Origin of the sequence: Deinococcus depolymerans (assembly GCF_039522025.1) — a bacterium.
Lineage (GTDB): Bacteria > Deinococcota > Deinococci > Deinococcales > Deinococcaceae > Deinococcus > Deinococcus depolymerans.
The window spans coordinates 1-56,116 of record NZ_BAAADB010000014.1 but is presented as its reverse complement, the minus strand read 5'-3'; the positions used below and the strand labels follow the sequence as shown (position 1 = coordinate 56,116).

Here is a 56,116-nt window from a genome sequence, read left to right as displayed (position 1 = left end):
AGATCATCGAGCAGCTGCGCGGGGAGGGCACGGCCGTGTTCCTGAACTCGCACCTGCTGTCGGAAGTCGAGCAGGTGTGCGACCGCGTGGCGTTCGTGAAACAGGGCCGCGTGCTGCAGCAGGGCAGCATGCGGGAACTGATGGGCGGCGTCCTGCCGCTGGACGTGCGCGTGGATCACCTGCCGCCGGGCCTGCTGGACACCCTCTCGCGCCTGGGCGAGCTGCGCCACACCGACACGAACACCCCGGGCCGCGCCGACGTGGAACTGTGGCTGGACCATGAGGACGCCATTCCTGCCGTCGCCAGCGCCGTCCACGCCTCGGGCGCGCGGCTGTACGCCCTGACGCCGCGCCGCCCGGACCTGGAGACCCTGTTCCTGGACCTGATCGAGGACACCCCGGACAGCCGCGCCCGCACCGCCCGCCAGGGGGCCGCCCGTGCGTAACGTCCTGCTGATCGCGGAACTCTCGCTGCGCGAGGCGGTCCGCAAACGCCTCGTGAGCGTGCTGCTGGTCCTGACGGCCCTGTTCCTGGGGTTCTACCTGTACGGCATCGTGCGGCTGGAAGGGACCCTGGACGAACGCGCCCTGAACGCCGGACTGGACGGCCGCAGCCTGACCGGCGCGTCGAACCTGCCCGTCATCTACTCGGCCATGTTCGGCATGTACCTCGTGTACTTCCTGGGGTCCCTGATGGCCGTGCTGTCCACGGTGGGGGCCGTCAGCGGCGACATCGAGAACGGCGTCATGCAGAGCGTCATCGCGCGGCCCATCAGCCGCGCGCAGCTGGTGCTGGGCCGCTGGCTGGGGTTCAGCGCCGTGAACGTCACCTACGTCGCGCTGCTCAGCGCCGGACTGCTCGGCGGGGTGTACGCCGTTACCGGATACCTGCCGCCCGATCCGCTCGCCGCGACCGGCCTGATCCTGCTGTCCACCCTGCTGCTGACCGCCCTGACCGTGCTGGGCAGCACGCTCTTCACCACGCTCGCCAACGGCATCGGCGTGTTCGTCCTGTACGGCGTGGGTTTCACGGGCGGCATCCTGAGCGCCATCGGCAGCTTCTCGGACACCCCCACCCTGACCACCCTGGGCCGCGCCGCGAACGCCCTGATGCCCACCAACGCCCTGTGGCTGGGCGCCAGTTACCACCTGCAGCCCGACATCGCCCTGCAGGTCGCGCAGGCGTCTCGCGGCGCGAACCCGCTGTTCGCCAGTGAGCCCATCGCGGCGGGCCTCCTGGTGTGGGCCGCCTCGCTGACCGTCCTGGCCGTCCTGGCCGCCATGCGCCGCTTCAGCCGCCGCGACCTGTAATACGGACTCCGATTGAATGGGCTGCAAAGACCATTCAATCCGAGCGGATGCGACTCGGAGAGCTGCGCCGCAGAGGAGGAGAGAAACGGATTCCGGACGTGGAGTTGGCAGATCGGTACGCCCGGAACCCGCCGCTCTCCTCCCTGAACCGGGCGGGGCGGGGCGCTTCCCCGGACGCCGCTCCCCGAACGCCGCGGTCAGCGCAGCCGCGCGAGGGTGCCGCCGGTCTCGAACCACACGCTGCCGTCCGGCGCGGCGTGCAGGGCGCGCGGTCCGGCGGTCGGCCCGGCCGGGAGGGTCAGGGCGGCGGCGCTGCTCTCACCGGGCAGGACCCGCAGGAGGGCCGGGTGGGCGGTATCGGTGGCCCACACCGTTCCGTCGGGCGCCACGGTCAGGTCGCCGGGCCGCGCCTCGTCACCGGGACCACGGCCGGCCGGGAGGGTCACCTGCCGCTGCGTGCCGCTGACCGGGTCGAGGGCCCGCAGCGTGCCGGTGCGGGATTCCGTGAACCACAGCGTGCCGTCCGGCGCGGCGGTCAGGCTGGCGGGGACGCTCACGCCGGGCGTTCCGACCGGGTAGGTGCGGGCCGCGCCGTCCGCGAGGTTCAGGGCGACGATGGCGGGACTGTCGCCGCGCCGCGCGAAGTACAGCCGGCCGTCCGCGCCCAGCGTCACGCTGTCCGGCGCGCCCTGCGTGGCGACCGCCTGGATCGTGCCGCTGGCCGGGTCGAGCAGCAGCACCCGTTCCTGACCGTACGCCGTGAAGGCCACCCGTCCGTCCGCGAGCGGCGTGACGTGGTTCAGCGTCTCGACCGTCCCGGCCAGGTACCGCCGGGTGGCACCGTCGGCGCTGCGCCGCACCAGGAAACTGCCGTCGGCGTTCACGCCGCGCACCGCCACCCACACGTCCGGGCCGTTCACGGCGTGACTGGTGATCGTCTCGAAGCCCGCGACCGGGAAGGGCAGGGGCGTGAAGGTCCGGTCGGCCGGGTCGAAGGCCAGCAGCGCGTGTCTGGACGCGGCGTCCGCGCTGACCGTGGCGCGCAGCAGCACCCGGTCCCCCTGCGAGCGGACCGCGCCGGCCAGGTACGGCGCGGCGGGCACATGCTGTTCGCTGCCCAGCACCCGGACCGTCACGTCCTGGCTGCGGTTGCCTGCACGGACGTTCAGGGTCACGGTGCCCCGGCCGGTGCCGGTCACGGTCAGCGGCAGGAGGGCGTCGCTGCCGCTGGCGACGGCCGCGCCCGGCGTGACGCTCAGGCCCGGCGCGGCCTGCACGGTCACGCTGACGCCGGAGGCGGGCACCCCCTGCAGCCGCAGGGTGCCGGGCTGCGCCAGCGGCCCGCTGACCGGCACGCGGTCCAGGCTGACGACCAGGGAACTGCCGGGTGCGCTGCCGGCGCCGCTGGCGGCCGGGCCGGACCCGCAGGCGGCCAGCAGGGAACCCAGCAGGGCCGCCAGCAGTGGCCGGACCGGGCGGCGCCCACCGGACGGAGGTGCGGACACAGGCGGCGTGAGGGAGCGGGTCATGACGGTATTTCACCCCGGGGTCACTTGCAGTGTCCTTACGGCCCGTCCCGGTGAACCGGCCAGGGGCGGCGGTCAGAGGCGGCGGGCGGCGCGCAGCCGGCGGGGCAGGGCGTGCAGGTCGGCCGCGCCGCCCACCGGCAGCAGCGCCCACAGGAACGGCAGGGCCGCCACGATCGCCCGCTGCACCGGCCGGTAGTTCGGTGCGGCTGCCAGCGGCGAGAGCCACACCACCCCGCCCGCGCGGCGTTGCAGGTCCCGCAGGGCCCGGCCCACCAGCGCCGGGTCCCCGGTGTCCAGCCCGTCGCTGAGGACCAGGATCAGGGTGTCGCGCGTGACGCCTGCCCGTTCCTCCCGTGCCAGCCGCAGCAGGTTCTCGCCGATGCGGGTGCCGCCGCCCCAGGCGTCCCCCAGCTCCGGGAGGCTCAGGGGAACGCCGCTTGGCGCGCGGCGCAGCAGGGGCGTCAGGCGGGTCAGGCCGGTGCTGAAGGCGTACACCTCCACCCGCCGGGAGCGCAGGTGCAGCGCCTGCGCGAAGCGCAGCAGCAGCGTGGCGTCCGCGCCCATCGAGCGGCTCCCGTCGATGACCAGCAGGAAGCGTGGCGCGCGGCGTGGGCGGCCCAGCCAGCGCAGCAGCGTGGCGTCCCCGGCGGTGCGGGCGGCGGCGCGCAGGGTGCGGCGGGCGTCGAGTTTCGGCCCCCGCTGCGGCTGGGGCCGCAGGCGGCGCGCGCGGCCCAGTTCCAGCGCCCGCACCAGCGCCGACGCGGCCCGCAGCAACTCCGGCAGGTCGTCGCCGCCCGCCTGCACCGCCTGTCCCGGCGCGGCGTTCGGGCTCAGGCGGGCGCGCAGGCTGGGCACGGCCGTGTCGTCCGGCGGGGCCTGGTCCTCGCCGGGCAGCGGCTGGCCCGGCGCCTGACTGTCCGGCGCGTCCTCGTCCGGGTCCGGCGCGTCGTCCGGGGCGGGCGCCGGGGTGGGGTTCGGCGCGGGCGGCTGGCCGGGGCGGGGTGGGGGCGGCGGCCCGGCCTCGGTCTGCTGCTCGGTGCCCGGCGCTTTCGTTTCCGGCAGCAGCGGCAGTTTCGGCTGCGCCGCGCCCTCCGCCCGGAAGAAGGCGTTGAATTCCAGGTCGAACAGCCGCGTCTGCTCGGGGCTGGCGCTCAGGACCGCCCGCAGCGCCCCGCGCACCTCGCGCCGATCCAGCACGTCCACTGCCCCCAGCGCCCGCAGCGCGTCGGCCGTCTCGCCCGGCCCGATCAGGAAGCCGTGCCGGTCGCGTAGCCGCGCCGTGAACGCCGACACCTGCGCCGCGAGGTCCGGCGGGATGACCCCGGCCCCGCTCACGCGCCGGGCGGGTGGCCCGCCGCGGCCTGCGCCGCCAGTCCCTGCAGGGTCGGCGCGGCCAGCAGCTGATCCTCGCGCAGTTTCAGGACCGCGCCCAGCGTCGCGCGGATGCCGGGGGCGTCCAGGTGATCGGCGTGCAGGCTGACCAGCGCCGCCGCCCAGTCCAGCGTCTCCGCCACGCCCGGCGGTTTGCCCAGCGGCAGGGCGCGCAGGGCGTGCACGGCGTTCGTGACCTGCTGCGCCAGCGTCTCGTTCACGCCGGGCAGGCGCGCGTGCACGATGGCCAGTTCCTGCGCGCGGCTGGGGTACTCGGTCCAGTGGTACAGGCAGCGGCGGCGCAGCGCGTCGCTCAGTTCCCGCGAGCGGTTGCTGGTGAGGATCACGTGCGGGCGGGTGCGGGCCTCGATGGTGCCCAGTTCCGGCACGGTGATCTGCCACTCGGCCAGCAGTTCCAGCAGGAACGCCTCGAAGGCGTCGTCGGCGCGGTCGATCTCGTCGATGAGCAGCACGGGCGCGTGTTCCTCGCGGATCGCCTGCAGCAGCGGGCGGGCCATCAGGAAGCGTTCGCTGTACAGGTCCTCGTCGGTCACGCCGCCCGCCCCGCCCAGCTCGGCAGCCCGCAGGTGCAGCAGTTGCCGCGCGTAGTTCCACTCGTACAGCGCCGACTGTGCGTCCAGGCCCTCGTAGCACTGCAGGCGGATCAGGCGGGTGCCCAGCACGTCCGACAGCGTCTTGGCCGCCTCGGTCTTCCCGACGCCTGCCGGGCCTTCCAGCAGCAGCGGCTTGCCGAGCGCCGCGACCAGCCGCAGGGCCGTGGCGAGCGCGTCGTCCGCCACGTACCCGCGGACCAGGAACGCGGCCTTCAGGGCGGCGGGTTCCGGGATCTGCGCGCCGCTCACGGGTGCCTCCCGGGGCGGGGGGGGGTGGGGTGGGCGTCCCGCGCGCCGGACGTGAAGGTGCGAACGGAACGGACGGAATCTGCGTGACAGGCACTCTTACAACCCATGTGGTCCTCTCCTGGCGCGGCGGCCACGGCAAGTGCCGGCCGCCTTAATGTGCAGTGAAGGGCGGTCTGGTCAGGAGACCGTGAGAGTCCGCCGGTTACGGTGAACCCATGACGACCCTGCTGCTGTGCGCCCTGATCGCCCTGACCTCCGGAGTGCACTTCGGCCGCCGGTTCGCGCGGGCCCACGCGGACGGCGGGAACCTGGCGCTGCCGGCCCTGGCGCACGGTGTGATCGTGACGCCCCTGATGATCCTGACCGTGCTGCTGGATCCCACCGGGGGCAGCGTGCTGTGGATGGGTGTGGCCGGCGCGGCGCTGGCGGGACTCGCGGTGGGGGCGCTGCGGCCGCTGCCGCAGGTCGCCCCGGTGGTCAGCCTGGCCCCGCAGCGGCTGCCCGAATCCGCCCAGCCCGCCCGCACCCACAGCGCCGCCTGAGGCCCGCCGCCCGCCGCCCGGCCCGGCCGCGCCCCTCGCCACGTCAGGGCTGTCCGCCGTCCGGCGGATGCAACGCGCCCGCCCCTGAGGCACACTGGACCCGGACAGCCGGGCCGGGCGACGCCCCGCCCGGCCCGCCCGACTGGAGGACCCATGAGCCGCAGCAAGACCGGCCGCACCCTGAACACCCTGATCCGCCTGGGCCGCGCCCTGACCGACACCGACACGCCCCGCGATCCCGTCCGGGCCGCGCAGGAGGCTGCCACGCAGGCGCTGCGCGGCCCGGTCAGCGGGGCGGCCGAGCGCCTGCGGCGCCGCGGCGCGCAGGTCCGTGACCAGCTGGGTGAACGTGCCGACGCCCGCCTCGAACGCCTGATCACCGAACGCCGCGCCGCTCAGGCCGCGCCACCCGACCCGGAAGCGCTGGCGGTCCTGGCCCGCCGCCGCGCCGAACGCGAGGCCCGCGCCGCGCAGCTGCGCGCCCGCCAGGCCCTGCTGGCGCTGGCGCAGACGCCCGCCGAGCGGCAGGTCATGCAGGCCGTCGTGAACGTCACCCCCTGGGCGGGCGGTCAGGACGCGCCGCTGCGCTACACCGCGCTGCTCGACCGGCTCGCGCCCCGCGGGGACGCCGAGAGCGAGATGGCCGCGCACCGCGCCCTGTGGACCCTGGCGGAACGGCAGGTGCTGAGCGTCTCGCCGCACGGCCTGATCCGCGCCGAGCCGCTGCGCGCCCCGCTGGCCCTGCCGCCCGCCCGGCCCGACCTGCCGGAATCCTGACGCGCCCGCCCGCCACGGGGGCCGGTGCGCGGGCGGCGTCCGGACGGTCATTCAGGCCGTCGCGGTGTTGGCCGCACCGACGTGCGCGCTCATGTTCTCGAAGGTCTTGGAGATCAGCTTCTGCGCCTGGGCGTCCAGCAGGCGCCCGCCGACCGTCGCGACCGGGCCGCGCATGGTGGCGTCCCCGGTCCAGTCCAGGGTGGTCGTGCCGTCCCCGTTGTCCACGACGTTCGCGCCGGCCGTCAGGTCCACGACGCTGCCCAGCCCGCCCCCCTGCACCTTCACGTTCACGCGGCCCTGCGGCTCGTCGGGCAGCACCTCGATCTTGAACTTGAACTTCCCGCGCACCATGCCCACGCCCACCTGCACGGTCGCGTCCATGTGCGTCTGGTCGTGCACGACGACCTCCTGCACGTCCGGCAGGCAGCGCGCGACCCGTTCGGGGTCCTGCACGAACGCCCACACGGCGGCGGGTGGCGCCTGCACCTTCTCCTGACCTGAGTAGCTGAGTTTCATAGCGGTCCTCCTGCGGCGCGCGGGCCACGGTGAATTGAGTGAACGCCGTTCATTGTAGGCCCCGGCAGGTTGAAGAAAGATTGGCCCGCCCCCCCGCCTGCCCTACCATGCGGGCATGACTTCCGACCTTCACGCGCCGGTCGCGGGCGTGCTGCTGGCCGCCGGACGCAGCGTCCGCATGGGCCGCCCCAAGCAGCTGCTGCCGGTTGCGGGCGTGCCGCTGGTCCGCCGCGCCGCGCAGGCCCTGGCGGGTGGCGGGCACGACGCGCTGCTGTGCGTCATTCCGCCCGGCGAGGTCGGCGAGGGTATCCGCGCGGCGCTGGCGGGGTTGCCGTTCGCGTTCGCGGTGAACCCGGACCCGGCGCGCGGCCTGGCGGGATCCTTCCGCGTGGCGGTGGGAGCCCTGCCGGCCGGTCTGGCGGGCGTGAACTTCGCGCTGGGCGACATGCCGCTGCTGGGGGCCGCGCAGCACGCCGCCCTGATCCGCGCCTTCCGCGAGACGGGCGCGCCCGTGGTGCTGGCCGAGTACGCCGGTGCCGGCGACGGGCCGGTGCGCGCCCCGCCGCACCTGTTCCGCGCGGACCTGCTCGCGGCGGTCCAGCGCGCCCCGGACGCCGACCACGGCCCCCGGCACCTGATCCGCGCGCACGCCGCGCAGGCGGTCACGCTGACCTTCCCGGCCGGACTGCTGCTGGACGTGGACACGCCGGAAGCGCTGGCGCAGGCACAGGCGCTGCTGCAGGAACCGCAACCGTAGCGGCGGTCGCGGTACCGGCGGCGTATCCTGCCGCATGGCCCCCAACACGGCAGGATACGCGCTTCAGGACGGCAAGCGGCGGCAGGCGCAGGCCCTGCTCGGGAACGGCGAGGTGTGGCTGATCGCCGCGCGCGAGTCGGGCGTGCGCCCGGAACCGGCGCTGACGCTCGTGGCGGGCGTGGACGTCACCTGGGACAGCCTGTTCCTGCTGACCCGCCGCGAGGCGGTGGCGATCGTGGGCCGCTTCGACGCGGACGCCGTGCCGCCCGGCTGGACCGTGCACGGGTACGACGCCGACCTGCGGGCGCTGCTGCGCGCCGAGCTGACGCGGCTGGGGGCGCGGCGGGTGCTGCTGAACATCAGTGAGGACGACCCGCTGTGCGACGGCCTGACCTCCGGCCTGGAACGCCGGGTGCGCGGCTGGCTGGCCCCCGGCCCGGACCTGATGCCCGACCTGGAGTGGGACAGCGCCGCGCCGCGGCTGGGGCAGCTGAGGTCGGTCAAGACGCCCGAGGAGCACGCCGCGATCCGGGAGGCGGTGGACCGGGCCGAGGCGCACCTGCGCGAGATGGCGGCCGCCGCCCGCCCCGGCTGGACGGAACGGGACGTGGCGGCCTTCCTGCACGGCCTGTGCCGCCGCGACGGCGCCGAGCCATCCTGGGGCTGGAACGCCTGCCCGAACGTGCACATCGGCCCGGACAGCCGTCCCTCGCACGCGCCGCCCGGCGACCACGCCCTGCGCCCCGGCGCGCTGCTGCACATCGACTATGGCGTGCGCCTGCACCACGGGTACTGCTCGGACATCCAGCGCACCTACCGCCTGCCCGACGGGAACCCGGTCCCGGACGCCGTGCAGGCCGCCTTCCGCGCCTGCTGGCAGGCCATCCAGGCGGGCGCGGACGCCCTGCGCCCCGGCACGCCCGGCCACGCCGTGGACGCCGCTGCCCGCGCCGCGCTGGTCGCCGCCGGGTACCCCGAGTACCAGCACGCGCTGGGCCACGGTCTGGGCCGCGCCACGCACGACGGCGGCACCCTGCTGGGTCCGCGCTGGCCCCGTTACGGGCAGACCGTCGAGGGACCCGTGCGCGAGGGCGAGGTGTACACCCTGGAACTGGGCGTCATGGTGCCCGGCCACGGCTTCATCGGGCTGGAGGAGGACGTCGTGGTGCGCGCCGGGCCGCCGCAGTGGCTGTCGGACCGGCAGGACGACCTCAGACCCCTGGGCTGAAGCCCCGGGGCGGCGCTTACCTGGGGGGCGCGCCGGGCAGGTCGACCGGCGTGACCGGAATGGGCTCCCCGAAACGGGCGTACTTGCGGGCGCGGGCCGGGTCGCCCCGCCCGCAGAACACCGTCACCTGCGGCAGCCCGTGGACGTTCACCTCGGCGACCGCCAGCCGGCCCGTGTCGTACGCGCCGAGGTCCAGGTACAGGTGCCGGCCCAGCCGGGACGGCGTGGGCACCGGGGTGTGGCCGTGCACGGAGTACATCACGCCGTCCGGCAGCGGGAACGGTCCCTCGAAGGGCCGCAGCCACAGCGCCGCCGACAGCGGGTTGGGGTGCTGCGGGTGCCGCACGGGCGGCGAGGCGTGCGCGATCAGCACGCTGGGGTGCGGGGGCGGCTCGTCGTGGATGTCCCCGTCGGCCGTCACGTACACCACGCGCCGCAGGACCTTCAGGTACGCCTCGAGCAGCGGCGGGAACTTCTCCAGGGTCAGGCTGCCCAGCTCGGTGCGGACCGTCTCGCCGCCCGCGCGCATCCACCACTGGTAGCCTTCCATGGCGCGGCGGTAGTCGCCCAGGTCGTGCGTGCCCAGGTACTGCCGGTACCACCGGACGCCCTCTTCCATCATGCGTTCGTGGTTGCCCATCAGCAGCGTGGCGCGCCCGGCGGCGTGCAGGTCCATCAGTTTCTCCACGACCGGCATGGAGCGCGGGCCGCGGTCGATGGCGTCGCCCAGCGACACGTAATGCGCGTCCGGGAAGCGTTCGAGCGCGGCGCGCAGCAGGTCGGGCCGGCCGTGCAGGTCCGGGATGATCAGGATCTGTCGGCTCACGCGCCGTCTCCGGCGTCGTGCTCGTCGCTGAAGTCCAGCAGCGTCTGCTTGCTGCGTTCGCGCAGGCGGGCCGCGCCGTGCGGGTCGGGCGTGAACGTGACCTGCCCGCCGCTGAGCGTCACGCGGTACGCCGCGCCGTCCGCCGCGCCGGGCAGCCACTCGGCCGGCAGCTGGAAGGTGCGGCCGCGCAGGTCCTCCACATCGGCCAGTCCGGCGTCGTCGTCCAGTACGTCTATGACCAGCAGATTCTCGGGCTCGGCGTGCATCCCGGCAGTCTACCGCGCGTGCACCTTCCGGTGGACGCAGCCTCGATCGCCGGGACGCTAGGGTGGGCGGCATGACCGTGACGCGCCGCCACGTCCTGCGCACCCTGGGGGGCGGGGGTCTGGCGGCCCTGGCGGCCGGCGGGGCGGGCGCCGCGCAGGCCTACCGTTTCGGCGTGACCCGGCACGCCCGCACGCTGCCGGGCCTGCGGGCGCCGCTGCGCGTGGCGTTCCTGACGGACCTGCACTACGGGCTGTTCATCGGGGCGGGCAGTGTGGCCGCCTGGGTGGACGCCACGAACGACCTGCGGGCCGACGTGGTCCTGATGGGCGGCGATCAGCTGGACGCCCGCATGGACGCGCCGCCGGAACCGCTGCTGCGTGAACTGCGGCGCCTGCGTGCGCCGCTGGGTGTCTTCGCGGTGTGGGGCAACCACGACTACGGCAGTTTCGGACGTTACGGGGGCCGGCAGTACGGGCCGTCCCGGCCGGACTGGGCCGCGAAACGCGCCGAACTGGAAGGGGCCTTCGCGCGGGCGGGGGTGACGGTCCTGCGCGACGCGGGCCGGCCGCTGCGGGACGACGCCTGGGTGGGCGGCACGGACGACCTGTGGTTCGGCACGCCGGACGTGACGGGCGCGCTGGCCGGGGCGGGCACACGGGCCACGCTGCTCGTCACGCACAACCCGGACCTGCTGCCGGACCTGCCGCGCCCGGTGGGACTGGTGCTGTGCGGGCACACGCACGGCGGGCAGGTGCGCTTTCCGCTGCTGGGCGCGCCGGTGGTGCCCAGCCGCTACGGGCAGCGCTACGCGATGGGGTGGGTGGAGGGCGCGCGCGGCACGCCCGCCTACGTCAGCCGGGGCCTGGGCCTGAGCGGCGTGCCGCTGCGCAACCTGTGCGACCCGGAGATCACGCTGCTGCAGCTGACCCCCGCCTGATACGGACTCCGGCTGGATGGGTCGCAATCCCCGTTCAATCCGAGCGGACCCGCAGAGCGAGTGGGAGCGGAACGGGCTGACCGGCGTGGCGTTGGCCGCCCGGCGGGTGGGCGGGTCGTCGACGAACCAGACGGAATCCGTGGGAGGGGGCCTGCATGAAGCCCGATGCGGGTCCACGGGGTGCGGGTGCCGATCCTTGCGCCCGGAGTGGCCGGATGGGCAACCTTCGGGAGGCAAAGTGCTCGTTGAGGGCCAGGTGTTGCGCCGCGCGCTGGAAAAAGTGGCGGGATGTGCAGAAAAGTGTGCACAGAACATTGGACCCGTTATAAACAACGGCCCTGCATAGACATGCATCTCTCTGTATGGTGATTCTAGCAGCCTGCACCCTGCGGGCCAGCGAGTCACGAGCGAGATGGGAGCGTCAACATGAACAGAACAGACAACCGGGTGACGCCGGCTGAGGCGCCGCACACCCCCGTAACCCCCGCGAGCGGCGCGGAACTGAACCTCGCCCGTGAAAGGGGCCTGTACAGCGGCGCCGAGCACGACGCCTGCGGCGTTGGCTTCGTCGCGCACATCAAGGGCCGCAAGAACCACGCCATCGTGCAGCAGGGCCTGAAGATCCTCGAGAACCTCGACCACCGCGGCGCGGTCGGCGCCGACCCCCTGATGGGCGACGGGGCGGGCATCCTGATCCAGATTCCCGACGAGTTCTACCGCGCCGAGTTCGCCGCGCAGGGCGTGACCCTGCCCCCGCTGGGCGACTACGGCGTCGGCATGATCTTCCTGCCCAAGGAGATCGCCTCGCGCCGCGCCTGCGAGCAGGAACTCGAACGCGCCATCGTCGCGGAAGGTCAGGTCGTGCTGGGCTGGCGGGACGTGCCGGTCAACCGCGAGATGCCCATGAGCCCCGCCGTGCGCGAGAAGGAACCCGTCATCCGGCAGGTGTTCATCGGCGCGGGGCCCGACACGCTGGTTCCCGACGCGCTGGAACGCAAGCTGTACGTCATCCGCCGCCGGGCCAGCAACGCCATCCGCGCGCTGAACTTCACGCACGGCGCCGAGTACTACGTGCCGAGCATGTCGTGCCGGACCGTGATCTACAAGGGCCTGCTGCTCGCCACGCAGGTCGGCGAGTACTACCTCGACCTTCAGGACGAGCGCGTGGTCAGTGCGCTGGCCCTGGTCCACCAGCGCTTCAGTACGAACACCTTCCCCGAGTGGCCGCTGGCGCACCCGTACCGCATGGTCGCGCACAACGGCGAGATCAACACCGTCAAGGGGAACTTCAACTGGATGCGCGCCCGCGAGGGCATCATGGCCTCGCCCGTGCTGGGCGACGACCTGAAGAAGCTCTACCCGATCTCCTTCGAGGGCGAGAGCGACACCGCCACCTTCGACAACGCACTCGAACTCCTGACGCTGGCCGGGTACCCCATGGCGCACGCCGCCATGATGATGATCCCCGAGGCCTGGGAGCAGAACGCCAACCTCGACCCCCGGCGCCGCGCGTTCTACGAGTACCACGCCTCCATGATGGAGCCCTGGGACGGCCCGGCCGCGATGGTCTTCACCGACGGCCGTCAGGTCGGCGCGACGCTGGACCGCAACGGCCTGCGCCCCGCCCGCTACGTGCAGACCCGCGACGATCTGGTCATCCTGGCCAGCGAGTCCGGCGTGCTGCCCGTCCCGGAGAGCAAGATCGTCAAGAAGTGGCGCCTGCAACCGGGCCGCATGTTCCTGATCGACTTCGAGCAGGGCCGCATCATCGAGGACGACGAACTGAAAAACCAGTTCGCGTCCGCCAAACCCTATGCGCAGTGGGTGGAGAACACCCGCTTCCGCCTGGACGACAGCGAGGAGACCGGCACGGTCGGGCAGTTCCGCGAGTCGCTGCTGGACCGCCAGCAGGCCTTCGGGTACACCCAGGAGGACCTGAAGTTCCTGATGGGCCCCATGGCCCTGACCGGCGAGGAAGGCATCGGCTCCATGGGCAACGACAGCCCGCTGGCCGTGCTGTCCGGCAAGAACAAGCCGCTGTTCAACTACTTCCGGCAGCTGTTCGCGCAGGTCACGAACCCGCCCATCGACCCGATCCGCGAATCGGTCGTCATGAGCCTCGTGTCGTTCGTGGGGCCGCGCCCGAACCTGCTGGACATCAACGCGGTCAACCCGCAGCTGCGCCTGGAAGTCGAGCAGCCCATCCTGGACTTCGACGACATGGCCCGCGTGCGCAACATCGAGGAACACACCCGCGGGAAGTTCAAGGCGTACGACCTCGACATCACCTACCCCGCCGAGTGGGGCAGCCGCGGCGTGGAAGCCAAACTGGCGACCATCAACGCCTGGGCGGTGGACGCCATCGAGAGCGGGCACAACGTCATCGTCATCAGTGACCGCCGCGTGGACCGCGAACGCGTCGCGATTCCCAGCCTGCTGGCCCTCAGCAGCATCCACCACCACCTCGTCAAGGCGGGGCTGCGCATGAAGGTCGGTCTGGTCGTCGAGACCGGCGACGCCCGCGAGGTCCACCACTTCGCCGCGCTGGCCGGGTACGGCGCGGAGGCCATCCACCCGTACCTCGCGCTGGAAACCCTGATCAACCTGCACACCGACGTGCCCGGCATGCCCGCCCTGAACGGCATCGACGCGCACAAGGCCATCTCCAACTACATCAAGGCGATCGGCAAGGGCCTGAGCAAGATCATGTCGAAGATGGGCGTCAGCACGTACATGAGTTACTGCGGCGCGCAGCTGTTCGAGGCGGTCGGCCTGAAGACCGACTTCGTGCAGAAGTACTTCTACGGCACGCCCACCCAGGTCGGCGGGATCGGCATCTTCGAGGTGGCGGAAGAAGCCCTGCGCAACCACCGCGCGGCGTTCAGCGACGACCCCGTGCTGGCGCAGAACCTCGACGCGGGCGGCGAGTACGCGTGGCGCGTGCGCGGCGAGGAGCACATGTGGACGCCGGACTCGATCGCCAAGCTGCAGCACTCGGTGCGCAGCGGCAACTACGCCACCTATGAGGAGTACGCCCGGATCATCAACGACCAGAGCCGGCGGCACATGACCCTGCGCGGCCTGTTCGAATTCCGCACCGACGGCGTGACCCCCGTCCCGCTGGAAGAAGTCGAGGCCGCCAGCGAGATCGTCAAACGCTTCGCCACGGGCGCCATGAGCCTCGGCTCGATCAGCACCGAGGCGCACACCACCCTGGCCGTCGCCATGAACCGCATCGGCGGCAAGAGCAACACCGGCGAGGGCGGCGAGGACCCCGCCCGCTACGAACGCGAGATGCGCGGAGAGACCATCGGCGAGGGCCACACCCTCGCCAGCATCCTCGGCGAGAGCAGGGTTGAAGTGGACTACCCGCTGGAACCCGGCGACAGCCTGCGCTCCAAGATCAAGCAGGTCGCCTCGGGCCGCTTCGGCGTCACCACGAACTACCTGACGAGCGCCGACCAGATCCAGATCAAGATGGCGCAGGGCGCCAAGCCCGGCGAGGGCGGCCAGCTGCCCGGCGGGAAGGTCAGCGAGTACATCGGCTTCCTGCGCCACTCCGTGCCCGGCGTGGGCCTGATCAGCCCGCCCCCGCACCACGACATCTACTCCATCGAGGACCTCGCGCAGCTCATCCACGACCTGAAGAACGTCAACCCCCGCGCGGACATCAGCGTGAAGCTCGTCTCCGAGGTCGGCGTCGGCACCATCGCCGCCGGGGTCGCCAAGGCCAAGGCCGACCACATCGTGATCGCCGGGCACGACGGCGGCACGGGTGCCAGCCCCTGGAGTTCCATCAAGCACGCCGGGTCGCCGTGGGAACTGGGCCTCGCGGAGACGCAGCAGACCCTGGTCCTGAACCGCCTGCGGGACCGCGTGCGCGTGCAGACCGACGGGCAGCTCAAGACCGGCCGCGACGTCGTGATCGCCGCGCTGCTGGGCGCCGACGAGTTCGGTTTCGCGACCGCGCCGCTCGTCGCGCAGGGCTGCATCATGATGCGCAAGTGCCACCTGAACACCTGCCCCGTGGGGGTCGCCACGCAGGACCCGGTGCTGCGCGCCCGCTTCCAGGGCAAACCCGAGCACGTCATCAACTTCTTCTTCTTCATCGCCGAGGAAGTCCGCGCCATCATGGCCAGCCTGGGCATCCGCTCCTTCGACGACCTGATCGGCCGCGCCGACCTGCTCGACACGAAGAAGGGCATCGAGCACTGGAAGGCGCAGGGCCTGGACTTCAGCCGCGTCTTCTACCGCCCCGAGGTGCCCCAGGAGGTCGGCGTGCGCCACCTCCACACCCAGGACCACGGCCTGAGCGGCGCGCTCGACCTGCAACTCATCGAGAAGTGCCGCCCCGCCTTCGAGAAGGGCGAGAAGGTCCACTTCCTGCAGGACGTCCGCAACGTCAACCGCACCGTCGGCGCGATGCTGTCCGGCGAACTGACCCGCGTGCGCCCGGAAGGGCTGCCCGACAACACCGTGTTCATCCAGATGGAAGGCACCGGCGGCCAGAGCTTCGGCGCGTTCCTCGCCCCGGGCCTGACCCTGTACCTGATCGGCGACGCGAACGACTACACCGGCAAGGGCCTGTCCGGCGGCCGCGTGGTCGTGCGCCCCAGCATCGAATTCCGCGGCCGGGCCGAGGAGAACATCATCGTCGGGAACACCGTCCTGTACGGCGCGACCAGCGGCGAGGCCTTCTTCCGCGGCGTGGCAGGTGAACGCTTCGCGGTGCGTCTCAGCGGCGCCGAGGCCGTCGTGGAGGGAGTAGGCGACCACGGCTGCGAGTACATGACCGGCGGCACCGTCGTCGTGCTCGGCCAGACCGGCCGGAACTTCGCGGCAGGCATGAGCGGCGGCGTCGCGTACGTGTACGACGCGGACGGCAGCTTCGAGAAGCGCTGCAACACCAGCATGGTGGACCTGCACCCCCTGCTGCCCGAGGACCAGCAGCTCGCGCAGACGGGCGGCGCCCTGCACCTGGGCCAGAGCGACGAGGCGCACCTGCGCCGCCTGCTCGAAAGCCACCACAAGTGGACCGGCTCGCAGCGAGCCAGCGACCTGCTGGACGACTGGGAGACCACCCTGAAACGCTTCGTCAAGGTCTTCCCCAAGGAATACCAGCGCGCCCTGCGCGAACGCGCCCAGGCCGGAACGCTCCAGGCCGCCGACACCACCAGCATGCAGACCGCGCAGCCCGGCAACCCCGTGGCCGCGCAGGGCACCCTGACCAAGTAACCCCTCCCAGTGCCCGCCCAGTTCAGGCGGCGGGCGCTGCCCCCCCACCGGAGCACGCATGAGCAAGATCACCGGCTTCCTCGACCAGCCGCGCATCAAGGACCAGTACGCCCCGGTCGACGCGCGCCTCAAGCACTACCACGAGTTCCTGCTGCCCCTCGACAGTGGCGCCGCCCGCCTCCAGGCGACCCGCTGCATGGACTGCGGCATTCCGTTCTGCAACAACGGCTGCCCCGTCGGGAACATCATCCCGGACTTCAACAACCTCGTGTACCAGGACGACTGGCGCAGCGCACTGGACACCCTGCACTCCACGAACAACTTCCCCGAATTCACGGGCCGCATCTGCCCCGCCCCCTGCGAGGCCGCCTGCACCCTGAACATCAACGGCGACGCCGTGGGCATCAAGAGCATCGAGCTGAGCATCATCGAACGCGGCTGGCAGGAAGGCTGGGTCACGCCGCAACCCCCCGCCGTGAAGACCGGGAAGAAGGTCGCCGTGATCGGCTCCGGTCCCGCCGGGCTGGCCGCCGCGCAGCAGCTCGCCCGCGCCGGGCATGACGTGACCGTGTTCGAGAAGAACGACCGCGTGGGCGGCCTGATGCGCTACGGCATCCCCGACTTCAAGATGGACAAGCACCACATCGACCGCCGCGTCGAACAGATGCAGGCCGAGGGTGTCACCTTCCGGACCGGCACCCTGGTGGGCGCGTGGCCCGAGGGCAGCCGGGTCACGAACCTCAGCAAGAAGACCGTCACGCCCGACGAACTGAAAGCCGAATTCGACGCCGTGCTCCTCGCAGGCGGCGCCGAGCAGCCCCGCGACCTGCCCGCCCCCGGCCGCGAGCTGGACGGCATTCACTTCGCCATGGAGTTCCTGCCGCAGCAGAACCGCGTGAACGCCGGCGACAAACTGAAAAAGCAGCTGCGCGCCGACGGCAAGCACGTCATCGTGATTGGCGGCGGCGACACCGGCAGCGACTGCGTCGGGACCAGCAACCGCCACGGCGCCGCCAGCGTGACCCAGTTCGAGGTGATGCCCCAGCCGCCCGAACAGGAGAACAAACCCCTCGTGTGGCCCTACTGGCCCATGAAACTCCGCACCAGCACCAGCCACGAGGAAGGCGCAGTGCGTGAATTCGCCATCGCCACCAAGGAATTCATCGGCAAGGGCGGCAAGGTCACGGGCGTCAAGACCGTCCGCATGGAACTGAGGGACGGCCAGCTGACCGAAATCCCCGGCAGCGAGGAACTCCACAAGGCCGACCTCGTCCTGCTCGCCATGGGCTTCGTCAGCCCCGTCGGCAGCGTCATCGACGCCTTCGGCATCCAGAAGGACGCCCGCGGCAACGCCCACGCCCACACCGACGAGGGCGGCTACCACACCAACGTGCAGGGTGTCTTCGCCGCCGGGGACATGCGCCGCGGCCAGAGCCTCGTCGTGTGGGCCATCCGCGAGGGCCGCCAGGCCGCCCGCGCCATCGACCAGCACCTCATGGGCACCTCGGTCCTGCCCCGCTGAGAACAAGACCGGAAGGCCGCGCCGCCCCAGGCAGGGGAGAGGCGCGGCCTTCTGCCTGACCGTTCAGGCTGGTCGGTGGAGGTTGACCTTGCCGCTTTCGAATTCGGCGGGGGCGCTGCTGTGTTCGTGGAGGATCAGCCAGCCGTCGCCGCTGCGGGTGAGGGTGAGGCTCAGGCGGTTGTTCATGGCGCGCAGGCGTTCGCCGCTGGCACTCAGGCCCGCGTAGGTGACGAGGGCGTGTACGAGGGCCATCTCCGGCGTGACGGTGCTGCGGATATCGTCGAAGGTGACCTGCACCCGCTCGTCGCCCAGGCTGGCGAACCAGCCCTCGACCATGCCGCGCCATGCCTGCTGGCCGTCGTAGAGCCAGTGTTCCCACATGTCGTACACGGTGACGTGCGGGTGGTACAGGGCCAGCAGGGCTTCGGCGTCGCGGGCGTGCACGGCGTCGGCGTAGGCCTGGAGGATCTGTTCGGGGTGCATGGGCTACAGTAGCACCTGATTGTCTTCAGGCAGAATAAGCCATTCTTACTATGCTGCCTGCTTACGCTGCGTGGTGCCCGAGAACCTTCACGAGGGCCTGCACGACCTGCGGGTCGAAGTGCGTGCCGCTGCCCTGCTGCACGAAGGCCAGGGCCTCGTCGGTACTCCAGGCGTGCTTGTAGGGGCGGTTGCTGGTCAGGGCGTCGAACACGTCGCACACGGCGAAGATGCGGGCCGGGAGGGGGATGTCCTGGCCGCGCTGCCCGAGCGGGTAGCCGCTGCCGTCCCAGCGTTCGTGGTGCGCGGCGATGACGTCCAGGGCGGGTTGCGGCAGGAATGAAAGTTGCCGCGCGAGCGCGACGCCCTCGTGGACGTGGACGCGCATGCGTTCACGCTGCGCCGGGCTGAAGGGGCCGGGCCAGCGCAGGACGTCGTCGGGCAGGGCGATCTTGCCGATGTCGTGCAGGTACGCGCCCCAGCGCAGCGCGCACAGGCTGGCCGCGTCGAGATTCAGGGCGCGGCCCAGCTGCACGGCGAGTTGCGTGACGCGGTCGGTGTGTCCGTGGGTCTCGGCGTCCCGTGCTTCCAGGAACAGGCCCAGGGTGCGCAGGGCGCTCTCGTGCGCCTCGCGTTCGCGTTCCTCGGCGTCCAGGCGGGCGGCGAGCAGGGCCAGCAGGCCGGTGACGCTGCCGGTCAGGGCGCGTTCGAGGTCCGTCCAGGAGTGTGGGGTGTGCGCGTGGGCGAGCAGCGCGCCGATCAGGTGGCCCTGGCGGTCGTGGACGGGCGCGGCGATCAGGGCGTTCACGCCCAGGGCAGGAAACCCGCTCAGGGCGGGGTGGGTGAGGGTGTCGGTGTAGAAGGCGACGTCGGTGGCGGCGCGCAGGGTGCGGATGAGTGGCAGGGTGGCGGGGAGGCCGCATTCGGGGTGCCAGGGGTGGTGGCCGCTGGTGGCACGGACGCGGAAGGTCTGCCCGGCCTCCCACCACTGGAAGTACCCGGCGCCGTGGGCGGCGGTGTGGGTGATCAGGGCGTCCAGGACGGGTTGCATGGCACTCCCGAGATCCTGGGCGTTCAGGCCCAGCCGGGTGAGTTGCAGGGTCAGGTCAGCGAAGCTCCCCTGAGGGGTGGGCTGTTCGGTCATGGATGGCTTCACTATGACACGCGGATTGACGAAATTTTCACACTTGTTGGCGTGGCCCGCGCGTGTCGCCCGGAGGGGCGCGGCAGCCTTCCTGCGCGGGCCTCCGGGCGTGGGGCGGTCCGGCGCGGCGTTTCCGTCCGCGCCGGACGGCATTCAGGGAATCGGGAAGCCGCCCGCGAAGGCGTGCACCTCGGCCTTGACGTCCTCGCCTTTCAGGGCGCGGTCGATCAAGTCCGCGACGGTCTGCATGTCGCTTTCCACCATGCCGCGCGTGGTGACGGCGGGCGTGCCGATGCGGATGCCGCCGCCGTGCAGGATCTTCTCGGTGTCGTACGGCAGGGTGCTCTTGCTGATCGTGATGTGGTTCGCGTCGAGCAGGCGCGTGGCCTTGGTGCCGTTCAGGCCCTGGGGGCGCAGGTCCAGCACCAGCAGGTGGTTGTCGGTCCCGCCGGACACCACGCGGTAGCCCTTGTCCTGGAAGGCCTGCGCGAGGGCCTGGGCGTTGCGGATGATCTGCGCGGCGTACGCCTTGAAGTCGTCGGTGAGGGCCTCGCCGAACGCGACGGCTTTCGCGGCGATCACGTGCTCCAGCGGCCCGCCCTGGTAACCGGGGAACACGGCCCGGTCGATCTTCGCGCCGAGTTCCGGGTCATTGCTGAGGATGATCCCGCCGCGCGGGCCGCGCAGGGTCTTGTGGGTGGTGCTGGCCACCACGTGCGCGTGCGGCAGCGCGTTCGGGTGCACGCCCGCCGCGATCAGACCCGCGATGTGCGCGATGTCCGCGAACAGGATCGCGCCGACCTCGTCGGCGATCTCACGGAACGCCGCGAAGTCGATGGTGCGGCTGTACGCGCTGGCGCCCGCGATGATCATCTTCGGCCTGTGCTCGTGCGCCAGCCGGCGGACCTCCGCCATGTCGATCAGTTCCGTCTCGGGGTTCACCTTGTACCCCACGATCCGGTAGCGCAGCCCGGAGAAGTTCACAGGGTTCCCGTGCGTCAGGTGCCCGCCGTGGCTCAGGTCCATGCCCAGCACCGTGTCGCCCGGCTCGATCAGCGCGTTGTACACCGCGAGGTTCGCGCTTGACCCGCTGTGCGGCTGCACGTTCGCCCACGCCGCGCCGAACAGTTCCTTCAGGCGGTCGATGGCCAGCTGCTCGATGCGGTCCACGACCTCGCACCCGCCGTACCAGCGCTTGCCGGGGTAGCCTTCCGCGTACTTGTTCGTCACGATGCTGCCCTGCGCCTCGCGCACCGCCGCGGACGTGAAGTTCTCGGAGGCGATCAGTTCCAGGCCGTGGCGCTGCCGCTCGGCCTCAAGTTCGATCAGGTCGAAGAGTGCCGTGTCACGGGCAGCGGATTTATCGGCGGTGGTCGTCATGAACCCACGGTAACACCGCGGCCGCGGGGCGGTGGCCCCCGTGTCTTTGCAGGTCAGACAACCGCCCCGGCGGCCCCGCCCGGTCCCTACACGGCCCCGGCCGGCCGGTGCAGTTTCCCCTCCACTTCCCGCAGTTCGTCCTCCCCGGCCAGCACCAGCACGCTGTCCCCGCCGGTCAGGTGCGTGGCGCCCTTGGGAATCAGGAACTCCCCGCCCCGGTGAATCAGGATCACCAGCGCCTCGGGCGGCAGGCGCAGGTCCATGATGCGCTGCCCGTCGGCGGCGCTGCCGGGCTGCACCTCAACCTCCACCATCTCGTTCTTGTTGTGCCCGGTCGGCGTGTACGAGATCGGGTACTGCGTGACGGTCGGCAGCGCCTCACGCACCCGCAGGAACCGCGCCACCAGCGTCAGGGTCGTGCCCTGCAGCAGCACGCTGGTCAGCACGATGAAGAACACGATGTTGAACAGCGTGCCCGCCCGCTCCGCGCCCGCCAGCAGCGGAAAGGTCGCCAGCACGATCGGCACCGCGCCGCGCAGCCCCACCCACGCCACCATGCTCTTCTCGTTCAGCGGCATCTTCGCGCGCGCCAACGCCAGGTACACGCTCAGGGGCCGCGCCACGAACACCAGCACCAGCGCGCACGCCAGCGCCAGTCCCGCCGTGGGCAGCAGCTCGCGCGGGTTGACCAGCAACCCCAGCGTGAGGAACATCGCCACCTGCATGAGCCACGACAGCCCGTCATGGAACGACAGCAGGCTGCGCTTGTGAATGAACTCCGCGTTCCCCAGGATCACGCCCGCGATGTAGATCGCCAGGAACCCGCTGCCACCCGCGACGGCCGTGCCCGCGAAGATCGTCAGGGCCAGCGCCAGACTCAGCACCGAGTACAGCCCCTCGAACTGCAACTGCAGGCGGTTGAGGACCCACAGCGCCGCGCGGCCCAGCACCACCCCGAACAGCGCCCCGATCAGCATCTGCTTGAAGAACAACGGCACGATGCCCAGCACACCCATGCCCGGATTCGCCATGAGTTCCAGAATCCCGACCGTGAGAAAGACCGCCATCGGGTCGTTTCCGCCGGACTCGAACTCCAGCAGTGGCGCCACGTCCCCCTTCAGGCCCAGTTGCCGCTCCTTGAGGACACTGAACACCGCGCTGGCGTCCGTGCTGCTGACAATCGCGCCCAGCAGCCACGCCGAGAGCCACGGGAACCCGAACGCGAAATGCGCGAACGCCGCCATCACGCCCGCCGTGATCAGCACGCCCACCGTCGCCAGACTCAGGCCCCGGCGCACCACGGGCCGCGTGTGCGCCCAGTTGGTCCCCAGCCCCCCCTGAAACAGAATGAAGCACAACGCCAGCGTGCCCAGCGCCTGCGCGAACCGGTAATCCTGAAACTGGATGCCCAGCCCGTCCGACCCGGCCAGCATCCCCACACCCAGGAACAGCAGCAGGCCCGGAATGCCCAGCCGACCCCCCAGCCGGCTGACCAGCAGACTCACCAGCAGCAGCACCCCGGCCGCCAGCAGAAACACCTCCGTGTGCACCTCACCCATGCAGGTCCCAGCGGGCACGCCGCCCCGCACGCCACTCCACCACCGTCAACTCGATCATGCCTGCATGGTCGCATGCGTCCAGACGCACGAAAAAGGACCGGGAACCCCCTGCAGGGTCCCCGGTCAGGAACATGAAGGCCAGCTGAAGCGGACGGGCCTACAGGTCCTTCGCCAGCCAGCGCACGATGTTCTTGCCCATCGTGGCGTTGCTGAGATTCGGCCAGTTGTTGTACGTGCCGGTGCTGCCGTCCGAGTACGTGTTGTCCCCGAAGGTGCTGCTGTCGCCCCACATCGCCACGCGGCCCGTGCCGACGCTGTTCACCCCGAGGTACGTCTTGCCGCCCGTGCCCATCAGGGCCGTGCCCGCCAGGACGTCCACGCTGGTGCCCACGTACACCCCGGCGCTGCTCACGCCGCTGAGGATCGGGTGGGTGGTCAGCGGGGTCGCCGTGTACACCGGGTCGCTGAAGCTGGAGTTGAACGACGCGTTCAGCCCGAAGATCACGTCACTGTTCAGGCTGGCCTGCAGGCTGGCGCTGACGCTGGCGGGCGTGCTGCCGTCCCAGCCGTCAAAGACCTCCGGGCTGTCCCAGCCGCTGTTGTTGCGGTCACTGGCACGGTGATCGGTGATCATGAACACCCCGCCGCCGTTCTGCACGAAGCTCTGGATCGCGGCGCGCTCGGCGTCGCTGAAGGGATTCTGCGGCTCGGGAATGACCAGCACCGACGCGCCCGACAGGCTGGTGGACGTGATGCTCGTGCCCGTGAGGGTGCTCACCACGTAGCCCAGGCCGCGCAGCGCGTCCGCGTAATCGCTGTACGCCCCATCGATGCGCCAGTCGGCGTTCCCGGCGTCCTCGGCCTTCGTCAGATCGAACAGGACCTTCTTCCCGGTCGTGCCGCCCCCGCCCGTCCCGCCGTCGTTCGCCGCGCCGGGCGTGGCGGCCTGAACCTTGAAGTCCACGCTGTTCACGTTCGTGTCCGACCCGTCCGGCACGCGCGCCAGGGCGCTGCCCGCCCCGGTCGTGGGTGCCGACGTGCCCTCGCCCCTGTTGCTGGTGGGCGACCCGTACGCCACCGCGTCGATGACCGTGGTGCTCTTCAGCAGACGCAGGCTGCCCGCCCCGTTGTTCAGGTCCGCGCCCGCGTTCACCAGATTCCGGTTCGCCACCGTCGTGTCCTGCGCCACCACGAAGTACCCGCTCGCCGGGATCGTCCCGGACAGGGCCAAGGTGCGGTACTGCGTGCCCGCCGTATCGAACGCCGCCAGCGTGTACCCGCTCAGGCTCGCGCCCGCCGGGCCCCTGAGCTCAATGAACGTGCCGGCGTCCGTGCCCGGCGCGTCGTAGTACAGCTCGTTGATGACCGGCTCACCCGCCGCCGCCAGCGTGGACAGCCGCGCATCCCCCGAGAGCGGCACGCGACCGCATGCAGACAGGGCAAGAGAAACAGAGGCCAGCAGCACCAGGCTGCGCCGGAAGGTTGAATTGGACATCGAGATACCATTCTTCGCGCATCTGTCAAGCAGATGTCAACACCACCCGGTCACCTGCGTCCACGCCCCCCACCCCGGACCCCACCCGGACCTGCTACCCTGAACCCCATGACGCCCCGGACCGGTACACCTTCGCCGTTTACCCGCACCGGGGTCACGCTCGCCTGAAACAGGCCGCAGCGCGTCACCCCGCCCGCACCCGCGAGGCGGGGCTTTTCATTGCCAGACTGTTCATTCCCCCCACCGGAGGACCCATGCACGAAGCCATCCCCGAAATCCAGGCGGCCACCACCCTCGAAGCGCTCCAGACCGTCAAGACCAAGTACGTCGGCAAGAGCGGCCTCGTCACCCGCGAACTCGGCACCCTGGGCAAACTCCCCCCCGAAGAACGCAAGGCACGCGGCGCGGAAATCAACGCCGTCCGGCAGGCCATCCAGACTGCCCTCGACGACCGCGAAACCACCCTGCGGCGCGAAGCCCTCGACGCCCAGCTGCAAAGCGAGGCCATCGACGTCACCCTCCCCGGCCTCCCCCTCCCGGCGGGCGGCCTGCACCCCATCAACCGCGTCTACGACGACCTCACCGGCATCTACGAACGCCTCGGGTACACCGTCGTCGAAGGGCCCGAAGTCGAGGATGAACACCACAACTTCGAAGCCCTCAACGTCCCCTGGTACCACCCCGCCCGCGACCTCCAGGACACCTTCTGGCTCGAGGACGGCCGCCTGCTGCGCACCCACACCAGCCCCATGCAGATCCGCTACATGACGGAGCACGAACCCGACCTGAAAATCGTCGTGCGCGGCAAGGTCTACCGCTACGAAGCCACCGACGCCACCCACGAAAGCATGTTCCACCAGCTCGAAGGCCTCGTCGTCGGCGACCACATCAGCATGGCCGACCTGAAAGGCACCATCGCCGAAATGGCCCGCGGCCTCTACGGCGCAGGCGCCAAGGTCCGCTTCCAGCCCAGCTACTACCCCTTCGTGGAACCCGGCGCGGACTTCGCCGTGTACTGGGACAACCCCCGCGGCGAGAGCAAATGGCTCGAACTCGGCGGGTGCGGCATGGTCCACCCCAGCGTCTTCAAAGCCGTCGACGACCTCCGCGAAGCACAGGGCAAACCTCGCGTCTACGAGGGCAAGACCGGCTTCGCGTTCGGCCTCGGCCCGGAACGCATCGCCATGCTCAAGTACAAGATCCCCGACATCCGCTACTTCTACGCCAACGACCCCCGCGTCATCGGGCAGTTCCGGGGAGAACTGGAGTGAGAGCCCGCGCCGTCGCCATCATCCTGAACGACAAGGCCGAGGTGCTACTCATGCTCCGGCGCAAGGCAGGCCGCGCGTACGCCACGCTGCCCGGCGGCGGCATCGAGGACGGCGAGACGCCCGCCCAGGCCTGCATCCGCGAGGTGCTGGAGGAAGTGAACCTGACCGTCACGGTCGGCCCCGAACTCCTCGTGCTGGAGAACATCGGCAACCTGGAGCACTACTTCCAGGCGCAGGTGCAGTCCGGCGAGATGCGCCTCGGCGACGGCCCCGAAGCGATCCGCAGCAGCGACGAGAACTGGTACTCGCCGCAATGGGTGCCCCTCACGGACCTGGAAAGCGTGAACCTCGTGCCCGAGCGGGCGAGGGAACTCGTGCGCGAGGTGGCTGCGCGATGAACCGCCCGCCTTCACTCTCTCCCTTGAGGGGGGAGATGTCCCGCAGGGACAGACTCGAAGAGCTGCGCAGCAGAGGGGGTGCCTTCGATACAGGAGACCGCCTGGGTGGCGCTTCGGTTCACCCCCTCCCAGCCTCCCCCCTCAAGGGGGAGGAGCTAAAGGTCCTTTCTGGCGTCCAGGACCTGTTGGATTCGTTCGAGGACGCCGGGGAGGTTGCTCCGCACTTCGTTGTTCCAGAAGCGCAGGGTCTGGAAGCCGTGGTCGAGCATGTCGGCGTCGCGTTCCCGGTCGGTGTCGCTGTTCAGGTGTTGGCTGCCGTCGAGTTCGATGACGAGAGTGCGTTCGTAGCAGACGAAGTCCGCGACGTACCGGCCCATGGGTTCCTGTCTGCGGAAGGTTACGCCGAGTTGTTTGCGGCGCAGGTGCTGCCACAACAGGATTTCTTCGGGGGTCATGCGCCTGCGCAGCATGCGGGCGACGTCGGTGGATGGACTGGTGCGCGCGTCATGTGGGGTCACGCCGCAGTGTAATTGCGTTGTTCTCCCTCCCCCTTCAGGGGGGAGGGTCGGGGAGGGGGTGAACCGCAGTGCTGCCCCCGACCAACTCAAGAGGTACTCAATGAAAATTCCGTATTCGTGGTTGAAGGAACTGGTGCCGGGTCTGCCGGTGGTGTCGGAGCTGGAGCCGATCTTCGCGGGGCTGGGTCTGCCGCTGGAGGGCGTGGAGGAGGTCGCGGCGCCGCCGGCGGGGGTGTTGCTGGTGGCGGTGAAGGCGGCGGAGGCGATGCCGGGTACGCAGTTGACGCGCCTGACGCTGGATGTCGGTGAGCACGGCGAGAAGGTCATTGCGTCGGGCGCGGGGAACGCGGTGGGGCTGCCCGCTGGGACGATGCTGGCGTTGGTGTCGCCGGGTACGGAACTGGGCGGCATGACGTATGGCGTGCGGGCGTTGCAGGGCGTGGAGTCGTGGGGTATGGCGGCGAGTGCGAAGGAGCTGGGGTTGGGTGAGAGCAGCGCGGGCCTGATGCTGTTCCCGGCGAACACGGCGAAGCCGGGGACGCCGATGCGGGAGCTGTGGGCAGCGGATCACGTGCTGGACGTGGAGGTCACCCCGAACCGCGCGGACGTGCTGAGCGCGCTGGGGCTGGCGCGGGATCTGGCGGCGTTCCTGAAGCTGGACCTCGTGCAGCCCCCGATGGGGCCGCAGGCGGTGGGGGAGGGCGAGATCCGCGTGTCCCTGCCGGAAAAGGGCATCCGGATCGAGCGGGACCCGACCCAGAAGCTGCGCTTCGGCTGCGACCGCTTCGTGGCCCGCACGGTCAGTGGCCTGCGGAACGGTCCGGCGCCGCTGTGGATGCAGCGCCGCGTGACCCTGTCCGGCATGCGTTCCATTGACCTGATCGTGGATACCAGCAACTACGTGATGCTGGAACTGGGTCAGCCGACGGCGCTGTACGACCGGCGGGACGTGCGCGGCGATCAGATTCTCGTGGCGTTCGGGCTGCGTCAGGGCGAGCGGGTGCGGGACCTGATGGGCGGCGAGCATGAGGTCGGCCCGGAGGACCTGCTGATCCTCGACGGCGCGCAGCCCGAGGTCTCCACGGTGGCGGACGCTTTCGAGACCGCCGGGCAGCCCAGACTGGGCGACACGGTGCTGGGCATCGCGGGCATCATGGGCGGCGATCACGGGCACGTGCGGGCCGACACGACGGACGTGGTGATCGAGGTCGCGCACTTCGACCCGGTGCTGCTGCGCCGCACGAGCACCCGCCTGGGCCTGAAGACGGACGCCGTGTACCGCTATGAGCGCGGCGTGGACCCCCTGCTGCCCGAACGCGCGGCGGCCCGACTGGTGGGCCTGCTGGGCGACGCGGGCGGGCAGGTGCACCCCGGCGCGACGGTCGTGGGCGACCCCGAGATTCCGGGCCGGATCGAGGCGACGGGTGAGCAGATCCGCGCGCTGCTGGGCATGCCCGTGGACACCGACGAGATGCGCGGCATCCTCAGCCGCCTGGGTTGCGTCGTGGAAGGGGAGGGCGACGCCCTGAGCGTCCTGCCGCCCTCGTGGCGGGTGGATATGGCGATCTGGCAGGACCTCGCGGAGGAGGTCGCGCGCCTGCACGGCTTCTTGCACCTGCCCGAGAGCCTCCCCACCCTGCGCGTTCACGAGAGCAACATCGGCGCGGAGAAGCCCGGCGTGGCCCGCGCGACGCTGCGCCGCACCCTGGCCGGACTGGGCGCGCAGGAGGTCGTCACGTACACCTTCACCAGCGACGAGGAGGCCGGGAAGGCCCGCACCGAGCGGCCCGGCGTGCGCCTGCGCAACCCCCTGACCGCCGACCGGACCGGGCTGCGCACCGCGCTGTACCCCAGCCTCCTGAAGGCCGCGCAGGCCCACGCGAAGGGCGACCGCGTGCTGATCTTCGAGATGGGCCGCATCTTCCCCGCCAGCGGCGAGACCGAACGCGTCGGCCTGCTGATGCGCGGACCGCTGGCGCCCCGCACCGATCAGGCGGGCGTCGCCGGGGACTTCCGCGCGTTCAAGGGCCTCGTCGAAACCCTGGCCGGCACCCTGGGCGCCAGCTTCGAACTGCGCCAGCTGCGCGGCGACGCCGTGCCGTCCGCCCTGCACCCCGGCATCGCGGGCGAGGTCATCTGGAACGGCCAGAGCGTCGGCTGGCTCGGCGCGCTGCACCCCGAGATCGCCCAGGCGTTCGGCCTCAAGGGCGACACCTTCCTCATGGAAGCTGCGCTGCCCCTGCCGGGCCGCGAGTGGGCGTTCCGCGACCCCAGCCGCGCCCCCGCCGCGTGGCGCGACCTCGCCGTCATCACCCCCACCGGTGTCAGCTACGGCGAGATCGCCGCGCTGCTGCGCGAACACGGCGGCACCCTGTTGGAAAGCGTGGAACCCTTCGACGTGTTCACCGGCGAGCAGATCGGCACGGGCAACCGCTCGGTCGCCGTGCGCCTCGTCTTCCGCGGCGACCGGACCCTCACCGACGCCGAGGTGGACCCCGTCATGGACGCCCTGATGGGCGCCGTCCGCGCGCAGGGCTGGAGTATCCGCGAGAAGTGACCCCTCCGCCCCTCCGGGGCACCTCCCCTTAAAGGGGAGGCAGAAGGAGGCCAGGGCCATGTGCTCCGGCCTCCTCTGATTATTGGTCTGGGGTGTCTCCGTGCGTGCGCCACCAGCGGAGGTTGGCGCGGATCAGTTCGCCGCTGAGTTCCTCTTCGCCCGGCAGGTCGTCGGGGCTGAACCACCCGACCTCCAGCACCTCGCCGGGCTGGGGGGTGAGGGTGCCGGTGACGCCGTGGGCGCGGTACAGGACGGAGACGTAGTCCACGATGTGCCCGTTGGGGTACGTGAAGCGGTACTCGGGTCCGGCGAACATGTGCAGGGGCTCCAGGTGGGCGGCGTGCAGCCCGGTCTCCTCGAACAGTTCGCGGGAGGCGGTCCCCGCGAAGGTCTCGCCGGGTTCCAGGCTGCCGCCGGGCAGCGTCCACAGGCGCGTGTGCCCGTGCCGCAGCAGCAGGAGGCGGCCCCGGTCGTCGGTGACGAGGACGTTCGAGCCGGGCGCGAACCAGGGGCGCGGACCGATCACGCGCCGCAACTCCATCAGGAAGTTCCCGACCGGCGGTGCGGGTGGCGTGGGCGTCAGCGGCAGGGGCGGGAGGCCCGCGCGGGCGCGCAGGACGTTCATGCTGGCGCGGTTGGCGTTGTTGCTGAGGTCCGGCAGGGCGTCCAGCGGGAACCACTGGAGTTCCAGGGTCTCGCCGCTGTCGTCCGGCGCGGCCCCTGCCAGCGCGGCGGCGGGCAGTGTGCCGTGCGCCCGCATCCCGATGATGTAGATCTCGTGCCCGTTCGGGTAGCGGTGGAACAGCTCCGGGCCGTCCTGCAGGCCCTCGGGCAGCGGCAGCAGGGTCAGGTCCGGGCAGTCCAGGCCGGTCTCCTCGAACAGTTCGCGGCGGGCGCCGGTCAGGAACGCTTCGCCGGGTTCCAGCGCGCCGCCCGGTTCGCCCCACAGGCCGTCGTCGCCGCGGCGTTGCAGCAGCACGCGCCCGTGCTCGTCCTGAATCAACGCGCCTGCCGACGCCGCCATCAGCGGGCGGTTGCCCCACACCTCACGTAATTGCATCAGGGTCACGCCCAGCCTCCCTGGAGCAGGGCGCGCGTCTCTGCGACGGCCTCCTGCCAGATGCGCTGCATCTCCCGGTCCGGGCGGCGGTGCAGCCCGCCGTAATTCCCGTCGCCCAGCCGCTCCCGGACCAGCGCGGGCGGCAGTTGCCGCAGGGCCGCCACGTCCACCATGGGTTTGCGTTCCTCGGGGGCCGCCACGCCCTCCAGGCGCGTCCAGGGGAAGTTCTCCATCCAGCTCGCGTGGCTCGCCAGTTCATCTGTGGCCTGCACGGCCGCCCAGGTGCGCGGCGCGTTCCACCAGTTATGCCACTGCACCCGCGCGTCCGGGTGCCGCGCCAGCCACTCCCCGAGCCACCCCTGCCCCGGCGAGTTCCCGCCGTGCCCGTTCACGATCAGGATCCGCCGGAACCCCTGCGCGTGCAGGCCCGACAGCAGGTCGTCCAGCAGCGCCAGGTACGTGCCCACCCGCAGGCTCACGGTGCCCGGGTACGCCGTGAACGATGGCGTCACCCCGTACGGTAGCGCCGGGAACACCGGCACGCCCAGCCCCTCGGCCGCCTCGGCCGCCACCCGCGCGGCGAGGCGCGTGTCGGTCGCCAGACTCAGGGTCGCGTGCTGCTCGGTGCAGCCCAGCGGCAGCACGCAGCGGTCCTCCGCGCGCAGCGTCTCGGCCACCATGGCCCAGTTCATGTCCTCGATCCGCATGAACCACGCTACCGCACCGCCCACGCCGGCGCGGCCGCAGACAGGACAGGCCGGGGCGGGTGCTCCGGCCTGTCCTGTTTGCGTGCGCTCAGCGGCGCGGGTTGGCGAGTTCCTGCAGGTCCTTCTCGGCGGTGCGGAAGTCCGTTTCGACCAGTTTGCCGCTCTTGACGTAGCGGAATTTCACCTGATCGCCCGGCTGCAGGTCCATGTCGTTCCCGTCGGCCAGCGGTCCGAAGGCGGTCACGACGGCCTTGCCGTTGAAGCTCAGGGCGGCGTTCAGGGTGCCGCCGATCCGGTCCAGGGCGTTGGGGGCGCTCATGGCCTTCTCGCTGAATTCCAGGTTGCTCAGGTCGCGCAGGTACACGTTCAGTTCGGTCCTGTGGCTGGGGATGTCCAGCGTGCCGGTCAGGTCGGCGCGGGTGGGCGTGAACGCGAAGGCCGCGCCGCAGCGGTCGCGGGTGGTGCCGGTCACGTTCAGTTTCAGGCTGGCCGCCACTTTGTTCCTGGTGGTCGCGTACTGCGCCGAGCCGCTGAGCAGCACGTCCTTCTCGGTCCAGGCATACCTCAGGTCCAGGCTGGCGGGGGCGTTCGTCTCGCGGCCCGCCCAGCCGCTCAGGGTCAGCGCGGTGGGACCGGCGCTGTTCAGGCAGTCGCCGGGCGTCATGCTGAACTTCAGGCCCGCCACGGTCTTGCCGGAGACGGTGACGCGGCCGGTCGCGTTGGTCGGCACTTCCTGCTGACGGGGGACCGGCTGCCAGGTGTTCGGGTCGTACGCGTACCCGTTGTTCACCCAGACGGTCGCGGCGCCGCCGACCTTCCAGTTCGCCTCGACGCGCAGGTCAGAGCGGGCGTCCACCATCACGTAGCCGTCGGTGGGCGTGCTGGTGTGCGAGCGTTTCCCGTCACGGCCGATGGTGTCGGTCCCGGTGGGCAGGGTGTTCTTCACGGGCGTCAGGGCCTGCGTGGTCACGCGCCCCTGCCCGCCGAGGCCCTGCACGAAGTTCTTCCCGAACGACGCGGCGCCGCGCAGGTCCAGGCCATTCGGGCCGACAGGCGCGCCGCCCATGCCCAGCAGCCCCAGCAGGGTTTTCAGGTCGGGGTCCAGGTCCGGGTTGTTCGGGTCGGTCATGGCGGCCATCTGCTTGGCGGCACTCTGGGCGGTGCCCGGCACGTTCTGCACCTCCACGCTCTGACCCGCGACGGGCGCGGCGGGTTCCGTGACGGCCGGGTCAACCGGGACCGGCGTGGTGGGCTGCGTGGGGGTGGTGGTGCGGTCGCAGGAGGCGAGGAGCAGGGCGCCGACGGTCAGCAGGGCAAGGGAACGTTTCACATGTTCAGCGTAGGGAGTCGTCAGAACGCTGTCGTGCGGACATGACGCACCCCCCCCGTCAGCCGCGCGCTGTTCTCCGAATGGAGGCACCGGACGTCGGTTGTTCCGACGCCTCCATTCTCTGCTTCGCCGCTGTGCCAGTCCGTCCGGCCCTTCCACACCCGCTCTCCTGCGGAGCGTTGCAGGTCCGCCCGGCCAGACAGACGGCCTCTTTCCCGGCAACTGCTCTAGGCCGGGGGCAGGGGCAGGTCCGGCAGGCCCTGCTCGCGGCGCAGCAGGTTCAGGCTGGCGACGTTGATCGCGCCGCTCAGGGGCGGCAGGTCGCTCAGCGGGAACCACGCCAGGGCCAGGGTCTCGCCGCTGTCGTCGGGCGCGGCGAGGTCCAGCGCCGCGGCGCTGAGGGTCCCGCGGGCACGCAGGCCCACCTGGTACGCCGCGCCGATGGGCGTGCTGATCCGGAAGGCAGGACCGTCGATCAGGGCGTCGGGCAGCGGCATCAGGTGAAGGTCCGGGCAGATCAGGCCGGTCTCCTCGAACAGTTCGCGCTGCGCGGCCTGCAGGAAGGTCTCGCCGGGGTTCAGGTGTCCGCCGGGCGTGCCCCAGCGGCCGTCGTCACCGCGCCGTTGCAGCAGCACGCGCCCCGCCTCGTCCTGAACGAGGACGCTGACGCCCACGGACAGCGTGGCGGGCAGGGGAGGCAGGGGGAGGCCGGCTGGGTCGGACATGCCCGGCACCCTAGCGCGGCGCGGGGCGTAGCGTGAAGGCATGACCGACACGCCCCGCCCGGCCGCCCACCCCGCCGACGACTGGAGTTACGAGACGACCGCCGTGCAGAGCAGCATTCCGCGCGGACTGGGGCAGACCATCGGCTTCCCGATCCACGCGGCCGCCGCGTTCCAGTTCGACACGCTGGAAGAGGCGCAGGCCGAGTTCCAGCAGAACACCGGCCTGAGTTACGCCCGGCTGCAGAACCCGACCGTGCGGGCCCTGGAGGAACGGATCACGACGCTGGAGGGCGGCGCGGCCACCGTCGCCGTGGCGAGCGGGCAGGCGGCCACCCTGACCGCGATTCTCAGCGTGTGCCGCGCCGGGGACCATGTGGTGTCGGCCAGCAGCCTGTTCGGCGGGACGACCGGGATGCTGGGTAACATCCTGCCGCTGATGGGCATCACGGCCACGCTGGTGGACAACACCCCCGAGGCCGTGCGGGCCGCCCTGCAACCCAACACGCGGCTCGTCTGGGCCGAGATGATCAGCAACCCCGCCGGGGACATCGCGGACATCCGTGCCTTCGCGGACATCGCGCACGCGCACGGGGCGCTGCTGGCCATCGACAACACCTGCGGCGGCGTGGGGTTCCTGTGCCGGCCGCTCGCGCACGGCGCGGACATCGTCAGTCAGTCCCTGACCAAGTGGGCGGGCGGGCACGGCAGCGTGCTGGGCGGGGCCGTCACGGTCGGCACCGGGCACGACCTGACCCGCAACCCCCTCTACACCGAGGGCGGCGAGCAGAGCATCCTCCGCGTGCGGGGCGACGCGGCCCTCGCGTGGCGGCAACGCTGGTTCGGCGCGCACCAGCTGGGCATGACGCTGGCCCCGCACAGTGCGTTCCTGATCGCGCAGGGCCTCGAGACGCTCGCCCTGCGCCTGGAACGCGAGAGTGCCACCGCGCTGGGCCTGGCCGCGTGGCTGGAGGCGCACCCGCGCGTCGGGAAGGTCAGTTACCCCGGCCTGGGCAGCCACCCGCACCACCACCTCGCGCAGACGTACCTGCAGGCCGGGCAGGGCGCGGTCCTGACCTTCGAGGTGACGGACCCCGGCGCGTTCCTGTCGCGCGTGCGGGTGCTGCGCATCGCCCCGAACCTGGGGGACGTGCGGACGCTGGTCGTGCATCCCTGGACGACCACGCACGCCCGCGTGCCCGAGGCGGCCCGCCACGCCGCGGGGGTCACGCCCCTGACCATCCGCATGAGCGTGGGCGTCGAGGCCCTGTCGGACCTGAAAGCGGACATCGAGCAGGCGCTGTAGCCCGGTCCGTCCGGCCGGAACCCGGGGCCTACGGGTCCCATCCGCTCGGATTGAACGGGCTTTGCAGCCCATTCAATCGGAGTCCGTATCAGTCGAACAGGGTGGGCGTGTGTTCCGCCGCACGCTCGCCTTTGCGTTCGCGTTTCACGCGGTACATGGCGTGGTCCGCGCCGGACAGCAGGGCGCTGGTGGTCACGCCGGCCACCTGGCGGCTGTGCATCTGCCCGAGCGAACCGGCGGTCGTGAGCGTCTGACCGTCCGGCAGATCAATCGGCCGCGTGATCAGGGTCCCGACCTGCCGTGCCAGCGACTCACCGCGTTCCGGGCTGCCCAGGAACACCAGCGCGAACTCGTCCCCGCTCAGGCGGGCGGGCAGCAGCTCCTGTTCCCGCGTGGCCAGTCCCGCCAGCCGCTGTCCCGTCACGCGCAGCACCTCGTCGCCCGCCGCGTGCCCGTACCTGTCGTTCACGTTCTTGAAGCCGTCCAAGTCGAGGAACAGCACGCCCACGTCGGTCCTGCCCGGGTGTTGCGCCAGCCAGCTGTCCAGGCGGTCCAGGCAGGCGCGGCGGTTGGGCAGGCCGGTCAGGTCGTCGGTGTGCAGCTGCCGCCATAGGTCCCGGCGGCTGCCCTGCAGGGCCCGCGCGGCGGCGCGCAGGCGGGCGGTCAGGCGGCGCTGCCGGACCCCCAGCAGTTCCTGGCGGGCCAGCAGCAGCGCCGTGAGCGCCATGATTCCGCTGAACGCGACCTGCTCGACGGTGCCGCCGTCCGAGACCAGCACCCAGGTGAGGACGGCGACCCCCAGGGCCACGTACGGCCCCAGCTGCACCAGCCTCGGGACCCAGATAGGCCGGTTCCAGGCCGGGTCGGTGCCGGCGGTCAGGACCCGCAGCGCGGACAGGCCGAACGCGGCCATCGCGGACGTCCACAGCGCCGTGACGGGATGCAGCGGCGAGTACATCCCGCGTGAACTGAGAATCAGGTAGGCGAGGTCGCCCAGCACGACCAGCAGGACGCCCGTGAGGACCGGCAGGGCCACCAGGGGCAGGCGGCGGCGCGTGAACAGCAGGGCCAGCAGGGTGCTGAGCACCCAGGCGTCCAGCGCGGGGTAAAGGGCGCCCATCCACCACGACACCTGCTGTCCGGGCAGTTGCCGTGCCAGCAGCACGTACAGCGGCAGCACGATGGTCAGGGTGGTGGCCAGGATGTTCAGTTGCGGCATCAGCGGCAGTTGCCGCCCGATCCGCAGGGGCCGCAGCGCCCACAGCACCAGCGGGTAGAACAGCAGGTACAGCGCGTCCGCGAAGCTGGGCTGCCCGGTCGAGATCAGCAGGGACGGGGAGGTGAAGATGAACACCGTCTCGGCCGTCACGTACGTCAGCGTGGCGGCCAGCAGGCGGCGGAACATGGGCCGCAGCGCCGCGGGGGCGCGGGCGGCGGCAGCGGCCAGCAGCGTGAGTGCCAGCACGCGGACGAGGCCGGAGCCGTACACGGCCGCGCCGGGCCGGCCGGTCAGCAGCAGGGTCAGCACGGCCGTACACAGCAGCAGCGCAGTGACCACCCCCACGCCCCACCAGCGGGCCGTCAGCAGGGGCGGGTGAACCGTCATGCCGCAGTCTCTCACCGGGCCGTTGACATGAACCGCACAGCCCCACCGTAAACGTTTCATGAAGCTGGCCCCCCGGATGGCGGCATTATCTCATGGACGCCACAGCCGGGCGTTCGGCCCGCTGCTGTCCCCGCCGACGGGCGGGTGCCGCGCACCGCCGGCGGCGGCCGTCACAACCAGGGTTTCTGTCCCAGGATGTACTCGCGCCCGAAGTCCGCGTCACTCTTGGTCAGGTAGATGATGCCCTCGACCAGTCCCAGCAGGCCCACGGCGCTGCTGACCAGCGCGGCGAGCGGCAGCGTGATGACCAGCCCGAACCCCAGCGTCAGCAGGCCCAGCAGGAACGCCACGATCCACACGCCCACGTTCACGCCCAGCATGATCGCGCCGGGCGTGGTGTTCCCCAGGTAGAACTTGTGCACGCCCAGGCTGCCCAGGAAGATGCCCAGCAGCCCCGCGATCAGCTTCTTCTGCGCCACGTCCGCGCCGCCCGGCAGCTGTGGGACCTGCGGCCGCGCCGGTTCCCCGAAGCGGTCCAGGTTCGAGGCGGGCGGCGTGACGGGCCGCGACTCCAGGCCCGGCTGCGGTGCCGCCGGTTTCGTCAGGGATGGCGGGGCGGCCGGGGTCGCCTGGGGAATGCGCAGGTCCTGGGGGGGCCCGTCATCCGGTCCGGCCGTGCCCGCGCGGCCCAGCACCTCGTCCACCCACGACGGCGCGTTACCCGGCGTGCCCTTTCCATCGTCTTCCGGTCTGGTCATGCCCCACAGTACGCCCCGGAAGGCCGGCGGTTCATCCTCCGAAAGTCGCCGCGCCCCCGGGGGTCATTCCGGCCGGGTGCCGCGCGCCACGATCACCGGCAGCGGCACCGTGACCGGCCCACCGCTGAACAGCGGCGCGAGTTCCGCGCGGTGCTCGGTTTCCACCTGCGCCCGCAGGTGCGGCGTGAACCCCGCCAGCGGCAGGCCCTCCAGGCCCGCCACGATCTCATTCCAGCGGTGATCCACGCCCGCCAGCGTGTACGGCAGCTCCGTGCTGTCCACCTGCACGTCCCGCAGGCCCGCGCCCCGCAGCAGGTCCCGCGCGGCGTCCGGTGTGGGAATGCGGCCCAGCGGCGGGAACCCCGGCGTCACGCCATGCGACTCCAGCCGCGCGCGCCACAACCCCGGCAGGGCGCCCAGCAGGCCGCGCCCGAACGACGAGAACAGCACCTGCCCGCCCGGCCGCACCACCCGCCGCCACTCGCGCAGCGCCGCGCCCATGTCCGGCACGAAGAACAGCCCCGAGGCGCACACCACCACGTCGAACGACCCGTCCGGGAACGGCAGGTGCGCCGCGTCCCCCACCACGAACGCCGCGCCCGGCACGCGGGCCCGCGCCACCCGCAGCATGCCTTCCGAGAGATCCAGGCCCGTCACGGACCCCGCCCGGCCCAGCAGGGCCAGCGCCACGCTCCCCGTCCCGGTCATCACGTCCAGCGCCGCGCCGCCCGGCGGGACCGGCACCTGCCCCGCCACGAAGCGGGCCACCTGCGTCAGGAACCCCAGCCGGTCGTACCCGCCGGCCAGCGCGTCGAACTGCTGCCGGTTGCGGTCCTCCCACCCCTCAGGTGTCGTCATGCCCTACCTTACGCTCCGCTCAGGGCGGCCTGCACCTGCGCCACCCGTTCGGGCACGCTGCCGCGCAGCACCGTGAACGGCACGCCGCGCGTGGCGAGGTCCTGCCGGATGAACGCCTGCTGCACGGCACGGACCTCGGTGTTCGCGCGCCAGCCGTCCTGCTCGTGCGGGAGGTCGGTGTCGCACAGGAACGCGTGCGCGTAGCGGGTGCGGCAGGCATCGGCCAGGGCGCTCAGTTCCGCCAGGGCCGTGCCGGTCAGCAGGTGCGACCACATCAGGGTCGTGGCGGCGTTCGTGTCGCTGAACACCCATTCACGCACGCCGGGCGACTGCGCGGCCTCGTCCTCCAGCGCCCGGTGGCCGCGCGCGATCTCCAGGAAGTGCCCTGGGCTCAGCGCGCCGTTCTCGCGTTCGTACACGTCCCGGCCGTACTCGCGCACCCAGGTCGTGCCGAAGGCCTCGCCCAGCGCCCGCGTCAGGGTGCTCTTGCCGGTGCTCTCGGCCCCCAGGATCACCACGCGCCGCACGAAGTGGGCGTACACCACGGGATCGAGGAACGCCCGCAGGCCGTGCACGTCCGCCCGCAGCGCCGTTCCGCTGACCGGCACGGCCGCCCGCGCCCGGTCCACGCACACGTGCGCCGCGCCCAGCGACACCGCGAACGCCTCGCCGTACCCCTCGGACGTGAACACCGCGTCCGGCTGCACGCCCCAGCCGTCCAGCACGCCACGCACGTACCCGCGGTGCACGGCGTCCGGCTCGTCGTTCAGGGGTGGGTGCGGGGCGTCCGGCAGCAACTCCAGGCCCGGAAACAGCCGCGCCGGGTACAGCGCCCGGATCCAGCCGCGCCGCAGCGGACTGGGCATCTCCGGAAAGTCCGGGCGGGAGTACACCCACACGCTCACGCGCTCGCACTGCTCAAGCGCCGCGTCCAGCAGCCGCATATGCCCCCGGTGCAGCGGCGCGAACTTCCCCACGATCAGGCCGTGCCGGAACTGCTGGCCCTGAAGGTCAGGCAAACGCCACTTCCCGCCGCTCGTCTCGCCGCCACGCCTGCCAGCCGACCACGCTCATGGCCGCCAGCACGAACTGCAACGCGAACAGCACCCAGTATTCCGCGTGCCAGAAGTACACCGCCTGCACGGTATTCACCGCGATCCACACCGGCCAGGACCACGCCCAGCGGCGCGTCGTACCGAAATTGGCAATCAGCGCCAGCGTCACCGCCGCGAACTGCACCCAGTTCCACGCCGCGCTGAAATCCGTCACGGCCACCGTGTACGCGAAGATCGCCAGACTCGCCACCCACGTCACGCCGTACCAGAGCGGCTCGTTGAAGCGGATCTCGCCCCGCGCCCGCCGCGCCTCCAGGTGCCACAGGTACAACCCGTGAATCCCGAACAGCAGGTACGTGACCTGCAGGCCCGCCAGCATCCACTGCCCCCCCGACGCGAACAGCAGGAAGTAAGGCAGCAGCGACAGGTTGCTCCAGTGCCAGTACGTGCTGCTCTTCGCCCACAGGAAATACAGGCTCACCAGCACGCATACGCCGCCCGACAGGTCGAGCAGCAGCGGCGGAATGTTCAGGCCGAGAATGTTCATGCGATCCCCCCGCTCACGTGTCGATCCGCAGGGTCGCCACGCCCGCCCACGTACCCAGCGGCAGTCGCGCCACGTCGATCAGCAGCAGCGCCACGCGACCCGCCGTGACCGTCACCAGCCCCCGCTCCGGGTGAGCCAGGAACAACGCCTGCGCCGCCCGGATGGCCTGCACTTCCTCCGGCGCGTAGAAGTCCGCCGCGTTCCCGTCCGCCTCACGCCGCGCCAGCCGCTCCGCCACGCGGAAGTCCGATTCGGTCACCTCCACCTCGACCTCGCCCGTCGGGAGGGGCAGCAGGCCCAGCCAGTCCACGCGACCCAGTTCCTCCGGCGTGAACGTGCGCGGCAGCACGAACGGCACGTACGGCGTGTCCGTGTCGCTCGATTCGGTCAGGGACGACATGGCCCCCGCCAGCGCCGCCGCGAACGCCACGCCCTCCTGCACGGCCTCTGTACTCGCCGCTTCTCCCCGCTGCTCCGGCCCACCGAACACCCCGTCCGGCGACAGGCGACCCGCCACCACCACCGGCGACACCGACCCATCCGCCCGGTACGCCACCAACCGCTCCAGCTGTAAGGGCACGTTCAGATCACTGTTCATAAGTCTCCTCGTGTTCCCTGAGCCCGCCCCGGCCAGACGTCGGGAAGGTGGGTGACGGGATCAATTCGATCCGTAAAGCCCTTGCCTGCGAAGTGCGTCACCACCCGGATCGGGCCAATGATCGCCGCGTTGAAGGCGTCCAGTTCCTCGGCGGGCAGCCACAACTCCTGATGCTCGTTCTGCGCACCCACCACCTGAATGTCGTAGCGGGTCGCCACATCCGCACGCACGTCGAATTCCGTCACGAAGCCCACGGGCGGATCGTTGCGTTTCGCGTTCCAGTCCCGCGCGATTTCCTCCGCGTACGGGCGGTTCAGCACCGGGTAGAAGATCGGCTGATCCGACAACCGGGGGGGCCACGCCCGCCACCCGGAGTCGGCCACCAGCCGCAGCTCGTGCAGGCCCGTCGGACGCCACAAGGTCACCGTGTCGCCCACCACCGGCCATGGCACAGTGCGCTCGGCATTGGACGGGAACAGGGTGTCGAGCCAGTCTCTCGTCACAGCGGTTCCTCGAGCCCCACGCGGCTGAGGGTGGCGACCTGCCGCGCCAGCGCGGTGAGCTTCCAGGCGAACCCGGAGCCTGACTGGCGTGGAGTGTCCACCCATTCGCCATCCCGGTCCGTCAGCGCCTCTTTGGAGAGCAGGCCAAGCTGCTGTAATCCCAGTAGCGCCGCCACGAATTCCTGCCGCGTCAGTCCAACAACCGAAACCTGACTGTCAACAGGAACAAAATCGCGGTACGGATCTATCGGGTCCAGCAGCTGAAAATACTCGACGAACACCTTCAGCTCCCGGTCCGACATTCCCTCGATGATCCGCATGGTCTGGAACCTGTCCAGGATTGGCGGTGGGAAGCTCAGCGAGCACCCGGCCAGAGCGCGGGCGATGAAGCGCAGCTTGCCTTCCGACTCCGCGACCTCCGCCGCCCGCAGTGCCTGCATGACGTTGGCGGCGAACGACTCGGATCGGACGTACTCGTGATCCAGCCTCAGCGTCCCGGCTTCGACCTTCTGGTTAAGCAGGCCGACCTCGTACCGCAGCGCCTGCTCTAACTGCTCAATCTTCCGCTGACTGGCCGCGATGTACGCGCCCTGCAGGAGCGAAGTGGGAATATTCACGCCAGGAATGGTGGACAGGACGGGCAGGAGGCGTTCGAGTTGCTGGTTCACGCCCGGCCCCGCACTTCCTCCAGCGTGTCCCGCACCAGCAGTTCGCCGTCGCGGTACACGGTGCGCAGCAGGCTGCCGGGGAAGTCGGTGTCGAAGGTCTTGTACGCCTTCGTGATCATGCGGCCGCCTTCCTGGACGAGGTCGAGGACGCCGTCCTTGCTGCGTTTGCCGGGGTCGGTGACGGGGTCTTTGTAGATGCCCCGGTACTCGCCGTCGATCAGGCCGGCGCTGGCCTTGTACGCGAAGCGCTGGGTGTCCCGGTCGACTTTCTGGAGGAGGGCGCCGCCCATGCCGAAGCTCACGTTCTCGGCGCTGTAGCCGTCCACGTCGAGGTTGTCGAGGATCTGGCGGATGGTCTGTTCGTCGATGCCGTCGCCCTGGATAACCCGGACGTGGTTCAGGACCTTGTAGCCCTTGCTGTTGGTGGTGGTGCCGTAACGGGCGGCCAGCGCATTCACGGCGAGGCGGACCATGGCGGGGGGTTCGCCGCTGTCGGGCCGGACGACCAGGGTGCCGCCGGATTCGATGACCTGCTGTCTCAGCGTGTCGCCCCAGAGGTGGTTGATGGCGTTCTTGAGGTCGTAGGAGTCGCTGACGACGGCGTACACGCTGCCGGGGCGGCTGAAGCGGGTGATCATGTTGCGGTAGGCGTCGACCTCGTGTTCCTTGCCCCAGCTGGTGATGGTGCTGTGTTCGGCGGCGGGGATGCTGAACGCGGCGATGTCGCTGTCGTAGTGGTTGCGGGCGGTGCGCAGGGCTTCCAGGGTGTCGCTGCCCTGGAAGTTGATCAGGTGCGCGAGGCCGCCGATGCCGGCGCTCTCGCGGCTGCTGACGCCCCGGCTGCCGAAGTCGTGCAGTTTGAACGGGAGTTCCTCGGCAGGGCGGTCGCTGGTCTTTTCGAGGGCGGCGCGGATGATCTCGCGGATGAAGTAGCTCTGCGTGGCGACGGTGGTGGGGTACCAGACGCGCATCAGCATGGTCTCGAACCAGCCGGGCAGCCAGGGCAGTTCGGGGTCGGTGTTCGTGCAGGTCATCAGGACGTTGTGGATGGGCACCAGCGTGCCTTCGGGAACGGCGCGGATCTCCAGCGGCAGGCGGCCCCCGTGCTCGTTCACGATGCGCATCCAGCCGTCGTAGGGGAAGGGTTCGCCGTGCGCTTCGATCAGCGTGCGGGCTTCCTCGACCATCTCGGCGGTGATGCGGGTGGTCAGGTAGCGGTCGAGGATGTACTGCAGGCCGAAGAAGCGGGTCTGCGGGTACTTGCCGCCGCGACTTTCCAGGTAGGAAAAGAGGCGGGTGGTGCCGGCGGGGTACTGGAGGAAGTGGCTGCTCTTGTAGGAGTCGGTGTCGAGGATCAGGTTGTCGTCGTTGAGGGGGGTGCGGGTGGTCATGGGGTGCCTCCTATGGTGAAGCCTTGTCTTGCCTCATAATCCGAAAATCAATTATGAAAACTATGAGCAAGTCGGGCCAACTCCGGTATCATGGTGCTTCCCATCGGGGCGACCCGACCACCCACACGCACTTTTCCCGACCCGCTGCCCAGAGCGATCACCTGACCGGGCAGGCATTGAACGTTCCTTCATCCACCCAGCGCAGGCCGCCCGTCGAAGGCGTCCGGCAACAGCTTGATGCGGTTCCAGCGCAGCCCAGGGAGCTACGCCGCACGCCCGGAAGACATGGATGAACGGACGGAGCCCTCGCGCTGTCTCTAACGAGATAGCGCGAGGGCTCCTACGGACTCCGATCGAATGGCTCCATAAGCCGTTCAGGCCGGGCGGATGCGACCCGTGAAGCTTCTCCGCAGAATGGGGGGAGAGAAACTGACGGCAGTCCGTATCCGGTGCGGAAGCTCAGTCTTTCCTGGGCAGGGCGAGGCCCATCTGCTGGTACATCTGGTACTGGGGGGCGCCGCCGAGCATGTTCTGGCCGCCGTCGACGGGCAGGATGACGCCCGTGACGTAGCTGGCGGCGTCACTGACGAGGAACAGGGCGGCGTTGGCGATGTCCTGGGGGATGCCGAAGCGGCCCAGCGGGACGGTGCCCATGAACTGGCGGCGGGTCTTCTCGTCGGGGGCGAGGCGGGCCATGCCCTCGGTGCCGTCGATGGGGCCGGGGATGATGGCGTTCACGCGGATGCCGCGCAGGCCCCATTCGATGGCGAGGGTGCGGGTCAGGGCGTCCACGCCGGCCTTGGCGGCGACGACGTGCGCCTGCATGGGCACGGGAATGCCGTAGGCGCTGATGCTCAGGATGTTCCCGCCGGGGGTGGTCAGGTGGGGCGCGCAGGCCTTGATGGTGTGGTACGTGCCGAGCAGGTCGATGTCCACGACGGTCTTGAAGCCGTTGGGGCTGATGCCGTCCACCGGGGCGGGGAAGTTCCCGGCGGCTCCGGCGAGGACGATGTCGATGGGGCCGAAGGCTTCGACGGCCTGCGCGGCGGCGGCCTGCATGGCGGCGATGTCGCGCACATCGGCGCTGACGCCGATGGCCTGCCCGCCGGCGCCCACGATGCCCTGCGCGGCCGTCTGGGCTTTCTCGAGGTTGCGGCCCAGGATGGTGACCCGGCAGCCGTGCGCGGCGAAGCTCTGCGCGATGCCGAGGTTGATGCCGCTGCCGCCGCCGGTGATCAGGGCGTGCTTGCCGGCCAGCAGGTCGGGGCGGAAGGTGCTGTCGGCGGCGCCGGGTTGCAGGGTGCCGAGGGTGGGGGTCTGGGTCATGCGTGGGCTCCTTGGGTGGGGAAGGGGGGGGCGGGGGGTTACTTCAGGGCCTGCGCGAGGCCGTCGGCGGTCATGTGCCGGGCGTTCCAGCGCACGGCCTGTTCGAGACTCTGGGCGTGGGGGAGGTGCGCGTGCAGGGTGCGTTTGGTGCCCTCGACCGCGCGGGGCGGCAGGGCGGCCAGCCCGGCGGCGAGGGTGTTCGCCCGCTCGAACAGGGCGTCCGGGGTGGGCAGGAGTTCGGTGATCAGCCCCCAGCGTTCGGCGGTGGGGGCGTCGATGGGGTCGCCGGTCAGGGCGAGGTGCGCGGTGCGGCCGGTGCCGATCAGGTGCGGGAGGCGTTGCAGGCCGCCCAGGTCGGCGGTGATGCCCAGCCGCACCTCGGGGAGGCTGAAGCGGGCGTCCGCGCTGGCGATGCGGAGGTCGCAGGCGCTGATGAGTTCCAGGCCCGCGCCGATGCACCAGCCGTGCACGGCGGCAATCACCGGGATGGGCAGCGCGGCGAACGCGTCGATGGCGGCGTGCATCTCGGCGACGATGGCGGCAAATGCCTCGGGGTCGCCCAGGGTGGGGGCGATGACGGGGGCGCTGGCCCGCACGTCCAGCCCGGCGCTGAACAGGTCCTGGCCGCGCAGGATCAGCGCGCGGGCGCCGCCCAGTTCGTTCAGGACGCGCGGGATCTCGGGCCAGAAGGTCGGGCCCATGCTGCCCTTCTTGCTCGTCAGGGTCAGCGTGGCGACCTCACCCGCGTGGGTGAGATTCACGTTCTGGAATGTCATGCATTCACTGTACCCCGTCACGGTGGACTGGGTACAAAATCATGCGTGGAGGTTCCCTGCGGCCGCGGTCGGGCCGGGCGTCGCGCGGGCCCTACAATGCGGGCCGACATGGCCGCGCCCGTCTCCCTCCCCCCCGACGTTTCCCCGGCCGTCCGATCCGCGCCGGTCCGCAGCGGCAGCGGACCCCGCCCGACCCTGCGCGCATTTCTGCTGCGGCCCTTCCTGCTGCCCTTCGCGCTTCTGCTGGGCGTGGGGGGCGCGGTGGTGCTGGGCGTCAACCGCAACGAACAGCAGCTGCAGCTGGTGTCAGACGCGCAGGCACGCATGTTGCTGCTGAACGACCTGAACACCCAGATTTCGGTCATGGAGAACGGCGAGCGCGGCTTCGTCATCACCGGCGACCCCGACTTCCTCGCGCCGTACCGTGAGGGCGAAGCGGCGTTCCAGGCGGCCGTGTTCGCCCTGCATGACCTGAGCGTCACGGACCTGCAACGCACGAACCTCGCGCGGGTTCAGGCGCTGGTGGTCCGCTGGCAGGAGGACGCCGCCCGGCCCGAGATGGCCGCCCGCAGCGAGTCACTGGCGCGGGCCGCGCGGCTGGTCAAGCAGGGCGAGGGCCGCGACCTGCTCAACGATGCCCGCGACATCATGGCGGGCATGCGCACCAACGAGAGCGCCCGCCTGAGCGCCGCCACCGTCGCCAGCCAGACCACCCTGACCACCGTGCGCGGCCTGACCGTCAGCGGGCTGCTGCTCTCGCTGCTGCTGCTGCTGCTCACCGCCTACCGCGTGACCCGCACCGTCACCCGCAGCCTGACCGACCTGAACACCGGCGCCAGCGACATCGCCGCCGGACAGTACCACCGCCGCATGCCGCCCAGCCCGGTCCGGGAACTCGCGCAGCTGGGCGAGCAGTTCAACGTCATGGCGGCCGCCGTGCAGGACCGCGCGCAGGCCCTCCAGGAGAGCGCCGAGGCCCTGCGCGCCAGCAACGCCCACCTGGAACGCAGCAACCGCGAACTCGAACAGTTCGCGTACGTCGCCAGCCACGACCTGCAAGAACCCCTGCGGACCATCGGCAGTTACACCGAACTGCTCGCGCGCCGCTACCAGGGGCAACTCGACGAACGCGCCGACCAGTACATCGCGTTCACGACCTCCGCCACGCAACGCATGAAGACCCTGATCCAGGACCTGCTGGCGTACTCCCGCGTGCGCAAGGCCCCGCGCGCCACGCAACCGGTCGACACGGCCGCGCTGGTGCGCGACATCACCGCCGACCTGGAACAGCAGATTCTGGGCGCGCAGGCGCAGGTCAGCGCGCCGAACCTGCCGGTCATCACGTCCAGCCCGGAACTGCTGCGGCACGCGCTGCAGAACCTGATCGGCAACGCCCTGAAATTCCGGGACCCGGCCCGTCCGGCGTGCGTGCAGGTCAGCGCCGAACGCACGCGGCACGCCGGTCAGGACTGCTGGGTGTTTCACGTGCAGGACAACGGGATCGGCATTGCCCCCGAGTACCACGAGCGGATCTTCGGGGTGTTCCAGCGGCTGCACGGCATGGACGAGTACCCGGGCAGCGGCATCGGCCTGGCCGTCACACGCAGCGCCGCCGAGCAGCTCGGCGGGCAACTGTGGGTGGACAGCACGCCCGGCCAGGGCAGCACCTTCCACCTCGCGCTGCCCACCGCGGCGCCGGCCTTCCCTCCCGACCCCGCCGCCCCGCAGGAGACCGCATGACCACCGAACCCGTCGAAATACTGCTCGTCGAGGACAACCCCGCCGACGTGATGCTCACCCGGGAAGCCTTCGAGGACGCGCAGTTCCCACACCGCCTGCACCACGCCCGCGACGGCCTGGACGCCCTGAACTTCCTGCGCCGTCAGGGACCGCACGTGCAGGCCCCGCGCCCGGACGTGATCCTGATGGACCTGAACATGCCGCGCATGACCGGCCTGGAGCTGCTCGACATCCTGAAAGAGGACGCGAGGCTGCGCAGCATCCCCGTGATCGTCCTGACCACCAGCCGCGCCGAGAACGACATCTGGCGCAGCTACAACCTGCACGCCAACGCATACATCCCCAAACCCGTCAGCCTCGCCGAGTTCGAGGACGTGATCCGCACCCTGGGGAACTTCTGGTTCCGCAAGGTCGCGCTGCCCCACCCGCCCGAAGCGGATTGACCCGCGACGGTCCGGTCAGGACAGACAGCAGAAGAAGGGACCCCGGATCACCCTGGGGTCCCTTTCTCTGCTGGGGGTTCAGTGCAGAAGAGGCTTACATCGTGCGGCGGCTGAGCTGCCCACCACTCACGTACTCGCCTCCGTGGCGGATGGCGGCCGCCTCGACGACATCCGCCGGGACGCTGTCATCCACGGCCACCGTGCGCCCGCCGTTGGTGGCGGTGGTGTTCAGGCGGTCGTAGTACTCGTCGTCGGCGTCGTAGTAGTCGCCGGTCTCGTCCACGCCCATCGCGCCGCCGGTCGCACCGACCGCCGCGCCGACGCCGGAACCCAGCGCCGCCATGCCCAGGATCACGGGGAGGGCCAGGCCGCCCGTGGCGATGGTCGCGCCAGTGGCGATGATCCCGGCCGCTGCACCCACGGCCGCGCCCACGCCCGTGCCCTTGACGGCGCCGGCCCCGGCGTCCTCGGCGGTGCCGCCCTCATGAATGGCGGCCGTGTCACTGCGCCGGGTGACGGTCGCGCGGCCCATGGTGGGGGCGATCACTCCCTGAGCCTGCAGGTCAGCGGTGAAGGCGTCGGCGGCGGCGGCGGTCGGGAAGATGATGTGTTTCATGCCCCCAGTCTTTCCCGCCTCCCTTCCCCTCCTGTGAGAAGGCGTACAAGTGGGCTTGGCCGGACCCTGACAGGACACTGAGACCCTTCTCATCTGACCGACCCCGAACGGCCTACCCGACCTGCTGCGCCTCGAACAGCCGCGCGGGCTTCACGAACTCGTCCTGCGCCGCCACCAGCTGAATCTCGCGGGTGCCGGCAGCGTGCGTGCGGCTCAGCAGGCCGAACAGCGCACTCATGGCCAGACCCAGCGCCTGCGCCGCCTGACCGGACTTCAGGTAGTGGCCCAGGAACAGCGCCGCGATGGCGTCGCCGGTCCCGTTGCGGGGCGGGTCCAGCGGCAGCAGCGGCGTGCGGCACAGCCACGCCCCGTCGTCCGTGACGACCAGCGTCTCGATGCTGTTCTCGGGCGCCCCGCTGCGGACCAGGCTGGTCAGCAGGACCACGCGCGGCCCGCCCACCCGCATCCGCTCCCGCAGCGCACGGGACGCCTCCAGCGCGTGCTCCAGGGTGTCCACGACCTGCCCGGTCAGGAGTTCCAGTTCAAACTGGTTCGGCGTGACGATGTCCGCCTCCGGAATGGCCTGCGCCGCGATCAGGTCCGGCAGTTCCGGCCGCACGAACACCCCGCGCCCCACGTCACCCATCACGGGATCGCAGGCGTACAGCGCGTCCGGGTTCGCGCCGCGCACGCGCCGCACGGCGTCCACGACCGCCGCGACCGTTCCCTCGCTGCCCATGTACCCGCTCAGGACCGCGTGGCATTCCGGCAGCGCGCCGCGCGCCTCGATCCCGTCGATCAGGTCCGCGACCGCCTCGGGCGGGAACACCGCGCCGGTCCACGCGCCGTACCCGGTGTGGTTGCTGAACTGCACCGTGTGAATCGCCCAGACCTCGAACCCCAGGCGTTGCAGCGGGAACACGGCCGCCGCGTTCCCCACGTGCCCGAAACTGACCCACGACTGAATGCTCAGGATGTTCTGCGGCGTGCCCGTCATGCCCGCCAGGATACCCGCTCCTGCGCGCCCGTCACGCGCCGCGCAGCGTGAGCGGCCCGAACACCCGCGCCCACAGGTCCGCCTTGTCCCGCGCGCCCGCCAGGTCCAGCGGCGTCGCCCCCGCCACGGTCAGTTCCCAGCCGTCCGCCACGCGCCGCAGCGTTCCCAGCCGCGATCCGCCCGCGTGCGAGCGGTCCAGGCCGTCCGCGACGCGCAGCACCGCCGCCAGCCGCGTCACCCGCGCCCGGTCCCCCGCACCGAGCGCCATGAATTCCGCGTGCGACGGTTTCGGCGGACTCTTGCGGTGGTAGCGGGCCAGCTGCGCGATCAGCTCGATCTCGCGCGGACTGAAGCCCCGCAGTTCCGCGTGCCGGATCAGGTACGCCGAGTGCTTGTGGTGCGCGCTCTGCGCCACGATCTGCCCCACCTCGTGCAGCGCGCCCGCCGCCGTGATCAGGCTGCGGTCCTCGTGGTCGACCGGCTCGCCTGCCGCGTGCAGCGCGTCCAGCAGGCCGCGCGACAGCGCCGCCACCTGCCGCGAGTGAGACAGGTTCGCGCCGAAACGCTCGGCGGTACCCAGCACGCTCCGCTGCCGCGCGCTCAGCGCCGACCGGTACGCCTGGAACCGCGACAGTTCCTCGATCAGCATCCCCTCGCGCAGCGCCCCCTCACTGACCGTCACCTCGGACGCCCCCAGCAGCGTCAACGCCGCGTGCAGCGTCGCCAGACCCGCCACGGCCGTCTCCGCGCGCCGCTCCAGGCCCGGCACCCGCCCCCGCGCCGCGGCCTTCAGGCCCCGCACGTGCTCCAGCAGCGCGCCCAGCTCGGCCAGCGTGAAACTCACGCCGTTCACGCCCTCCGGCCCGTCCCCGCTGCCGCCCGCACCGCCGAGGGCGCCGCGCCGCGCCACGATCGCGGCCGCCGCGCCCTCGGCCGTGCCGCTCGACAGCACCACCCGCGTGCCGGGCCGCACCCGGAAGCGCTCCACGAACGGCGAGAGCGCCACCCGAACCGCCTCTGCCAGCGCCTGCACCTCCCGCCGCCCCGCCGGCTCGGACCGGATGAACGCCCCCGTCATGCGGATCCCGCCCAGCGGCAGGCTCAGCACGTCACGCGGCCCCCGTGCGTCCCCGCGCACGAACTCCAGACTGCCGCCCCCCAGGTCCAGCAGCACGTTGTCCTCACCCAGCTCGACCGCGTGCGCCGCGCCCAGATACGTCAGTTCCCCCTCGCGCTCCCCCGAGATGATCGCCGGGTACACCCCCGTCCGGGCCAGCATCCGCCCCGCCACCTCCGCCCCGTTCGGCGACTCACGCAGCGCACTCGTGGCGTACACATGCACCTCGGCCACGCCCGCCGCCGACGCCAGCTCCCGGAACCGCGTCAGCGCCGACGCCAGCCGGTCCTCACCCTCCGGCGACAGGTTCCCCGCCCCGTCCAGGCACTCGCCCAGCCGCGTGCGGTCCTTCAGGGCGTCCAGCACCCGGAAGCCCCCCGCGTCCCCCTGCGCCGCCTCGGCAATCAACAGGTGACTGGAATTCGTGCCCACATCCGCAACGGCGACTCTCATGACAGGCAGCCTAACGGCTTTTACAGGCGGGAACGGATCACGCGCTCTCCGGTCAGGCGTCCGGGGGCGGCAGCCACAGGCGTTTGAAGTCGATGCGGCCGTAGGCGTCCGGGTGCACGTCGCGCAGCAGTGGGTGAACCGAGCGGCGTTTCACGCGGTGGTGCGTGAGGTGCAGGTGGTGCCCGCCCAGCAGCAGCGCCTCGGCGCGGTCCAGGATGGCCTCCAGCGCCGCGTGGTCCGGCGCGCTGCGGTAGCCGTCCAGCAGGGCGTCCACGCTGCGCAGGACGGCGGGGGGCAGCAGGCGGCGGAACAGCAGTTCCGGCTGCTTCAGCGCCGACCAGAACGAGAGGTGCTCGTCCGACCCGGCGATCTCGCCCATGAAGGCGAGGTCCACATCGTCCCTGGCGTCCGGCATGGCGTCCAGCGGCGTGGGAACGACCTGCACGGGCAGGCCGAGGCGGGCGGCGCGCGCGGCCAGCCAGTCGGCCTCCTGCCGCGCGCCGGGCAGGTCCAGCACCCAGAGGCGCAGCGGCGGCCCGGCGTACGCGGCCTGAGCCAGCAGCGCCCGCGCCCGCGCCAGGGAGTGCCCGCGCGGCGGGCGGTCCAGGCTGCGGCGCGGCAGGAACGCCGTGGCGGGCAGCAACCGCTCTGGACGGCCCGACTCCTGCCAGAGCGCGCGGATGTCGTGCAGCTCGATCACCGCCTCGCGCAGCGCGGCCGACCGGGCCGCGGGGCGGTGGGCGTTCCAGATCAGGAAATGCACGCTGTTCTCCGGCACCCAGCGCTCGACCGGATCATGAGGCACGCCGGACACATCCAGGGTGGGGGGCGCGTCCCCGCGCAGTTCCGGCACGAGAAAGACCTCCACCTCGTCGATCAGGGGCCGCCCCGCGAAGTGCGCGTCGAAGGCCTCCAGCCGGAAGCCGCCGTTCAGGGCGTGCCAGCGGAACGCGCCGGTCCCGACCGGGCGCCGCTCGTCGAACCGCACGTCACGCGGGAGGATCAGCGCCTGCTCGTGCGCCAGCCTGCGGGGAAAGAACAGGTCCGGGCGGTCCAGCGTGACCTGCACCGTGAACGGCGTGGGCGCCTGCACGCCCACCACGCCCGGCAGGTACCAGGGCGCGCCGCGCCGCACGCGCTCCAGCGTGAACAGCACGTCCCGCGCGTCCAGCGTCCGCCCGTGGTGAAACACCACGCCCCGGCGCAGGTGAAAGACCCAGCTTCGCCCGCCGTCCGGCGTGCCCCAGTGGTGCGCCAGGTGCGGCCTCAAGATCCCGGCGTCCGGGTCGAATACCAGCAGCGGGTCCAGCACCTGCGTCAACAGGTGCGCCTCGGCCGCCGAGTTCACGGTCAGCGGGTCCATGGCCGTCAGGGGCCGCGTGATGATGGTCCGCAGGCGATCCGTGCCCGCCGGGCTCACGCCCAGCCCGAAGGTGCCGCGCACCGCGTCCGTCAGCACCCAGGCGCGCGGGAAGCCCAGCCGCGAGAGCCGCGCCAGTTCGGCCGCCGCGCCCGCCGCTGCCAGACAGGCTGTCAGGTCGGCCAGTTCGGCGTCCAGCGCGCCGGGAAACGCCACGCGCGACGTGTTTCCCCGCCCGCGTCCCGGCGTGTACACCAGCCGCCCCGAGGCGTGCAGGCGCGCCAGTTGCCGCTTGGCGGTGCGATCACTGCACGCCCACCACGCCTGCGCGTCCGCCAGGGTCAGCGCGTGCCGTTCCTGCGCGCCGTCCCGCGCGTGCAGCGCCGCCCGCAGCGTCAGGTACGGCCAGTCCGGTGCGGTCGCCAGGGTCGGGGGGGCAGGAAAAGGGGACACAGTCCGGCCATTGTGCGTCTTTTTTCCCCTTTCCCGCTGCGCGACCCTGGAGGCATGTGGCGTACCCTGCATCCCAACGTCAAGACCCGCATCACCACATCGTTCCTGAGCCGGATGGTGGGCAGCATGGTCTTTCCGTTCATGGCCATCTATTTCACCGCGCACCTGGGCGCGGCGCTGGCCGGCACGCTGCTGCTGGCCGCCGGTGTCGTGCAGTTCCTGGCGGGCCTGTACGGCGGCGCACTGGCCGACGCTCTGGGTCGCCGCCGCACCCTGCTGACCGGCGAGGGCCTGAAACTCCTGGCGTTCATCCTGATGCTCCTGGGCAACCTGCACGGCCCGAACCCCTGGGTGACCTTCGCCGCGCTGCTGCTCGTGAACGTCTCGGGCGGCCTGATCAACCCCGCCGCCGAGGCCATGCTGGTCGACGTGAGTACCCCCGAGACCCGCACGTTCATGTACGCCGTGAACTACTGGGCGGTGAACCTCAGCATCCTGATCGGCACGCTGGTGGGCGGCTGGCTGTACCGCGACCACTTCACGCTGCTGCTGGGCCTGCTGGTCGGCATGAGCGTCCTCACGGCGGCGCTGTGCTTCGCGCTGATGACCGAGACCCGCGCCGCCAGCCCCACCGCCCGCACCGACCTGGGCCTGAAGCCCCTGGCGCGCAGCTACGCGCAGGTCGTCACCGACCGCCCCTTCCTGCTGTTCGTGCTGGGCGGCATCTGCATCCTCAGCATCGAGTTCACCCGCACCAACTTCATCGCCGTGCACCTCGCACAGGGCTTCCCGCCCGCCGACTGGCTGGGCGTCACCCTGGACGGCGTGCGTGCCGCGAGCGTCCTGACCGCCGTGAATACCCTCCTGATCGTGGCCCTCACCGCCCCGGTCGCCCGCTGGCTCACGGGCCGCGACCCGCGCCGCCCCATGCACACCGGCTTCGCCCTGTTCGCACTGGGCTTCGCGGCGCTGGCCTTCAGCACGCACCTGCCCACCCTGATCGCCGCGACCGTGATCCTCAGCGTCGGGGAACTGCTGTACGTGCCCACCCGGCAGGCGCTGCTGGCCGACCTGATCCCCGAGGACCGCCGGGGCGCGTACCTCGCCACGCACGGACAGGTGTTCACGGTCAGCAAGTGGGTAGCGGCGCTGGGCCTGCCGCTGGGCGTTGCCGTCGGCGGGGCGGGCATGGGGGTGGCGCTGCTCGCGCTGGGGGCCCTGGGCAGCCTGCTGACCGCGCTGGCCCTACGCCCGACCGCCGGGGAGAGAGTGGCCCGCGCCTGAACCCGTCCGGGGAGAGGGAGGCAGATGGTTCGTCTGACGGACCGACGGTTGGATTGGGGGCGCCTGGCGGCGGGCTTCCCCACCCCCCAGCCCCCTCCGCAAGCGGCTCATACGAGTACCCCAGGGGGGCAGGGGGAGCAACGTTGCACTGGGCAGGTATTTCGCATGGTTGCGTGGCGGGTTGTTTGCGGGGAAGGCCACGCCTCACATGCCATCTCCCACATTCGCGCCGTTCGCCCCGCGCGCTGCGCGCACGACGGGCTCGGTTGCCACGACGATTGCGTGGCCACACAACTGGGTGCGTGCGGGAAGGTTCTACTTTTCTGGCCATCGCAGAAGCGGTCTTTTCAAAGTCGATCAGCAGTTGTCATCAGGTTGCCCTGCCAGCCACCGCAAGCCACCTCCGGCCGTCGTGCGCGCAGCGCGCGGGCCCTGCGCGGGGGCGGCAGGATGGCGTCGAGGCCGGACACGTCAGCGCCCAGCACAACCCTGCCACCATCAGTCAAATCTCTTGCCGAGCGCAGCGACTGCTCCCCCTGCCCCCCTGGGGTACTCGTATGAGCCGCTTGCGGAGGGGGCTGGGGGGTGGGGAGGCCCGCGGCCAGTCGCAACCAGACGACATCAAACTCAATCCGCAATCCGCGTTACCCGAGTTTCAGTTGCCATTCGGTGAAGGTGCTGTACGGCGTGAACCCCAGTGCCACGTTGATGCCGAGCATGGGGGCGTTCTCGTTGGCGTTGTGGGTCTGCACGGCCCGCGCGCCGGGGCAGTGCGCCTGCACGTGCTCCAGCATGGCGGCTTTCAGCCACTTGCCCAGGCCCTGGCCGCGTGCCTCGGGGCGCACGGCGGTCGCGCCCTGGTACACCAGCGCGGCGCGGTCCGGGTGCCAGAAGACCTCGCTGTACCCGTCGATCTGGCTGCTGCGGGTGTCCTCGGTGGCCATCAGGAAGCGGACGTCGCCGGCCTCCTGGATCATGGCGTCCCAGGCGCGGATCATGTCGGGCGTGATGGTCCAGTCGTCCTGGTCGAGGTCGCCTCTGGGGGCGGTGTTCATGACCATCATCATGTCGGCCATGCGGGTCAGGTACGCGTCCGGGATGGTCGTCCAGATGTGCAGGCGGTACGGGTCGCTGCGGGGCCGGGTCTGCCAGCGGGTCAGCAGGTCGGGGTCGAGGTCCGCGAGGGTCGCGCGGCTCTGGCGCATGGGGAGGGCGGGCGTGGCTTCCAGGTTCCGGGCGAAGGCCTCGGCGGCGGGGTTGCGGCTGCCGGTGCCGAAGGTGACGGTCGTGAGGCCCTGGGCGCGGGCGGCGGTCTCCACCTGCGTCCACAGGGCGCGGCCCAGCCCGGCGCGGCGGCGCTGCGGATGCACGGTCAGGCGCACGTGCCCCAGGTGGGTGTTCTGCTCGGTATCAAACCCCAGCCGCGCGTACCCGATGGCAGCAGGGCCGTCCCACACGGCGAAGGCCACGCTGCGCTCGGTGGGCAGCTGGTGCGAGAGTCCCTGCGCCTCCTGCGCCGGGCTCAGGGGCGGATCTTCCGGGTATGCGAGGGCGAAACTGGCGGCCAGGAGGTCCCCGACCGCGAGGCGCTGCGCGGGCGTGGCGGTCGCCGCATCGAAGGGCTGCGCGGCGGGCGGCGCGACCGGCGGGGCGGGGGAGGGCTGCTCCGTCGTCTGGGCGGTGGTCGGGGTCGGCGTCATGCCTCCAGTGTCCTCCCGGCGGGTCAGCGGTGAATGCGCCAGATGGCTCAGCGGCCTGTAGGCCGGGTGCGGCTGGCAGGCGCGTTACCCTGGGGGCGTGTTCGCTCACGCCATCGGGTTCGATGACGCGCCCTTCGCGCACGGCTGGCGGGGCGACGTGCCGGTCGTCGGGACGGTGTACGCCCGCACCACCCTGCACGCCGTCGTCAGTGGCCTGGTGCGGCGCGACGGGCGCAACAGCACCGCCGAACTGACCCGGCTGGTGAACCGCTCGCCCGATCACCTTCAGCTGATCCTGCTTCAGGGCATCGCGCTGGCGGGCTTCAACGTGGTCGATATTCACGCGCTGCACGCGCAGACGGGCCGGCCGGTGCTGGTCGTGGCCCGGCGAGAGCCGGACCTGCCCCGCATCCGCGAGGCCCTGCTGACGCGCGTGCCCGGCGGCCAGCGCAAGTGGGCGCTGATCGAGGCGGCCGGCCCGATGGAGCCGTGCGGGCCGGTGTTCGTGCAGCGCGCCGGCCTCACGTTCCCGCAGGCGCAGGAGGCGCTGCGGACCTTCACGGTCACCGGGAAGGTGCCCGAACCGCTGCGGGCCGCGCACCTGATCGCGGGCGGTGTCACGCGCGGCCACAGCGCCGGGCAGCGCGCCTGACCCGGTCGCCTTCACGCTCCCCTGAATTCTGAACGCTTCCATCAGGTGGCGTCAGCCGCGCGTCACACGGGCGGCGCAGACTGCGTCTCATGAAATCAACCCTGACTGCCCTGCTGGCCCTCGGTACCGTCGCCCAGATCAGCACTGCCTCCGCCGCGCCGAAGATCAGCGCGCAGAGCATCATCGTGAACCCCACCACGCCGGACCTGAACGTCAGCGTCCGCGTGGACAAGGACGCCAGCGGCGCCCAGAACCCCTCCTACCGCATCGGCGAGAAGATCACCCTGGCCGCCACCGTCAACCAGGACGCGTACGTGTACCTGTTCAACGTGAACCCCGACGGCAGCGTCGACCAGATCCTCCCGAACCGCCTGAGCGGCGAGAACTTCGTGAAGGCCGGCACCACCAAGAGCTTCCCCGCGCCCGGTGACAACTTCACGTACAGCGTCGACGGTCCCGTCGGGCAGAACAAGGTCCTGGCGCTCGCCAGCCTCACCCCGCTGAACCTCGATCAGATCAGCTCCTTCAAGACCACCCAGGACCAGTTCGCCACCGTGAGTGCCCGCGGTCAGGACGGCCTGGCGCAGGCGCTGAGCATCGTCGTGACCCCCCTGCCGCAGAACAGCTGGGTGAGCGACACGGCCTTCTACACCGTCGCCGCGCAGAATCCCGTCACGACCGGCAGTCTGTTCGTCGGCACGAACGTCTCGGGTGCCAGCGTCATCCTGAACGGCCAGCGTCTGGGCGGCGCGAACGTCACGTACAGCAACCTCCGTGCCGGCACGTACCCCGTGCGGGTTCAGGCGCCCGGGTACACGGACTACACGACGACCGTCACCATCCGCGCCGGCGCGACGACCAACGTGAACGTGGAGTTCGCGCAGGCCTTCACGCCCGCCCCGGCGCCCGTCAGCAGCGGCAACACCGTGCTGGACTTCATCGGCACGCTGCTGGGCGCCATCACGAACACCCAGATGCAGGACCCCGCCCGCAGCGCCTACGACCGCAAGGTCAGTGACCTGCAGGGCCAGGGTTACGCCCTGCAGCAGACCCGCCAGACGAACACCGGCTTCGTGGGGACGCTCGTCAAGGGCGGCAGCACCGTCACCCTGACCGTGGACCGCGGCGCGAACCGGACCGTGCGCGTGAACCTCAGCGAGACCACCACCTACCGTTACTGAACGGCGGGGCCAGTCGGCCCCGGACAGCGCAGCGCCCCGGATCCTGTGAAGGTCCGGGGCGCTGCCCATTCAAGCCGGGTCGGTATCATCAATAGACACAGTTCAAGCGCCAGAGGGGACAAGCATGGAACACGTCTTCTGTAACGCCAGTCCTGCTCACCCCCTCCCAGCCTCCCCCCGCAAGGGGGAGGGGGAAACACGGCGTGTTCATCGCTGGTCTGCCCTGAAGGTATGAACCTGTCCGCACCATTGCTCATACCAAGAGTTTCCACTTCCCTGCCGATGTCGTGTCAAGCGGCGTCAAGCAGGGGTCCGTCCTGCTCCATCCCGGTCAGGACGTACTTTTCAGCATTCTGAGCTGCCTGCCGTTGTGCGGCCCGCCACGTCATGCCCGGTACTTCCCGACGCACCCGTAACACCGCGTGA

At 71.2% G+C, this 56,116-nt stretch carries 50 protein-coding genes (1 of these 50 cut by a window edge); 18 read left to right on the top strand and 32 right to left on the bottom strand.

The window, feature by feature from the left end; all coding sequences use genetic code 11:
* Both ABDZ66_RS09015 and ABDZ66_RS09010 read left to right on the top strand, forming a co-directional pair.
* Positions 1-446: the 3' end of an ABC transporter ATP-binding protein gene (locus ABDZ66_RS09015; RefSeq protein WP_343757978.1), read on the top strand. Its footprint begins 529 nt before the window's first position; only the last 446 of its 975 coding nucleotides appear in the window; the start codon falls outside the window, past its left edge; it ends in the stop codon at positions 444-446.
* Positions 439-1,311, top strand: a complete 873-nt coding sequence (locus tag ABDZ66_RS09010; protein WP_343757976.1) for an ABC transporter permease — start codon at positions 439-441, stop codon at positions 1,309-1,311. Before ABDZ66_RS09015 ends, ABDZ66_RS09010 begins: the two co-directional genes overlap by 8 nt.
* Before the next feature lie 197 nt (positions 1,312-1,508).
* On the opposite strand, the gene ABDZ66_RS09005 is transcribed toward ABDZ66_RS09010, so the two are convergent.
* The 3 genes from ABDZ66_RS09005 to ABDZ66_RS08995 form a co-directional block, all read right to left on the bottom strand.
* Positions 1,509-2,840, bottom strand: coding sequence for a Vgb family protein (locus ABDZ66_RS09005; protein WP_343757974.1), 1,332 nt, complete (start codon positions 2,838-2,840; stop codon positions 1,509-1,511).
* A 72-nt stretch (positions 2,841-2,912) separates the two neighbouring features.
* On the bottom strand, positions 2,913-4,175 hold the full coding sequence (locus ABDZ66_RS09000) for a VWA domain-containing protein (protein ID WP_343757972.1): 1,263 nt from the start codon (positions 4,173-4,175) through the stop codon (positions 2,913-2,915).
* Positions 4,172-5,074, bottom strand: coding sequence for an AAA family ATPase (locus tag ABDZ66_RS08995; RefSeq protein ID WP_343757970.1), 903 nt, complete (start codon positions 5,072-5,074; stop codon positions 4,172-4,174). Before ABDZ66_RS08995 ends, ABDZ66_RS09000 begins: the two co-directional genes overlap by 4 nt.
* 215 nt (positions 5,075-5,289) lie before the next feature.
* On the opposite strand from ABDZ66_RS08995, the gene ABDZ66_RS08990 reads away from it, so the two are divergent.
* Positions 5,290-5,616: a hypothetical protein gene (locus ABDZ66_RS08990; protein WP_343757968.1), complete on the top strand. Its 327-nt coding sequence runs from the start codon at positions 5,290-5,292 to the stop codon at positions 5,614-5,616.
* Between the two features lie 153 nt (positions 5,617-5,769).
* The gene (locus ABDZ66_RS08985; protein WP_343757966.1) at positions 5,770-6,393 is read left to right on the top strand and encodes a hypothetical protein; all 624 of its coding nucleotides are present in this window, start codon (positions 5,770-5,772) and stop codon (positions 6,391-6,393) included.
* A 51-nt stretch (positions 6,394-6,444) separates the two neighbouring features.
* Here ABDZ66_RS08985 and ABDZ66_RS08980 read toward each other — a convergent pair whose 3' ends face one another.
* Positions 6,445-6,909 (bottom strand): SRPBCC family protein, encoded by a 465-nt coding sequence (locus tag ABDZ66_RS08980; RefSeq protein ID WP_343757964.1) that lies wholly within the window; start codon positions 6,907-6,909, stop codon positions 6,445-6,447.
* Between the two features lie 115 nt (positions 6,910-7,024).
* Here ABDZ66_RS08980 and ABDZ66_RS08975 point away from each other — a divergent pair, with 115 nt between their 5' ends.
* Both ABDZ66_RS08975 and ABDZ66_RS08970 read left to right on the top strand, forming a co-directional pair.
* Positions 7,025-7,666 (top strand): nucleotidyltransferase family protein, encoded by a 642-nt coding sequence (locus tag ABDZ66_RS08975; protein ID WP_343757962.1) that lies wholly within the window; start codon positions 7,025-7,027, stop codon positions 7,664-7,666.
* 34 nt (positions 7,667-7,700) lie between these two features.
* Positions 7,701-8,894 carry a M24 family metallopeptidase gene (locus tag ABDZ66_RS08970; protein ID WP_343757960.1) on the top strand — a complete coding sequence of 398 codons (1,194 nt, stop codon included), beginning with the start codon at positions 7,701-7,703 and terminating at the stop codon, positions 8,892-8,894.
* Positions 8,895-8,910: 16 nt separating this feature from the next.
* Here the strand turns inward: ABDZ66_RS08970 and ABDZ66_RS08965 are convergent, their stop codons facing one another.
* Positions 8,911-9,720, bottom strand: coding sequence for a metallophosphoesterase (locus ABDZ66_RS08965; protein WP_343757958.1), 810 nt, complete (start codon positions 9,718-9,720; stop codon positions 8,911-8,913).
* A complete protein-coding gene (locus ABDZ66_RS08960; protein ID WP_078301046.1) occupies positions 9,717-9,986 on the bottom strand; it encodes a hypothetical protein in 270 nt (89 codons plus the stop codon). Before ABDZ66_RS08960 ends, ABDZ66_RS08965 begins: the two co-directional genes overlap by 4 nt.
* A 71-nt stretch (positions 9,987-10,057) precedes the next feature.
* On the opposite strand from ABDZ66_RS08960, the gene ABDZ66_RS08955 reads away from it, so the two are divergent.
* From ABDZ66_RS08955 to ABDZ66_RS08945, 3 genes are all read left to right on the top strand, one after another.
* Entirely contained in the window at positions 10,058-10,924 is an 867-nt protein-coding gene (locus ABDZ66_RS08955) for a metallophosphoesterase (RefSeq protein WP_343757954.1), read from the top strand.
* Positions 10,925-11,350: 426 nt separating this feature from the next.
* Complete coding sequence (locus tag ABDZ66_RS08950) at positions 11,351-16,159, top strand: glutamate synthase-related protein (RefSeq protein WP_343757952.1); 4,809 nt, start codon at positions 11,351-11,353, stop codon at positions 16,157-16,159.
* Positions 16,160-16,217: 58 nt separating this feature from the next.
* The gene (locus tag ABDZ66_RS08945; protein ID WP_343757949.1) at positions 16,218-17,681 is read left to right on the top strand and encodes a glutamate synthase subunit beta; all 1,464 of its coding nucleotides are present in this window, start codon (positions 16,218-16,220) and stop codon (positions 17,679-17,681) included.
* A 63-nt stretch (positions 17,682-17,744) separates the two neighbouring features.
* On the opposite strand, the gene ABDZ66_RS08940 is transcribed toward ABDZ66_RS08945, so the two are convergent.
* The 5 genes from ABDZ66_RS08940 to ABDZ66_RS08920 form a co-directional block, all read right to left on the bottom strand.
* On the bottom strand, positions 17,745-18,164 hold the full coding sequence (locus tag ABDZ66_RS08940; RefSeq protein ID WP_343757947.1) for a YybH family protein: 420 nt from the start codon (positions 18,162-18,164) through the stop codon (positions 17,745-17,747).
* Positions 18,165-18,225: 61 nt separating this feature from the next.
* Positions 18,226-19,305, bottom strand: coding sequence for an HD domain-containing phosphohydrolase (locus ABDZ66_RS08935; RefSeq protein ID WP_343757945.1), 1,080 nt, complete (start codon positions 19,303-19,305; stop codon positions 18,226-18,228).
* 153 nt (positions 19,306-19,458) lie between these two features.
* Positions 19,459-20,685, bottom strand: coding sequence for a serine hydroxymethyltransferase (glyA, locus tag ABDZ66_RS08930; protein ID WP_343757943.1), 1,227 nt, complete (start codon positions 20,683-20,685; stop codon positions 19,459-19,461).
* 86 nt (positions 20,686-20,771) lie between these two features.
* Positions 20,772-22,244, bottom strand: coding sequence for a potassium/proton antiporter (locus tag ABDZ66_RS08925; protein ID WP_343757941.1), 1,473 nt, complete (start codon positions 22,242-22,244; stop codon positions 20,772-20,774).
* 157 nt (positions 22,245-22,401) lie between these two features.
* Positions 22,402-23,739 (bottom strand): lamin tail domain-containing protein, encoded by a 1,338-nt coding sequence (locus ABDZ66_RS08920; RefSeq protein WP_343757939.1) that lies wholly within the window; start codon positions 23,737-23,739, stop codon positions 22,402-22,404.
* Positions 23,740-23,993: 254 nt separating this feature from the next.
* Here ABDZ66_RS08920 and pheS point away from each other — a divergent pair, with 254 nt between their 5' ends.
* Positions 23,994-25,010, top strand: a complete 1,017-nt coding sequence (gene pheS / locus ABDZ66_RS08915; protein WP_343757936.1) for a phenylalanine--tRNA ligase subunit alpha — start codon at positions 23,994-23,996, stop codon at positions 25,008-25,010.
* A complete protein-coding gene (locus tag ABDZ66_RS08910; protein ID WP_343757934.1) occupies positions 25,007-25,408 on the top strand; it encodes an NUDIX hydrolase in 402 nt (133 codons plus the stop codon). The genes pheS and ABDZ66_RS08910 overlap by 4 nt, the downstream gene beginning before the upstream one ends.
* A 155-nt stretch (positions 25,409-25,563) precedes the next feature.
* Here the strand turns inward: ABDZ66_RS08910 and ABDZ66_RS08905 are convergent, their stop codons facing one another.
* Positions 25,564-25,926 (bottom strand): endonuclease domain-containing protein, encoded by a 363-nt coding sequence (locus tag ABDZ66_RS08905; protein WP_343757932.1) that lies wholly within the window; start codon positions 25,924-25,926, stop codon positions 25,564-25,566.
* 100 nt (positions 25,927-26,026) lie between these two features.
* Here ABDZ66_RS08905 and ABDZ66_RS08900 point away from each other — a divergent pair, with 100 nt between their 5' ends.
* Entirely contained in the window at positions 26,027-28,483 is a 2,457-nt protein-coding gene (locus ABDZ66_RS08900; protein WP_343757930.1) for a phenylalanine--tRNA ligase subunit beta, read from the top strand.
* Positions 28,484-28,562: 79 nt separating this feature from the next.
* Here the strand turns inward: ABDZ66_RS08900 and ABDZ66_RS08895 are convergent, their stop codons facing one another.
* The 4 genes from ABDZ66_RS08895 to ABDZ66_RS08880 all read right to left on the bottom strand — a co-directional run bounded on the left by ABDZ66_RS08895 (position 28,563) and on the right by ABDZ66_RS08880 (position 32,305).
* Positions 28,563-29,543 carry an NUDIX domain-containing protein gene (locus tag ABDZ66_RS08895; RefSeq protein WP_343758147.1) on the bottom strand — a complete coding sequence of 327 codons (981 nt, stop codon included), beginning with the start codon at positions 29,541-29,543 and terminating at the stop codon, positions 28,563-28,565.
* Between the two features lie 5 nt (positions 29,544-29,548).
* Positions 29,549-30,250, bottom strand: a complete 702-nt coding sequence (locus ABDZ66_RS08890; protein WP_343757928.1) for a creatininase family protein — start codon at positions 30,248-30,250, stop codon at positions 29,549-29,551.
* 88 nt (positions 30,251-30,338) lie between these two features.
* Positions 30,339-31,580, bottom strand: a complete 1,242-nt coding sequence (locus ABDZ66_RS08885; RefSeq protein ID WP_343757926.1) for a hypothetical protein — start codon at positions 31,578-31,580, stop codon at positions 30,339-30,341.
* Between the two features lie 227 nt (positions 31,581-31,807).
* Positions 31,808-32,305, bottom strand: coding sequence for an NUDIX domain-containing protein (locus ABDZ66_RS08880; RefSeq protein ID WP_343757924.1), 498 nt, complete (start codon positions 32,303-32,305; stop codon positions 31,808-31,810).
* A gap of 40 nt (positions 32,306-32,345) precedes the next feature.
* On the opposite strand from ABDZ66_RS08880, the gene ABDZ66_RS08875 reads away from it, so the two are divergent.
* A complete protein-coding gene (locus ABDZ66_RS08875; RefSeq protein WP_343757922.1) occupies positions 32,346-33,608 on the top strand; it encodes an aminotransferase class V-fold PLP-dependent enzyme in 1,263 nt (420 codons plus the stop codon).
* An 88-nt stretch (positions 33,609-33,696) separates the two neighbouring features.
* Here the strand turns inward: ABDZ66_RS08875 and ABDZ66_RS08870 are convergent, their stop codons facing one another.
* The 11 genes from ABDZ66_RS08870 to ABDZ66_RS08820 form a co-directional block, all read right to left on the bottom strand.
* Positions 33,697-35,214 carry a diguanylate cyclase domain-containing protein gene (locus tag ABDZ66_RS08870; protein ID WP_343757920.1) on the bottom strand — a complete coding sequence of 506 codons (1,518 nt, stop codon included), beginning with the start codon at positions 35,212-35,214 and terminating at the stop codon, positions 33,697-33,699.
* A 170-nt stretch (positions 35,215-35,384) separates the two neighbouring features.
* A complete protein-coding gene (locus ABDZ66_RS08865) occupies positions 35,385-35,972 on the bottom strand; it encodes a TM2 domain-containing protein (protein WP_343757918.1) in 588 nt (195 codons plus the stop codon).
* 63 nt (positions 35,973-36,035) lie between these two features.
* Positions 36,036-36,830, bottom strand: coding sequence for a class I SAM-dependent methyltransferase (locus ABDZ66_RS08860; RefSeq protein ID WP_343757916.1), 795 nt, complete (start codon positions 36,828-36,830; stop codon positions 36,036-36,038).
* 8 nt (positions 36,831-36,838) lie between these two features.
* Entirely contained in the window at positions 36,839-37,849 is a 1,011-nt protein-coding gene (locus ABDZ66_RS08855) for an AAA family ATPase (protein ID WP_343757914.1), read from the bottom strand.
* The gene (locus ABDZ66_RS08850; RefSeq protein ID WP_343757912.1) at positions 37,842-38,432 is read right to left on the bottom strand and encodes a nicotinamide mononucleotide transporter family protein; all 591 of its coding nucleotides are present in this window, start codon (positions 38,430-38,432) and stop codon (positions 37,842-37,844) included. Before ABDZ66_RS08850 ends, ABDZ66_RS08855 begins: the two co-directional genes overlap by 8 nt.
* 13 nt (positions 38,433-38,445) lie before the next feature.
* Entirely contained in the window at positions 38,446-39,030 is a 585-nt protein-coding gene (locus ABDZ66_RS08845) for a hypothetical protein (RefSeq protein ID WP_343757910.1), read from the bottom strand.
* Positions 39,027-39,533 carry a hypothetical protein gene (locus tag ABDZ66_RS08840; RefSeq protein ID WP_343757908.1) on the bottom strand — a complete coding sequence of 169 codons (507 nt, stop codon included), beginning with the start codon at positions 39,531-39,533 and terminating at the stop codon, positions 39,027-39,029. Before ABDZ66_RS08840 ends, ABDZ66_RS08845 begins: the two co-directional genes overlap by 4 nt.
* Positions 39,530-40,201 (bottom strand): hypothetical protein, encoded by a 672-nt coding sequence (locus tag ABDZ66_RS08835; RefSeq protein ID WP_343757906.1) that lies wholly within the window; start codon positions 40,199-40,201, stop codon positions 39,530-39,532. The genes ABDZ66_RS08840 and ABDZ66_RS08835 overlap by 4 nt, the downstream gene beginning before the upstream one ends.
* Complete coding sequence (locus tag ABDZ66_RS08830; protein WP_343757904.1) at positions 40,198-41,592, bottom strand: nicotinate phosphoribosyltransferase; 1,395 nt, start codon at positions 41,590-41,592, stop codon at positions 40,198-40,200. The genes ABDZ66_RS08835 and ABDZ66_RS08830 overlap by 4 nt, the downstream gene beginning before the upstream one ends.
* A 459-nt stretch (positions 41,593-42,051) precedes the next feature.
* On the bottom strand, positions 42,052-42,918 hold the full coding sequence (locus ABDZ66_RS08825) for an SDR family oxidoreductase (RefSeq protein WP_343757902.1): 867 nt from the start codon (positions 42,916-42,918) through the stop codon (positions 42,052-42,054).
* A 38-nt stretch (positions 42,919-42,956) separates the two neighbouring features.
* Positions 42,957-43,694 carry an enoyl-CoA hydratase-related protein gene (locus ABDZ66_RS08820; protein ID WP_343757900.1) on the bottom strand — a complete coding sequence of 246 codons (738 nt, stop codon included), beginning with the start codon at positions 43,692-43,694 and terminating at the stop codon, positions 42,957-42,959.
* Positions 43,695-43,802: 108 nt separating this feature from the next.
* On the opposite strand from ABDZ66_RS08820, the gene ABDZ66_RS08815 reads away from it, so the two are divergent.
* Positions 43,803-45,434 carry a sensor histidine kinase gene (locus tag ABDZ66_RS08815; protein WP_343757898.1) on the top strand — a complete coding sequence of 544 codons (1,632 nt, stop codon included), beginning with the start codon at positions 43,803-43,805 and terminating at the stop codon, positions 45,432-45,434.
* Positions 45,431-45,877 (top strand): response regulator, encoded by a 447-nt coding sequence (locus tag ABDZ66_RS08810; RefSeq protein ID WP_343757896.1) that lies wholly within the window; start codon positions 45,431-45,433, stop codon positions 45,875-45,877. Before ABDZ66_RS08815 ends, ABDZ66_RS08810 begins: the two co-directional genes overlap by 4 nt.
* A 94-nt stretch (positions 45,878-45,971) precedes the next feature.
* Here the strand turns inward: ABDZ66_RS08810 and ABDZ66_RS08805 are convergent, their stop codons facing one another.
* The 4 genes from ABDZ66_RS08805 to ABDZ66_RS08790 all read right to left on the bottom strand — a co-directional run bounded on the left by ABDZ66_RS08805 (position 45,972) and on the right by ABDZ66_RS08790 (position 50,873).
* Positions 45,972-46,493 carry a hypothetical protein gene (locus tag ABDZ66_RS08805; RefSeq protein WP_343757894.1) on the bottom strand — a complete coding sequence of 174 codons (522 nt, stop codon included), beginning with the start codon at positions 46,491-46,493 and terminating at the stop codon, positions 45,972-45,974.
* A 112-nt stretch (positions 46,494-46,605) separates the two neighbouring features.
* Complete coding sequence (gene pdxY / locus ABDZ66_RS08800; RefSeq protein WP_343757892.1) at positions 46,606-47,490, bottom strand: pyridoxal kinase PdxY; 885 nt, start codon at positions 47,488-47,490, stop codon at positions 46,606-46,608.
* 31 nt (positions 47,491-47,521) lie between these two features.
* Positions 47,522-49,060, bottom strand: a complete 1,539-nt coding sequence (locus tag ABDZ66_RS08795) for a Ppx/GppA phosphatase family protein (RefSeq protein ID WP_343757890.1) — start codon at positions 49,058-49,060, stop codon at positions 47,522-47,524.
* 52 nt (positions 49,061-49,112) lie between these two features.
* The gene (locus ABDZ66_RS08790; RefSeq protein ID WP_343757888.1) at positions 49,113-50,873 is read right to left on the bottom strand and encodes an ABC transporter substrate-binding protein; all 1,761 of its coding nucleotides are present in this window, start codon (positions 50,871-50,873) and stop codon (positions 49,113-49,115) included.
* A gap of 54 nt (positions 50,874-50,927) precedes the next feature.
* Here ABDZ66_RS08790 and ABDZ66_RS08785 point away from each other — a divergent pair, with 54 nt between their 5' ends.
* Entirely contained in the window at positions 50,928-52,157 is a 1,230-nt protein-coding gene (locus ABDZ66_RS08785) for an MDR family MFS transporter (protein ID WP_343757886.1), read from the top strand.
* Between the two features lie 644 nt (positions 52,158-52,801).
* On the opposite strand, the gene ABDZ66_RS08780 is transcribed toward ABDZ66_RS08785, so the two are convergent.
* Positions 52,802-53,857, bottom strand: coding sequence for a GNAT family N-acetyltransferase (locus ABDZ66_RS08780; protein ID WP_343757884.1), 1,056 nt, complete (start codon positions 53,855-53,857; stop codon positions 52,802-52,804).
* A 97-nt stretch (positions 53,858-53,954) separates the two neighbouring features.
* Between ABDZ66_RS08780 and ABDZ66_RS08775 the strand changes: the two genes are divergently transcribed.
* Complete coding sequence (locus ABDZ66_RS08775; protein WP_343757882.1) at positions 53,955-54,509, top strand: endonuclease dU; 555 nt, start codon at positions 53,955-53,957, stop codon at positions 54,507-54,509.
* 89 nt (positions 54,510-54,598) lie between these two features.
* Positions 54,599-55,690 carry a DUF4384 domain-containing protein gene (locus tag ABDZ66_RS08770; protein WP_343757880.1) on the top strand — a complete coding sequence of 364 codons (1,092 nt, stop codon included), beginning with the start codon at positions 54,599-54,601 and terminating at the stop codon, positions 55,688-55,690.
* The last annotated feature ends 426 nt before the right edge of the window (positions 55,691-56,116 follow it).

Excerpts from the sequence above, each read along its gene's own strand:
- ABDZ66_RS09005 (WP_343757974.1), bottom strand. The coding sequence starts at position 2,840 with ATGACCCGCTCCCTCACGCCGCCTGTGTCCGCACCTCCGTCCGGTGGG.
- ABDZ66_RS08990 (WP_343757968.1), top strand. The coding sequence starts at position 5,290 with ATGACGACCCTGCTGCTGTGCGCCCTGATCGCCCTGACCTCCGGAGTG.
- ABDZ66_RS08985 (WP_343757966.1), top strand. The coding sequence starts at position 5,770 with ATGAGCCGCAGCAAGACCGGCCGCACCCTGAACACCCTGATCCGCCTG.
- ABDZ66_RS08980 (WP_343757964.1), bottom strand. The coding sequence starts at position 6,909 with ATGAAACTCAGCTACTCAGGTCAGGAGAAGGTGCAGGCGCCACCCGCC.
- ABDZ66_RS08975 (WP_343757962.1), top strand. The coding sequence starts at position 7,025 with ATGACTTCCGACCTTCACGCGCCGGTCGCGGGCGTGCTGCTGGCCGCC.
- ABDZ66_RS08970 (WP_343757960.1), top strand. The coding sequence starts at position 7,701 with ATGGCCCCCAACACGGCAGGATACGCGCTTCAGGACGGCAAGCGGCGG.
- ABDZ66_RS08960 (WP_078301046.1), bottom strand. The coding sequence starts at position 9,986 with ATGCACGCCGAGCCCGAGAATCTGCTGGTCATAGACGTACTGGACGAC.
- ABDZ66_RS08955 (WP_343757954.1), top strand. The coding sequence starts at position 10,058 with ATGACCGTGACGCGCCGCCACGTCCTGCGCACCCTGGGGGGCGGGGGT.
- ABDZ66_RS08950 (WP_343757952.1), top strand. The coding sequence starts at position 11,351 with ATGAACAGAACAGACAACCGGGTGACGCCGGCTGAGGCGCCGCACACC.
- ABDZ66_RS08945 (WP_343757949.1), top strand. The coding sequence starts at position 16,218 with ATGAGCAAGATCACCGGCTTCCTCGACCAGCCGCGCATCAAGGACCAG.
- ABDZ66_RS08940 (WP_343757947.1), bottom strand. The coding sequence starts at position 18,164 with ATGCACCCCGAACAGATCCTCCAGGCCTACGCCGACGCCGTGCACGCC.
- ABDZ66_RS08935 (WP_343757945.1), bottom strand. The coding sequence starts at position 19,305 with ATGACCGAACAGCCCACCCCTCAGGGGAGCTTCGCTGACCTGACCCTG.
- glyA (WP_343757943.1), bottom strand. The coding sequence starts at position 20,685 with ATGACGACCACCGCCGATAAATCCGCTGCCCGTGACACGGCACTCTTC.
- ABDZ66_RS08925 (WP_343757941.1), bottom strand. The coding sequence starts at position 22,244 with ATGGGTGAGGTGCACACGGAGGTGTTTCTGCTGGCGGCCGGGGTGCTG.
- ABDZ66_RS08920 (WP_343757939.1), bottom strand. The coding sequence starts at position 23,739 with ATGTCCAATTCAACCTTCCGGCGCAGCCTGGTGCTGCTGGCCTCTGTT.
- pheS (WP_343757936.1), top strand. The coding sequence starts at position 23,994 with ATGCACGAAGCCATCCCCGAAATCCAGGCGGCCACCACCCTCGAAGCG.
- ABDZ66_RS08900 (WP_343757930.1), top strand. The coding sequence starts at position 26,027 with ATGAAAATTCCGTATTCGTGGTTGAAGGAACTGGTGCCGGGTCTGCCG.
- ABDZ66_RS08895 (WP_343758147.1), bottom strand. The coding sequence starts at position 29,543 with ATGCAATTACGTGAGGTGTGGGGCAACCGCCCGCTGATGGCGGCGTCG.
- ABDZ66_RS08890 (WP_343757928.1), bottom strand. The coding sequence starts at position 30,250 with ATGCGGATCGAGGACATGAACTGGGCCATGGTGGCCGAGACGCTGCGC.
- ABDZ66_RS08880 (WP_343757924.1), bottom strand. The coding sequence starts at position 32,305 with ATGTCCGACCCAGCCGGCCTCCCCCTGCCTCCCCTGCCCGCCACGCTG.
- ABDZ66_RS08875 (WP_343757922.1), top strand. The coding sequence starts at position 32,346 with ATGACCGACACGCCCCGCCCGGCCGCCCACCCCGCCGACGACTGGAGT.
- ABDZ66_RS08870 (WP_343757920.1), bottom strand. The coding sequence starts at position 35,214 with ATGACGGTTCACCCGCCCCTGCTGACGGCCCGCTGGTGGGGCGTGGGG.
- ABDZ66_RS08865 (WP_343757918.1), bottom strand. The coding sequence starts at position 35,972 with ATGACCAGACCGGAAGACGATGGAAAGGGCACGCCGGGTAACGCGCCG.
- ABDZ66_RS08860 (WP_343757916.1), bottom strand. The coding sequence starts at position 36,830 with ATGACGACACCTGAGGGGTGGGAGGACCGCAACCGGCAGCAGTTCGAC.
- ABDZ66_RS08850 (WP_343757912.1), bottom strand. The coding sequence starts at position 38,432 with ATGAACATTCTCGGCCTGAACATTCCGCCGCTGCTGCTCGACCTGTCG.
- ABDZ66_RS08845 (WP_343757910.1), bottom strand. The coding sequence starts at position 39,030 with ATGAACAGTGATCTGAACGTGCCCTTACAGCTGGAGCGGTTGGTGGCG.
- ABDZ66_RS08830 (WP_343757904.1), bottom strand. The coding sequence starts at position 41,592 with ATGACCACCCGCACCCCCCTCAACGACGACAACCTGATCCTCGACACC.
- ABDZ66_RS08825 (WP_343757902.1), bottom strand. The coding sequence starts at position 42,918 with ATGACCCAGACCCCCACCCTCGGCACCCTGCAACCCGGCGCCGCCGAC.
- ABDZ66_RS08820 (WP_343757900.1), bottom strand. The coding sequence starts at position 43,694 with ATGACATTCCAGAACGTGAATCTCACCCACGCGGGTGAGGTCGCCACG.
- ABDZ66_RS08815 (WP_343757898.1), top strand. The coding sequence starts at position 43,803 with ATGGCCGCGCCCGTCTCCCTCCCCCCCGACGTTTCCCCGGCCGTCCGA.
- ABDZ66_RS08810 (WP_343757896.1), top strand. The coding sequence starts at position 45,431 with ATGACCACCGAACCCGTCGAAATACTGCTCGTCGAGGACAACCCCGCC.
- ABDZ66_RS08805 (WP_343757894.1), bottom strand. The coding sequence starts at position 46,493 with ATGAAACACATCATCTTCCCGACCGCCGCCGCCGCCGACGCCTTCACC.
- pdxY (WP_343757892.1), bottom strand. The coding sequence starts at position 47,490 with ATGACGGGCACGCCGCAGAACATCCTGAGCATTCAGTCGTGGGTCAGT.
- ABDZ66_RS08795 (WP_343757890.1), bottom strand. The coding sequence starts at position 49,060 with ATGAGAGTCGCCGTTGCGGATGTGGGCACGAATTCCAGTCACCTGTTG.
- ABDZ66_RS08785 (WP_343757886.1), top strand. The coding sequence starts at position 50,928 with ATGTGGCGTACCCTGCATCCCAACGTCAAGACCCGCATCACCACATCG.
- ABDZ66_RS08780 (WP_343757884.1), bottom strand. The coding sequence starts at position 53,857 with ATGACGCCGACCCCGACCACCGCCCAGACGACGGAGCAGCCCTCCCCC.
- ABDZ66_RS08770 (WP_343757880.1), top strand. The coding sequence starts at position 54,599 with ATGAAATCAACCCTGACTGCCCTGCTGGCCCTCGGTACCGTCGCCCAG.